This window comes from Streptomyces sp. NPDC044033 (genome assembly GCF_056434425.1).
In genome coordinates this window covers 1-46,888 of the sequence record NZ_JBWKFF010000014.1, presented here as the reverse complement: position 1 = coordinate 46,888, position 46,888 = coordinate 1, and the positions used below count along the sequence as shown (strand labels likewise).

At 70.1% G+C, this 46,888-nt stretch carries 42 protein-coding genes, 3 tRNA genes and 2 CRISPR repeat arrays; of the genes, 34 read left to right on the top strand and 11 right to left on the bottom strand.

All coding sequences use genetic code 11. The annotated features are described in order from the left end of the window. Nucleotides 1–176: 176 nt before the first annotated feature. The 6 genes from AC07AB_RS23895 (at nt 177) to AC07AB_RS23870 (ending at nt 8,379) form a co-directional block, all read left to right on the top strand. The gene (locus AC07AB_RS23895) at nt 177–1,505 is read left to right on the top strand and encodes a deoxyguanosinetriphosphate triphosphohydrolase (protein ID WP_478570161.1); all 1,329 of its coding nucleotides are present in this window, start codon (nt 177–179) and stop codon (nt 1,503–1,505) included. A 78-nt stretch (nt 1,506–1,583) separates the two neighbouring features. Then, nucleotides 1,584–2,825, top strand: a complete 1,242-nt coding sequence (locus AC07AB_RS23890) for an alkene reductase (protein WP_478570159.1) — start codon at nt 1,584–1,586, stop codon at nt 2,823–2,825. A 348-nt stretch (nt 2,826–3,173) separates the two neighbouring features. Then, on the top strand, nt 3,174–4,436 hold the full coding sequence (locus tag AC07AB_RS23885; RefSeq protein ID WP_478570156.1) for an NAD(P)/FAD-dependent oxidoreductase: 1,263 nt from the start codon (nt 3,174–3,176) through the stop codon (nt 4,434–4,436). Nucleotides 4,437–4,445: 9 nt separating this feature from the next. Next, complete coding sequence (locus tag AC07AB_RS23880; protein WP_478570153.1) at nt 4,446–4,970, top strand: GNAT family N-acetyltransferase; 525 nt, start codon at nt 4,446–4,448, stop codon at nt 4,968–4,970. A 48-nt stretch (nt 4,971–5,018) separates the two neighbouring features. Next, complete coding sequence (dnaG, locus tag AC07AB_RS23875; RefSeq protein WP_478570150.1) at nt 5,019–6,929, top strand: DNA primase; 1,911 nt, start codon at nt 5,019–5,021, stop codon at nt 6,927–6,929. Nucleotides 6,930–7,197: 268 nt separating this feature from the next. Beyond that, nucleotides 7,198–8,379: an RNA polymerase sigma factor gene (locus AC07AB_RS23870; RefSeq protein ID WP_478570147.1), complete on the top strand. Its 1,182-nt coding sequence runs from the start codon at nt 7,198–7,200 to the stop codon at nt 8,377–8,379. A gap of 170 nt (nt 8,380–8,549) precedes the next feature. Here AC07AB_RS23870 and AC07AB_RS23865 read toward each other — a convergent pair whose 3' ends face one another. Together AC07AB_RS23865 and AC07AB_RS23860 are read right to left on the bottom strand one after the other, a co-directional pair. Beyond that, nucleotides 8,550–10,001, bottom strand: coding sequence for an FGGY family carbohydrate kinase (locus AC07AB_RS23865; RefSeq protein ID WP_478570144.1), 1,452 nt, complete (start codon nt 9,999–10,001; stop codon nt 8,550–8,552). A 30-nt stretch (nt 10,002–10,031) separates the two neighbouring features. Further along, nucleotides 10,032–10,331, bottom strand: coding sequence for a YtxH domain-containing protein (locus AC07AB_RS23860; RefSeq protein WP_478570141.1), 300 nt, complete (start codon nt 10,329–10,331; stop codon nt 10,032–10,034). 376 nt (nt 10,332–10,707) lie between these two features. On the opposite strand from AC07AB_RS23860, the gene AC07AB_RS23855 reads away from it, so the two are divergent. The 3 genes from AC07AB_RS23855 to AC07AB_RS23845 all read left to right on the top strand — a co-directional run bounded on the left by AC07AB_RS23855 (nt 10,708) and on the right by AC07AB_RS23845 (nt 11,109). Then, nucleotides 10,708–10,780 (top strand) — tRNA-Asn (locus AC07AB_RS23855). Nucleotides 10,781–10,785: 5 nt separating this feature from the next. Then, nucleotides 10,786–10,858, top strand: a tRNA-Asn gene (locus AC07AB_RS23850). A gap of 177 nt (nt 10,859–11,035) precedes the next feature. Further along, nucleotides 11,036–11,109 (top strand) — tRNA-Ile (locus AC07AB_RS23845). A gap of 150 nt (nt 11,110–11,259) precedes the next feature. Here AC07AB_RS23845 and AC07AB_RS23840 read toward each other — a convergent pair. After that, nucleotides 11,260–13,140, bottom strand: coding sequence for a tyrosine-type recombinase/integrase (locus AC07AB_RS23840; RefSeq protein ID WP_478570138.1), 1,881 nt, complete (start codon nt 13,138–13,140; stop codon nt 11,260–11,262). A gap of 152 nt (nt 13,141–13,292) precedes the next feature. Here AC07AB_RS23840 and AC07AB_RS23835 point away from each other — a divergent pair, with 152 nt between their 5' ends. Both AC07AB_RS23835 and AC07AB_RS23830 read left to right on the top strand, forming a co-directional pair. Then, on the top strand, nt 13,293–13,553 hold the full coding sequence (locus tag AC07AB_RS23835) for a DNA-binding protein (RefSeq protein WP_478570135.1): 261 nt from the start codon (nt 13,293–13,295) through the stop codon (nt 13,551–13,553). A gap of 113 nt (nt 13,554–13,666) precedes the next feature. Next, nucleotides 13,667–14,656 carry a recombinase zinc beta ribbon domain-containing protein gene (locus AC07AB_RS23830; RefSeq protein ID WP_478570132.1) on the top strand — a complete coding sequence of 330 codons (990 nt, stop codon included), beginning with the start codon at nt 13,667–13,669 and terminating at the stop codon, nt 14,654–14,656. Nucleotides 14,657–14,665: 9 nt separating this feature from the next. Here the strand turns inward: AC07AB_RS23830 and AC07AB_RS23825 are convergent, their stop codons facing one another. From AC07AB_RS23825 to AC07AB_RS23810, 4 genes are all read right to left on the bottom strand, one after another. Next, nucleotides 14,666–15,889, bottom strand: a complete 1,224-nt coding sequence (locus AC07AB_RS23825) for a cytochrome P450 family protein (protein WP_478570129.1) — start codon at nt 15,887–15,889, stop codon at nt 14,666–14,668. Next, the gene (locus tag AC07AB_RS23820) at nt 15,886–17,079 is read right to left on the bottom strand and encodes an MAB_1171c family putative transporter (RefSeq protein ID WP_478570127.1); all 1,194 of its coding nucleotides are present in this window, start codon (nt 17,077–17,079) and stop codon (nt 15,886–15,888) included. Before AC07AB_RS23820 ends, AC07AB_RS23825 begins: the two co-directional genes overlap by 4 nt. Continuing rightward, entirely contained in the window at nt 17,072–17,506 is a 435-nt protein-coding gene (locus AC07AB_RS23815; RefSeq protein ID WP_478570125.1) for an ImmA/IrrE family metallo-endopeptidase, read from the bottom strand. Before AC07AB_RS23815 ends, AC07AB_RS23820 begins: the two co-directional genes overlap by 8 nt. A gap of 145 nt (nt 17,507–17,651) precedes the next feature. Further along, nucleotides 17,652–18,161 (bottom strand): helix-turn-helix domain-containing protein, encoded by a 510-nt coding sequence (locus AC07AB_RS23810; protein WP_478570568.1) that lies wholly within the window; start codon nt 18,159–18,161, stop codon nt 17,652–17,654. A gap of 909 nt (nt 18,162–19,070) precedes the next feature. Between AC07AB_RS23810 and AC07AB_RS23805 the strand changes: the two genes are divergently transcribed. The 23 genes from AC07AB_RS23805 to AC07AB_RS23695 all read left to right on the top strand — a co-directional run bounded on the left by AC07AB_RS23805 (nt 19,071) and on the right by AC07AB_RS23695 (nt 44,127). Beyond that, nucleotides 19,071–20,210 (top strand): ParB/RepB/Spo0J family partition protein, encoded by a 1,140-nt coding sequence (locus AC07AB_RS23805; protein ID WP_478570123.1) that lies wholly within the window; start codon nt 19,071–19,073, stop codon nt 20,208–20,210. 213 nt (nt 20,211–20,423) lie between these two features. Continuing rightward, nucleotides 20,424–20,834, top strand: a complete 411-nt coding sequence (locus AC07AB_RS23800) for a DUF488 family protein (protein ID WP_478570121.1) — start codon at nt 20,424–20,426, stop codon at nt 20,832–20,834. A gap of 133 nt (nt 20,835–20,967) precedes the next feature. Then, entirely contained in the window at nt 20,968–22,341 is a 1,374-nt protein-coding gene (locus AC07AB_RS23795) for a putative antirestriction adenine methyltransferase (RefSeq protein ID WP_478570119.1), read from the top strand. A gap of 158 nt (nt 22,342–22,499) precedes the next feature. After that, a CRISPR array of direct repeats spans nt 22,500–23,382; the repeat unit is 29 nt; unit sequence CGGAACACCCCCGCGTCGGCGGGGAAGAC. 163 nt (nt 23,383–23,545) lie between these two features. Beyond that, complete coding sequence (cas3, locus tag AC07AB_RS23790) at nt 23,546–26,395, top strand: CRISPR-associated helicase Cas3' (RefSeq protein ID WP_478570117.1); 2,850 nt, start codon at nt 23,546–23,548, stop codon at nt 26,393–26,395. 702 nt (nt 26,396–27,097) lie between these two features. Continuing rightward, nucleotides 27,098–28,756, top strand: a complete 1,659-nt coding sequence (gene casA / locus AC07AB_RS23785) for a type I-E CRISPR-associated protein Cse1/CasA (protein ID WP_478570115.1) — start codon at nt 27,098–27,100, stop codon at nt 28,754–28,756. 1 nt (nt 28,757) lies between these two features. Further along, nucleotides 28,758–29,375 carry a type I-E CRISPR-associated protein Cse2/CasB gene (gene casB, locus AC07AB_RS23780; RefSeq protein WP_478570113.1) on the top strand — a complete coding sequence of 206 codons (618 nt, stop codon included), beginning with the start codon at nt 28,758–28,760 and terminating at the stop codon, nt 29,373–29,375. Then, nucleotides 29,372–30,499, top strand: a complete 1,128-nt coding sequence (gene cas7e, locus AC07AB_RS23775; RefSeq protein WP_478570111.1) for a type I-E CRISPR-associated protein Cas7/Cse4/CasC — start codon at nt 29,372–29,374, stop codon at nt 30,497–30,499. The genes casB and cas7e overlap by 4 nt, the downstream gene beginning before the upstream one ends. Further along, complete coding sequence (gene cas5e, locus AC07AB_RS23770) at nt 30,496–31,263, top strand: type I-E CRISPR-associated protein Cas5/CasD (RefSeq protein ID WP_478570109.1); 768 nt, start codon at nt 30,496–30,498, stop codon at nt 31,261–31,263. Before cas7e ends, cas5e begins: the two co-directional genes overlap by 4 nt. Continuing rightward, complete coding sequence (cas6e, locus tag AC07AB_RS23765) at nt 31,260–31,910, top strand: type I-E CRISPR-associated protein Cas6/Cse3/CasE (RefSeq protein WP_478570107.1); 651 nt, start codon at nt 31,260–31,262, stop codon at nt 31,908–31,910. Before cas5e ends, cas6e begins: the two co-directional genes overlap by 4 nt. 56 nt (nt 31,911–31,966) lie before the next feature. Then, complete coding sequence (cas1e, locus tag AC07AB_RS23760) at nt 31,967–32,896, top strand: type I-E CRISPR-associated endonuclease Cas1e (RefSeq protein ID WP_478570566.1); 930 nt, start codon at nt 31,967–31,969, stop codon at nt 32,894–32,896. A 1-nt stretch (nt 32,897) separates the two neighbouring features. Then, entirely contained in the window at nt 32,898–33,227 is a 330-nt protein-coding gene (gene cas2e, locus AC07AB_RS23755) for a type I-E CRISPR-associated endoribonuclease Cas2e (protein ID WP_478570105.1), read from the top strand. 17 nt (nt 33,228–33,244) lie between these two features. Continuing rightward, a CRISPR array of direct repeats spans nt 33,245–34,129; the repeat unit is 28 nt; unit sequence GTCCTCCCCGCCGACGCGGGGGTGTTCC. 513 nt (nt 34,130–34,642) lie between these two features. Next, entirely contained in the window at nt 34,643–35,482 is an 840-nt protein-coding gene (locus AC07AB_RS23750; protein WP_478570103.1) for a ParB/Srx family N-terminal domain-containing protein, read from the top strand. Nucleotides 35,483–35,507: 25 nt separating this feature from the next. Beyond that, complete coding sequence (locus AC07AB_RS23745; RefSeq protein ID WP_478570101.1) at nt 35,508–36,041, top strand: hypothetical protein; 534 nt, start codon at nt 35,508–35,510, stop codon at nt 36,039–36,041. A 53-nt stretch (nt 36,042–36,094) separates the two neighbouring features. Beyond that, entirely contained in the window at nt 36,095–37,531 is a 1,437-nt protein-coding gene (locus AC07AB_RS23740) for a terminase large subunit domain-containing protein (protein WP_478570099.1), read from the top strand. Between the two features lie 133 nt (nt 37,532–37,664). Beyond that, nucleotides 37,665–38,312 (top strand): hypothetical protein, encoded by a 648-nt coding sequence (locus tag AC07AB_RS23735; RefSeq protein WP_478570097.1) that lies wholly within the window; start codon nt 37,665–37,667, stop codon nt 38,310–38,312. Nucleotides 38,313–38,481: 169 nt separating this feature from the next. Next, on the top strand, nt 38,482–38,775 hold the full coding sequence (locus AC07AB_RS23730; protein WP_478570095.1) for a hypothetical protein: 294 nt from the start codon (nt 38,482–38,484) through the stop codon (nt 38,773–38,775). Nucleotides 38,776–38,918: 143 nt separating this feature from the next. After that, a complete protein-coding gene (locus tag AC07AB_RS23725; RefSeq protein ID WP_478570093.1) occupies nt 38,919–39,203 on the top strand; it encodes a hypothetical protein in 285 nt (94 codons plus the stop codon). Between the two features lie 158 nt (nt 39,204–39,361). Beyond that, entirely contained in the window at nt 39,362–41,134 is a 1,773-nt protein-coding gene (locus AC07AB_RS23720) for a hypothetical protein (RefSeq protein WP_478570091.1), read from the top strand. Nucleotides 41,135–41,199: 65 nt separating this feature from the next. Then, complete coding sequence (locus AC07AB_RS23715) at nt 41,200–41,907, top strand: hypothetical protein (RefSeq protein ID WP_478570089.1); 708 nt, start codon at nt 41,200–41,202, stop codon at nt 41,905–41,907. A gap of 101 nt (nt 41,908–42,008) precedes the next feature. Next, the gene (locus AC07AB_RS23710; RefSeq protein ID WP_478570087.1) at nt 42,009–42,425 is read left to right on the top strand and encodes a head decoration protein; all 417 of its coding nucleotides are present in this window, start codon (nt 42,009–42,011) and stop codon (nt 42,423–42,425) included. A 15-nt stretch (nt 42,426–42,440) separates the two neighbouring features. Then, nucleotides 42,441–43,490, top strand: a complete 1,050-nt coding sequence (locus AC07AB_RS23705) for a major capsid protein (RefSeq protein ID WP_478570085.1) — start codon at nt 42,441–42,443, stop codon at nt 43,488–43,490. Next, nucleotides 43,490–43,735, top strand: a complete 246-nt coding sequence (locus AC07AB_RS23700; RefSeq protein ID WP_478570083.1) for a hypothetical protein — start codon at nt 43,490–43,492, stop codon at nt 43,733–43,735. The genes AC07AB_RS23705 and AC07AB_RS23700 overlap by 1 nt, the downstream gene beginning before the upstream one ends. A 62-nt stretch (nt 43,736–43,797) precedes the next feature. Beyond that, nucleotides 43,798–44,127: a hypothetical protein gene (locus tag AC07AB_RS23695; protein WP_478570081.1), complete on the top strand. Its 330-nt coding sequence runs from the start codon at nt 43,798–43,800 to the stop codon at nt 44,125–44,127. A 39-nt stretch (nt 44,128–44,166) separates the two neighbouring features. On the opposite strand, the gene AC07AB_RS23690 is transcribed toward AC07AB_RS23695, so the two are convergent. The 4 genes from AC07AB_RS23690 to AC07AB_RS23675 form a co-directional block, all read right to left on the bottom strand. Beyond that, complete coding sequence (locus AC07AB_RS23690; RefSeq protein ID WP_478570079.1) at nt 44,167–44,883, bottom strand: GntR family transcriptional regulator; 717 nt, start codon at nt 44,881–44,883, stop codon at nt 44,167–44,169. Nucleotides 44,884–45,354: 471 nt separating this feature from the next. Beyond that, nucleotides 45,355–46,296, bottom strand: a complete 942-nt coding sequence (locus AC07AB_RS23685; RefSeq protein WP_478570077.1) for an endonuclease/exonuclease/phosphatase family protein — start codon at nt 46,294–46,296, stop codon at nt 45,355–45,357. Next, entirely contained in the window at nt 46,293–46,571 is a 279-nt protein-coding gene (locus AC07AB_RS23680; protein WP_478570076.1) for a helix-turn-helix domain-containing protein, read from the bottom strand. Before AC07AB_RS23680 ends, AC07AB_RS23685 begins: the two co-directional genes overlap by 4 nt. Beyond that, on the bottom strand, nt 46,568–46,729 hold the full coding sequence (locus AC07AB_RS23675) for a hypothetical protein (protein WP_478570074.1): 162 nt from the start codon (nt 46,727–46,729) through the stop codon (nt 46,568–46,570). Before AC07AB_RS23675 ends, AC07AB_RS23680 begins: the two co-directional genes overlap by 4 nt. Nucleotides 46,730–46,888 lie beyond the last annotated feature (159 nt).

Here is a 46,888-nt window from a genome sequence, read left to right as displayed (position 1 = left end):
ACCCCCCCCCCCCCCCCCCCCCCCCCCCCCCCCCCCCCCTCCCCCCCCCCCCCCCCCTCCCCCCCCCCCCCCCCCCCCCCCCCGGCGCCGCCGGGGCGCGCGGGCACCTCCGTGAACCGGCCACCGCGCCGTGCACGCCGTCGCTCGCGTCACAGGCGGCGGTTACCGTCGGGGGTATGAACGGCACAGCGCGTACCGCGTCCGAAAGTCCCGGCATCGGCGGATACGAGCCATCGGACCTGGAGCGGCGGGCGGCCGAGCCCGACAAGCGGCCGGGCCGCACGGCCTTCCAGCGCGACCGCGCCCGCGTGCTGCACTCCGCCGCGCTCCGCCGCCTCGCCGGGAAGACCCAGGTGGTCACGCCCGGCATCAGCGACCAGGCATGGGACGCCAGCCCCCGTACGCGCCTGACGCACTCCCTGGAGTGCGCCCAGGTCGGCCGCGAGCTGGGCGCCGCCCTCGGCTGCGACCCCGACCTGGTGGAGGTGGCCTGCCTCGCGCACGACCTCGGCCACCCGCCGTTCGGCCACAACGGGGAGCAGGCGCTCAACGAGGTCGCCGAGGGCTGCGGCGGCTTCGAGGGGAACGCGCAGTCGCTGCGGCTGCTGGCCCGCCTGGAACCGAAACGGTTCACCACCGACCCCGACAGCGGTGAGCTGGTCAGCGTCGGTCTCAACCTCACCCGCGCCACCCTGGACGCCGCCACCAAGTACCCCTGGGCGCGCGGCGGCCACCCCTCGGACCCCACCTCGCCGAAGTTCGGGGTCTACGCCGACGACGTGCCGGTCTTCGAGTGGCTGCGCGAGGGCGCGCCCAAGGGCGGCAAGAGCTTCGAGGCGCACGTCATGGACTGGTCCGACGATGTCGCGTACTCCGTGCACGACGTCGAGGACGGCCTGCACGCCGGCCACATCGACCCCAACTGCCTGCTCGCCGAACCCGAGCGGCGCGAGATCTTCGCCGTCGCCGCCGACCGGTACGCACCCGGCGCCGACCCCGAAGAGCTGGCCGCGGCCCTGGACCGGCTCCTCGACCAGGAGTGGTGGCCGCACGGTTACGACGGAACGGCCGTCGCCCAGGCCCGCCTCAAGGACGCCGCCAGCCAGCTCATCGGCCGCTTCTGCCTCGCCGCCGAGAGCGCGACCCGCACCGCGTACGGGCCGGGCCGCCTCACCCGCTACCGCGCCGAACTGGTCGTACCGCACGGAACCCGCCTCGAATGCGCCGTGCTGAAGGCCGTCGCCGACCACTACGTCATGCAGCGCCCGGCCCAGCAGAGGCTCCGCGCCGACCAGCGCGTCGTCATCGCCGAACTCGCCGAGGCGCTGATCGCCCGCGCGCCCGACGGCCTCGACCCGCAGTTCCACTCCCTGTTCACCGCCGCGCCCGACGACACGGTCCGGCTGCGCGCCGTCATCGACCAGATCGCCGCCCTCACCGACGCCTCCGCCCGCTCCCTGCGCATCCGCCTCACCGGCTCCACCCGCTCCACGCCGAGGGGTTAGGCGCTCACCGGTCACATCTCCCCGTCGCGATCCGTCAGCCCCGTGGCACGGGAGGCGACGCGACGAGGAGAGCGCCCGATGAATCCGTACGTTCGGAACCACGTTCAGCAGCACGTTCAGAACCATGCTGAGCAGCACGTTCAGAATCACGATCCGCACACCGAGCCCCACCAGCCCCAGCCGTTGCTGCGGCCGACGAGCATCGGTGATCTCCGGCTGCCCAACCGGGTGGTGATGGCGCCGCTGACCCGGGCCCGCGCGACCAACGCGGACCTGGTGCCGACGGACCTGCACGCCGCGTACTACGGTCAGCGGGCCGGCGCCGGCCTGATCATCAGCGAAGGCGTCTGGGTCAGCGAACGGGCCGTCGGCTTCGGCGGCGTCCCCGGCCTCCACACCGAACGGCAGATCGCCGCCTGGAGCCGGGTCACCGGCCTCGTGCACGCCCTGGGCGGCCGCATCGTGGCGCAGCTCTGGCACACCGGCGCCAACTCGCACCCCGACCACCTCGCGGGCGCGCTGCCCGCGGGGCCCTCGGCGGTCGACCCGCGCGAGACGATCCACACCCCGTACGGGCGCAAGGAGACCGTCACCCCCAGGGAGATGACCCCGGCGGACATCGAGCGCACCATCGCGGATTACGGGGCCGCGGCCGCACACGCGCGCCGCGCCGGGTTCGACGGGGTCGAGATCGCCGCCAACGGCACCTATCTGATAGCGCAGTTCCTCAACCGGCGGCTGAACCGCCGCACCGACGGCTACGGCGCGGACCGCGGCCGCCTGCTGCTCGACATCACCGACGCGGTGAGCGCCGCCTGGAGCGCCCGGCGCGTCGGCGTGCGGCTGTCGCCGTACTGGACCGTCGGCGACCGGCCGCCGGGCGGCCCACCGCCCGGCGCGTACCCCTACACCGCCGACGCCCGTACCCTCGCCGACCACGACGCCCTCGTGGCCGAACTCGGCCGGCGCCGGGTGGCCTACCTCCATCTGCGCGGCCGGGCGCCGAGCAGCCCCGGCGCCGCCCCCGTGAGCGCCGAGTTCGCCCGCTACCGGCGGCTCTTCGACGGCCCGCTGATCGCCAACCACGGCTTCGACCGGGAGAGCGGCAACGCGATCGTCGAGGCGGGCATCGCCGACGCCGTGTCCTTCGGCAGGCCCTTCATCGCCAACCCCGATCTCGTCAGCCGGTTCGCCCTGGGCCACGAGATCGCCACCGGCGACCGCGGCACCCACTACCGCGGTGCGGAGCGCGGCTACATCGACTATCCGACCTGGCCGGGCGTGCCGCCGGTGCCGGACAGCGGGGGTTCCGGCTCGTGATGGGTGCGTGGCCGCGCGGAACACCTTGGCCGGACCGGCGGAGCTCTGCCCCAGACCGGCGCGCGGGTCCGGCGGCGGCGGTTTTCAGACGGCGCCGACGGCCCGACGAGGCCCCTTCCGGAACGCCCGTAGCCGCCGTTCCGGCGGGCCGGGCGCGCCGCTGTCACAGGGACCTGACACCCTGTGACCGCAAGGGCCGGCGCATCGCCGTCCACCGTGTGTCATCGCTCTGAGCCGTCCGGCGCAGTCCCTCTTCCGGCAGCACGCTCCGTGCGGGACGCTCGGCTTTGGCGATTGGGACCGGGGGGCGGAAGGCGCAGACGTACTGCGCGAGCTAGGAGGCACGAAGTGGTGGATGCACACCGGACGTTCGTCATCGTCGGAGGGGGCCTGGCCGGGGCCAAGGCCGCCGAAACCCTCCGATCGGAGGGTTTCACCGGCCGGGTGATACTGATCTGCGACGAACGCGAACACCCTTATGAGCGCCCGCCGCTCTCCAAGGGCTACCTCATCGGCAACGAGGAACGGGACAGCGTCTTCGTCCACGAGCCGTCCTGGTACGCGCAGGCCAACATCGAACTCCACCTCGGCCAGCCCGCGGTCCACCTCGACCGCGCCGCCAAGTCCGTACGGCTCGGCGACGGCACCAGCGTCCACTACGACCGGCTGCTGCTGGCCACCGGCGCCGAGCCCCGCCGTCTCGACGTCCCCGGCACCGACCTGGCCGGCGTCCACCACCTGCGCCGCCTCGCCCACGCCGAGCGGCTGCGCGGCGTGCTCGCCTCCCTCGGCCGCGACAACGGCCACCTCGTCATCGCCGGAGCCGGCTGGATCGGGCTCGAAGTCGCCGCCGCCGCCCGCTCGTACGGCGCCGAGGTGACCGTCGTCGAGTCCGAGCCGACCCCCCTGCACACCGTCCTCGGCCCCGAGCTCGGCGCGCTCTTCACCGACCTGCACCGCGAACACGGCGTGCGGTTCCACTTCGGCTCCCGGCTCACCGAGATCGTCGGCCAGGACGGCCTGGTGCTCGCCGTCCGCACCGACGACGGCGAGGAGCACCCCGCCCACGACGTCCTCGCCGCCATCGGGGCCGCCCCGCGCACCGCCCTCGCCGAGAGCGCGGGCCTGGAGCTGGCCGACCGTACGGGCGGCGGCGGCATCGCCGTGGACGCCGCGCTGCGCACCAGCGACCCGGACATCTTCGCGGCGGGCGACGTCGCCGCCGCCGAACACCCGCTGCTCGACTCCCGGCTCCGCGTCGAGCACTGGGCCAACGCGCTCAACGGCGGCCCCGCCGCCGCCCGCGCCATGCTCGGCCAGGAGGTCTCCTACGACCGGGTGCCGTACTTCTTCTCCGACCAGTACGACGTCGGCCTCGAATACTCCGGCTACGCGCCGCCCGGCTCGTACGACCAGGTGGTCTGCCGCGGCGATGTCTCCAAGCGCGAGTTCATCGCCTTCTGGCTCAAGGAAGGCCGGCTGCTCGCGGGCATGAACGTCAACGTCTGGGACGTCACCGACCCCATCCAGCAGCTCATCCGCGCCGGCGCCCACCCCGACCCGGACGCCCTCGCCGACCCAGGGGTCCCCCTGGCCTCGCTGCTGGAATAGCTTGGGGCCATGACCATCCGTACAGCAGTGGTGCCGGTCGCGGAGATCTTCGAGCTGCGCCGGTCGGTGCTGCGGCCGGGCCTGCCTCCCGAGGCCGCCGTCTTCCCCGAGGACGGCGACCCGGCCGGGGGCACCTTCCATGTCGCCGCGTACGACGAGGGCGGCGCCGTACGGGGCTGTGCCACCCTCTTTCCGGACCCGCTGCCCGGCGGGGCCGACGGTGTTCACGGTGCTGACGTCGCCTCTTACAGCGCCGGCGGCGCCGGGCGCGCGTACCGCTTCCGCGGCATGGCCAGCGATCCGGCCGTCCGCGGCCTCGGCTATGGCGTCGCCGTGCTGCGGGCGGGCCTCGCCGAGGCGGCGGCGCGCGGCGCGGAGACCGTCTGGTGCAACGGCCGCACCTCGGCCCGCGGCTTCTACGAGCACCAGGGCTTCACCGTCGTCGGGGAGGAATTCGTCATCGAGTCCGTCGGCCCGCATCACGTCTTCACGATCGAGGTCGGGGGCCTCGGCGGACAGCCGGGAGGGGGCTGAGGGGCCCGGCGGTTCGGGAGTGTCGGACCCCGGCCGTAGACTTCACACGTGGCAGGCAGGATCAACGATGACGATGTGAAGGCGGTCCGGGACGCGGTCCCGATCGACGCCGTGGTCTCCGAGTATCTCCAGCTGCGCAACGCGGGCGGCGGCAACCTGAAGGGCCTCTGCCCCTTCCACGACGAAAAGTCGCCTTCCTTCCAGGTCAGTCCCGCCAAGGGGCTCTTCTACTGCTTCGGCTGCCAGGAGGGCGGGGACACCGTCGACTTCGTCATGAAGATCGACCACCTCTCCTTCGCCGAGACCATCGAGCGGCTCGCCGGCCTGGCCGGCATCACCCTGCGCTATGAGGAGGGCGGCTACACCCCCGGCCGCCAGCAGGGCGAGCGCATCCGCTTCGTCGAGGCGCACCGGGCCGCGGCCCTCTATTACGTGGAGCAGCTCGACAGCCCCGAGGCCGAGATCGGCCGGAAGTTCCTCGCGGGCCGCGGCTTCGACCAGGCCGCCGCCCAGCACTTCGGCGTCGGCTACAGCCCGGCCGGCTGGGACCACCTCACCCGCTTCCTGCGCGGCAAGGGCTTCAGCGACAAGGAGCTGATCCTCTCCGGGCTCTCCCAGGAGAGCCGGGGCGGCCGCCCCATCGACCGCTTCCGCGGCCGGCTGATGTGGCCCATCCGCGACATCACCGGCGAGGTCATCGGCTTCGGAGCCCGCAAGCTCCGCGACGACGACAACGGCCCCAAATACCTCAACACCCCCGAGACCGCGCTCTACAAGAAGTCGCACGTCCTCTACGGCATCGACCTCGCCAAGAAGGACATCGCCAAGACCAGCCGCGCCGTCGTGGTCGAGGGCTACACGGACGTCATGGCCTGCCACCTCGCGGGGGTCACCACCGCCATCGCCACCTGCGGCACCTCCTTCGCGGGCGACCACATCAAGATCCTCCGCCGCCTCCTGATGGACAACGCGAGCGCCGAGGTCGTCTTCACCTTCGACGGCGACGCGGCCGGGCAGAAGGCGGCGCTACGGGCCTTCGAGGACGACCAGAAGTTCGCCGCCGAGACGTCCATCGCCATCACCCCGGGCGGCATGGACCCCTGTGAGCTGCGCCTCGCCGAGGGCGACGAGTCCGTGCAGCGGCTGGTGGAGTCCCGTACCCCGCTCTTCGCCTTCGCGATCCGGCAGGTCGTCGGCCGCCACAACCTCGACACCGCCGAGGGCCGCGCCGCCGCCCTCGAAGCCGCCGCGCCCATCGTCGCGGGCATCAAGAACAGCTCCATCCAGCACGAGTACGCGGTGGCGCTCGCGGGCATGCTCGGCATCCTCGACACCCAGTTCGTGGTCCGCCGCGTCGGCCAGCTCGCCCGCTGGGCCCGCGAGCGCGGCCAGCGCCCCGGCGCCGACCAGGGCGGCCGTACGCGCGGCGGCGCCCCGCCCGCCCCCACCGCACCATCAGCCCAGCCCGTCCACCGCGGTCCCGCCCTGAACCTGCGCAGCCCCGCCCACCGCACCGAGCGCGAGCTGCTCAAGCTGGCCCTCCAGCGCCCCGACCTGGTCGCCCCCGCCTTCGACGCGTACGGCGAGGACGAGTTCACCGCCGACCCGTACGTGGCCGTGCGCCGCACCATCGAGGAGGCCGGGGGAGTGGCCCGGGCCGCCGACGACTACCTCGCCCGCGTACGGGACACGGCTCCCGACAACACCGTGCGCGCCATGGTCACCGAGCTGGCCGTCGAGGCGATCCACAGCCGCACCGTCGACGAGGCGTACGCGGGCGTCCAGCTGGTGCAGGTCCGGCTGCGGGCCGTGGAGCGCCGCGTCGCGGACGTGACGGCGAGCATGGTGCGCCTCGGCGCGCAGGCCGCCCCGGACCACCTCGCCGCCGTGCAGAACGAGCTGTGGGTCCTCCAGCAGTACGCCCAGGCGCTGCGCGAGCGCGGCGCGGACGCGCTCTAGCGACGCCGAGCGGCGGGCGCGCTCCAGCGGCGCCGAGCGGGCACCGGGAGCGGGCCGAGGACGGGCTGGGAGGGCCGCCCGAGGCGGGACCAAGGCCGGGCCGGGGCTGGACCAAGGCCGGGCTGGGGCCGTGTCCCGCGCCGGAGCCCCTGTTCCGCTCAGCGAGAGGCCCGCCCCCGCGCTGTAGCCGACCGGTCACGGAACGGACCCAGAAAGTGCGCGCACGCCCCTCGTGGCGGGAGTGTGTCGTGCCCCACACTGGCTTGTGGTGCCTGAGTCCTCGGAGCGCGGGTCCGGTCCCCCGAAACCGGAGTCCCCCGCGGAGCCGCTCTTGATGTCCGGGACGGACGGCGGCTCGGCCGCAACCGTGCCCGATCCTTCTGCCGCCTCAGCAGCGATCACCCTGGAGGTCGCCCCCGTGCAGACCCAGACCCTGACCGACGCGGCACCGGCCGTCGTACGACAGGCCGATCCGCCCGCGTCCGAAACGTTCGGTGAGGAAGTGCTCCCCGATCCGCCCGCACGGCCCGACACCAGTGGACCTTCCTCCGACCTGTTCCGCCAGTACCTCCGCGAGATCGGCCGCATCACCCTGCTCACCGCGGCCGAGGAAGTCGAGCTGGCCCGCCGCGTCGAGGCGGGGCTGTTCGCCGAGGAGCGGCTCGGCACCGCATCCGACCTCGACTCGCAACTCGCCCTGGATCTCGACAAGTTGGTGGTACTGGGCCGAATGGCCAAGCGCCGCCTCATCGAGGCCAACCTCCGCCTCGTCGTCTCCGTCGCCAAGCGCTACGTCGGCCGCGGGCTGACCATGCTCGACCTGGTGCAGGAGGGCAACCTCGGTCTGATCCGCGCCGTCGAGAAGTTCGACTACGCGCGCGGATACAAGTTCTCGACCTACGCGACCTGGTGGATCCGCCAGGCCATGTCCCGCGCGCTGGCCGACCAGGCCCGTACGATCCGGGTCCCGGTCCATGTCGTCGAGCTGATCAACCGCGTGGTGCGCGTCCAGCGCCGCATGCTCCAGGAGCGCGGCTACGAACCCGGCCCCGACGAGGTCGCCGCCCACCTCGACCTCACCGAGGAGCGGGTCACCGAGGTGCTGCGCCTCGCCCAGGAGCCCGTATCGCTGCACGCGCCCGTCGGCGAGGAGGACGATGTCGCGCTCGGCGACCTCATCGAGGACGGCGACGCCGCGTCCCCCGTGGAGTCGGCGGCGTTCCTGCTGCTGCGGGAGCACCTCGAAGCGGTCCTCTCCACACTCGGCGAGCGCGAGCGCAAAGTCGTACAGCTCCGCTACGGACTGGTCGACGGCCGCCCCCGCACCCTGGAGGAGATCGGCCGGATCTTCGGAGTCACCCGCGAACGCATCCGCCAGATCGAGTCCAAGACCCTCAACAAGCTCCGCGACCACGCCTTCGCCGACCAGCTCCGCGGCTACCTGGACTGATCGCCGGCCGGCCCACCGGAACGGGCCCGCCGGAACTCCTCCGCCACCTGCCGCGCGTGGTGCGGCCCGGCAAGGCGCCGCGAGGGGCTGAGAGGGGCGGCGGCGGGCCGCCGCCCCCTGAGACTGAGACGTACGGAATGTGCGTACGCGACGTGCGGTGCGTGCGGTGCCTACGCCTGGCCGGCGGGCTGCTGCCCCTCCCCGAACGCGTCCGGATGGATCTGGTCGCGCACCGCCGCGTACTGCTGGCGCACCGCCTGTCCCACCGCCAACTCCTCGCCCGGCTCGAAGACTTCACTGGCGGCGGCCGGCCACCGCGGCGGCTCGTGCGGCGAGAGCGTGCCCTGCTGCGCGCCCAGCGCCCACGCCGCCTGCCGGGCCGCGCCGATCGCCGTGTAGTCCGCCGGCTGCGGGGTGATGACCTGCGCGCCGAAGAGCGCGGGCGCCACCGCCCGTACGGCAGGCAGCCCGGCCGCCGCGCCCAGCAGGAACACCCGCCGCACCTCGACGCCCCGGCCGCGCAGTACGTCCAGCGCGTCCGTCAGCCCGCACAGCATGCCCTCGAAGGCGGCCCGAGCCAGGTGTTCCGGTTTCATGCTCTCGCGCCGCAGCCCCGACAACGTGCCCGCGGTGTGCGGCAGATGGGGCGTCCGCTCGCCCTCCAGATAGGGCAGGAGGACGAGCCCGGACGAGCCGGGGGTGGAGGTGAGGGCCAGTTCCGAGAGCCCCTCCAGATCGGTGCCGAGCAACTCCGCCGTGCCGCGCAGCGCCCGTACCGCGTTGAGCGTGTGCACCACGGGCAGATGCATGCCCGTCGCGTCCGCGAAGGAGGTGATGGTGCCCGTCGAATCCACCAGCGCCTCGTGGTGCACGGAGAAGACCGAGCCGGAGGCGCCCAGCGAGATCACCGCGTCACCGGGCCCGACGCCCAGCCCGAAGGCGGCCGCCATGGTCTCGCCGGTGCCCGCGGAGATCAGCAGCCCCTCGGGCGTGTGCCCGGCGGGCTCGCACGGACCGAGGACCTCCGGCAGCGCGGCCGCGTGCCCCAGCGCCAGCTCCACCAGATCCGGCCGCCACTGCCCGGACGCCGCCGACCAGTAGCCCGTGCCGGAGGCGGCGCCCCGGTCCGTGGTCCGCCGCACCGGCCGCCCCAGCAACTGCCACACCAGCCAGTCGTGCGGCTGGAGCAGCATCGCCGCCCGTTTCGCGGCCTCCGGCTCATTGCGCGCCAGCCAGCGCAGCTTGGCGACCGGCTGCCCCGCCTGCGGCACCGACCCGACGGCCTGCGCCCACGCCGTGCGCCCGCCGAGCGCGTCGGTGAGGTCGGCCGCCGACGGCTGCACCCGTTTGTCATTGCCGAGCATGGCAGGGCGTACGAGCACCCCGCCGGCGTCCAGTGCCAGCAGCCCGTGCTGCTGCGCGGAGACCCCGATGGCCTGCACACCCTCCAGCAGACCGCCGGCGGCGGCCTCGCCCAGTGACATCAGCCACGCCTGCGGGTCCCCGTCGGAGTCGGTGGGGTGCGGCGCGTACCCCTGCTTCAGCACGGCGCCCGTGTCCGTATCGCAGACGACGATGCGCGTGCTCTCGGAAGAACTGTCCAATCCGGCGACTATGCCCATGGGGCTCGATTTTGCCCTATGGCCCGAGCGTCACGTGTTGCTGGTGCCCCAGTCGTCGTCCGCCGGGGCCCGCTGCTCCCGCAACGAGCGCACCCGCTCGGTCACCGAGTCCGGCAGCCGGTCGCCGACCTTCGCGCCGACAGCGCCGAACGCCTTGGTCGCGGCGGCCCTGCCGTTCTGTGCGGCGGACTCGGCCGTATTGCGCACCGCCGGGTTCTGCGTGACTCGCCGCGCGGCCTTGCGCAGCTGGTCGTAGCGTTCACGGCCGGCTCGCGTGCCGAGCACGTACCCGACGATTGCTCCGGTGATGAACGTCAGCCGGTAGCGCATCGCTCCACCTTTCCTCGCGTCGAACCGCATTGGATCATGTCCGGGGCCGGGTTCCGGTTCATGCCCTGGACCATGTCCGAACCATGTTCTGGATCACGTCTCGGATCGTGCTGTGCATCAAGTCTCAGTCTTGGATCATGCTCCGAACCACGTCCAGGACGGCGTCCCGGACCACGCTCTGGATCATGTCCTGGATCACGCCTTGGGCCATGACGGCCCGTCTCGGCGGTGCTCCGCGCCTACCCGTCGTTCCCGTAGGTCACTCACGGGATACCGATTGGCGGAGCACCCCCCTGCTTGCGCTAATGTATGTGTCGCAGCGAGCGCACGCCGTCCGGGAGCCCGGAGCCGGGTGCATTCGAGGCACACAGCGCAATCCCCTGTAGCTCAATTGGCAGAGCAGCCGGCTGTTAACCGGCAGGTTACTGGTTCGAGTCCAGTCGGGGGAGCGCGATCCCCTGTAGCTCAATTGGCAGAGCATTCGGCTGTTAACCGGAGGGTTACTGGTTCGAGTCCAGTCGGGGGAGCAAGGCGAAGAGGACCCCTCCGGGGTCCTTTTTCGTGTGCCGTGGAACCGCCGCGGGGGCGATCGGCATCCTCAAGGACAGGCTGGTCACGCGATGCGGACCCTCAGGGGCAACAGATCGTATGACCGGCTATGCTGCGGCAGACGGCGCGCACAGATGTACGCGACGCGCCGTTACGGGGCGGTAGCTCAGCCGGTTAGAGCAGCGGACTCATAATCCGTCGGCCGTGGGTTCGAGTCCCACCCGCCCCACCGCTTCTTCGTGGTGCAGAAACGTTCTGACCTGCGTAAACGTAACCAGAGGGCCCGCCATCTAAACGCTGGCGGGCCCTCTCTCGTCCGTTTACCAAGATCCAGGGGACACACAGGGGACGCGGGGGCGAACTGAGGTGCCCAGGGGACTCAAGTGGCCTTCGAACGGTCGCCGCGACTCCTGCGAGCACCCTTCCCCGAGCCCGGTGGCAGCCCCTTCCACCCGTCGATGCCCGGTACCTCGGGACGGGTGATCATGAAGCGGACGAGCGAGAAGTGCGGCCGCTGGTCCTCCGGGTACTGGTCGTTGAAGTTCTCCACCCGAAGCAGTTCCAGGCCGGCGTGGGCGCAGTGCTCACGTGCCCATCTCACGGCGGCGTTCGCCGCGTGCTCCTGGCCCCGGCCGTGCGTCCTGATCTCCCCGAGGAGACCGGCGCCGGGCCGGAGCTGCGCTCCGATGGTCCACTTGTCGCCGGAGTGTCGGGCGCCGTGGGTGAAGAACACCGCCACGTTGCCCTGCCAGGCGTCATCGGGGATGGCGAGCGCGCTGCGTATCTCGTACGCGACATCCCGGGGGACCACGGACATGACGGACTCGGCCTCGGCGCGCATCATCTCCGGCAGGACGCTCGTGTAGGTGTCCGAGGTGATCTGGCGTGAGGAATGGCCGAGCTTCTCCTGTACGACTTTGATGTCGTTCTTGGCGAGCAGCGACAGAGTGGCGGCGAGGTGCCGTAGGTCGTGGAGGCGGACGGGAGGGAGGCCGGACAGTTCCACGAGTCTGGAGAAGCGTCGGGATATCCAGTCGGGGTGCAGTGTCTCGCCGTTCTCGTGCGTCCACACGCGATCGGTCTCGACGTAGGCGTCGCCCCACTCCTGGCGTTTCCGTTCCTGCTTGGTGCGGAAGCTGACGAGGGTGTGGCCGGACTCAAGGCTGAGGGTGAGGGTGCGGACGCTGTCGGCCTTCGGGGCTTCGCCGTACAGCTTGTAGGCGACCTCCACGATCTGCTGGGAGATCCGCATCCAGAGAGCGTCGGTGCTCACCTCGGTCCACGGCAGCGCGGCCATCTCACCGCGCCGGGGGCCGAGGAAAATGAAACTGTGCCACAGCTCGTAGAGCCAGTCGTCCTTGGTGAAGTCCAGGAACTGGCCGGTGAGCTCTGGCGTCCAGACCATGACCGGGCCGGTTTTCTCGCCGGTGCGCCTCCAGTGCTCGACGCGCTCGGGTGTCCAGACGAGTGGTTTTGGCCGGGTGACCGGCGGCAGCTCAACGAGCTTTGCCCAGTTTCTGGAGAAGGCTTGCTCGCGTTTGATTCCCCAGGTGAGAGCGGAGCTGAGGGTGTCGTTGATGCGGTGCATGGTGGCGGCGGAGGTGGTCTTGCGCAGTCCCTTCCTGCCCTCGCGGAGGGCGGCGTTCGCGTCGAGAAACGCTCGGCGGGCGGCGCGGCGCTCCTCCCTCTGGGCGTAGCCCGCCGTCTTCACCCAAGCTCGGTGTGCGTCGTCGCGGTCCGTTTGGAGCTGATCGACGCGAAGGCGGTGGAGGATTCGCTCGGCGTTCTCCTTCTCGATCGCGTTGTACAGCTTGTCGAGGTGGCGGACCTTGAGGTCGCATCGCTTGATATGCCCGAGGTGAGGGATCAGGTAGTTGGTGATGTGCTCCTCGTAGCCGTGGCGGGTTGTGCGGGCCAACGACTTTTTTGCCTCGATCCATCGGAGGAAGAAGTCTGCGCACTTCTCGTCGGAGAGCACATCGGTACCGGCGGAGGCGGCGTCGTAGAGTTCCTTGGCCTTCTTCTTGGCGTCGTCCAACCTCGTGAAGCCGCCACGGCGGACCCGTGCTCGCTTGCCGCCTTCGCCTGGTTCGGCCTCGAAGTAGAAGTACCAGGTGCCGTGGCCCTTCCCCAGCTTGGGGCATGTCAGCCCGACGTCCCCGATCTTCGGTGCGCCGTCGGCGTCGACGACTGGATTGCCCTCCTTGTCGTGGAGCGGCCCCTTGCACTGGCACCGCCGGTAGTAGCTCGGCTCGAACATCCGACCCCCTGGTGACTGGCTGTGGAGGCCAGTCGTGATCGTCCGTACGTCTCCGTACGTGTCTTGTGCTGTCTCTTTCGATCTTGCGGGGGTTGACGGACACTGCTGTACAGTCCTTCCAACGTTGGCGCGGGGGAGATTGCGACAACGGAATGACTGCTCAAGGAGATGCCGGGCAGCCTTCGGTGACGGCCGGAGCGATGTGCTTGGAGGAGTTGCTGGCGCTGCCGGCGACGGTGAACGTGGTGACTGCTGCGCGGGCTCTGGGGATCGGCCGGGACAAGGCGTACGGGCTGCTCCGGGGCGGTGTGTTCCCGGTGCGTACCTTGCAGTTGGGGGACACCGTGCGTGTGCCGACCGCCGGGCTGTGGAAGGTGCTCGGGGGGGAGGCGCCGACGGTGCCTGGGGTGTGACCCTCGAAGGCATATGCCCTCGCGTGAGGTATTCGACAGCTCTGCTGCAATGTGACCTACCTTCGCTAAGGTGGCCGGTATGCAAGGGGGTCGGTCTAAGGCGAGGAGCTCACGTGCCACGGCTGTATGGGTTTGAGGACGCGGCGCATCGCCGTGTGCGTGAGGATGAGGCATCTGGAATACGCCAGGCGATGAGCCGCCGCTTGGCGAAGCAGTTGCCCCCCGAGGTGACGGAGTGGATGAACGCCGCGGGGTTCCGCACGTCGGTCGGCGGTCTGTGGCGGCCCGACCGGCTCAGCGCGGTGCTGGACCATCCGGCGATCGCCGGGCTCGAAGAGAACGCCCAGGGCGAGCTGGTGGAGACCGGCGGGCCGCAGATCGTCACTCCGGCCGAGTTCAAACAGCTTCGAGCGCAGCGGGAAACGGAGAAGCCCGCCTACCAGCGGGCCGAACAGCGGGACTACCTGCTCACCGGCGGTGGTCTGAGCGTGTGCGGTCTGTGCGGCTTTCCCTTCACCGCCTCGCCGTCCAACTCCGGAAGCCGTGGCTACCGGTGCGCGCCGAGCACACCGCAGCATCCCGGCGGGTGCGGCAAGGTGCGCATCAACGCTGATCTGGCCGAGGTCTACGTCGCTGAGCACGTCCTGGCGGAGCTGGCCAAACCGGAAGTCGCACGCCACCTTGAGGCGGTGCGCGACCGGGTCCTGTCCGAGGCGGCGGAGCTGCGCGAGCGGGCGAAGGCCGATCGCGCGCGACAGCGCGACCTGGGGAAGGAGTACGCCGGTACGAAGCTGTCGGGCACTGCGTTCCGTGCGGCCGATGGGGAGCTGTCGAAACGTATCCGGGACGCCGAGGTTGAGGCGCGGCGTTTGGAGCAGGTGAAGCACGCGCCGCTGGGGGGTGTCCGTGATCTGGTGCACTGGTGGAAGCACGCCCCTCTTTCCTCGAAGAAGGGCGTGCTGGTGCTCATGCTGGAGCAGATCGCGTTCTACCCGGCCGCCTCGCGCGGGTCGCGCACCGTGGACAGCGACCGCGTGGCGCTGACCTGGCGCACGTGGAGTACGGCGCCGGTCGAAGGGGACGCGGAACGCATCGAGGCGTGACATACGGGCCTACTCATGAAGTTGCCCGTTGGCCGGATCGGCGACGGTGATCCGGAGTTGTGCGAGGGCGCGGGAGCGCCAGGAGGAGCGCCACTGAGGTTCCTCGTCAGGGTCGGCGAGGGCCAGGTGGGGGAAGCGCCGCATGAGGGTGCTGATGGCGGTCCGGATCTGAAGGCGGGCCAGCGGGGCTCCCAGGCAGTAGTGCATTCCGTGGCCGAGGGCCAGGTGGGCGTTGTCCGTGCGGTGGATGTCGAAGCGGTCCGGCTCGGGGTATCGGTCCGGGTCCCGGTGCGCGGAGGCGAGGCAGAGCATCACGGTGTCGCCGGCGGGGATCGCGGTTCCGCCGATGTCGATCGGCTCGATGGGGAAGCGGCGGATGGCCATCTGGCCGGGGAGGGCGTAGCGCAGGACTTCTTCGACCGCGTCGGGCAGGAGCCCGGGATCGGCCCGGAGTTCAGCGAACTGGCCGGGGTGGTTCAGGAGGGCGAGAAGGCCGCCGCTGATGACGTGCTGGGTGTTCTCCACACCGGCCATCAGGATCAGGAAGGCCAGGGAGACGAGTTCGTCCTCGCTGAGACGGTCGTCTTCATCGCGGGCGGCGATCAGGGCGGAGAGCAGATCGTTCTGGGGGTCGGCTCGGCGTGTGGCCACGAGGTGGAGAAGGAAGCGGTGGATGCGGTCCACGGCCTCGGTGATCTGGCCGGGATGTTCTGGGGTGATCATGGCGGCCACCCAGCCGGAGAAGTCCCCTCGGTCTGCCTCCGCCACGCCGAGCAGGTCGCCTATGACGGTGAGTGGCAGCGGTGTGGCGAAGTTGGCGACGAGGTCGGGGGCGGCCTCGGTGGCGAGGCGGTCGGCGAGGCGGTCGGCGGTGACCTGCACGCGTTCACGCAGGTCTTCGACGCGCCGCGGGGTGAACCCCTGGGCAACCAGGCGTCGTAGCCGCAGGTGGTCGGCTGGGTCGATGTTGAGCAGGTTGGCGTCCAGGGCCGGAGGCAGGGAGAAGCCCTTGTAGCCGACGCCGGAGTGGCGGCGGTTGAGCGACAGTCTGGGATCGGTGAGGCCGGCGCGGACGTCGGCCTCGCGCAGCGCGAGCCAGATGAGGGACCCGTCCGGGAGCGCGACGCGGTGCACGGGGGCTTCGGCGCGCAGCTGAGCGTAGGCCGGGTAGGGGTCTGCGCCGGGTGCGGCATCGAGGAGCCGAGCCAGGTTCAGAGCCGGTGGGGCGCTCATGCGAGGTCCTTCGCGTGGAGGGGCTGAGGGGCGTGCTGGGCGAGGACGGCGCGCACGACCGGGGACCGGTCGAAGGCGCGGGCCAGTTCTCGCTGGAAGGAGAGCTCGGTGGCGAGGTCTTGTGGTTCGGCGGTGAGCGGCGAGGCAGTGAACTCCGGCGGCTCCTCGCCCAGGGACTTGGCGTGCAGCGCCGCCTTCAACTGGGCGGCTTCGACGGTTGCCCCGAGGGCGGCGCCCTCCAGACCTGCGGCTCGGGCGTGCCGGTCGGCGGATTCGGTGATGGAGGGGGCCATCCACATGCGCAGCGCCCGTTGGGCGTCTCGGATTTCCACGACGAGCCGGTAGAGCCGGGCCCGGACGGTGCTGCCTGGTTCCAGGCTCAGGATGACGTCGGGGGCCGCTGCGGTGATCTCGCGGTGTAGGGGACGTAGTTGGCGGAGCGCGTACCGGTGATCGATGCGGAGCCGCATCTTGCTCAGGTAGGGGCCCCAGTCGGGCAGGGTCCACCCTATGGTCTGGATGAAGACGCCCACCGTCACCGCGAAGGGGGCGAGGGGCTCCCATGCCGCTCCTGAGTGTCCTGTGAGGCCGGCGATGATGTCCGCGATTCGGCACGTGGCGTAGAGCATGGACGGCGGGATGTTCAGCGCGATCATGAACAGGCCGCGTCGCAGCCATGGTGTCGGGACGACCTTGGCGTACTTCCAGCCGAGGATGCCGACGTCGATTTGATTGACGGCGTAGCCGATCAGGTAGACGCCCAGATAGGCCGGATAGAACTGGGCCTTGTCCACCGCGAATTGGTCGGGCTGCTCGTTGAGGCTGGTGGCGGTGAAGAACAGGGCCGCCATGAGCACCAGGATCAGGGTGAGGCCGGCCAGGCGGGGCACAGCCTTGCGCCAGGCGAGGCGTCGTTCATGGGAGAGGTGCAGCAGTACCAGTTGCTGGCAAGCGGCCGAGAGGACCACGGTGCTTTGGGACAGGAGCCCGGACAGGTTGACGACCCCTGCGGCTCGACTTGTGGCCACCCAGATGACGGGTGTGGATATCGCGAACAGGACGACGTGGAAGAAGAAGTTGCCCGCCAGGGCGAGCTGGGCCGGGGACCGGTCGGTGCGCAGGACTCTGAGTTTGTAGAACAGCGCGATCGCCGAGATGGCGGCGCAGCACGGGTACAGGACGCTATTCATCTGCCTCGGACTCGGAGTGGGGGGTTTCCAGTGTGGACAGCCGAGCGACCAGGTCCTGGTACTCCGGCGGTACTGATCTTGTGCGTTGCGTGGCCCAGGTCCCGATCCGTTGGCCGATGAGTGAGCCGATGTACTCGGCTTCGAACTCCGCCTCGGAATGGGTGTGGTCGCGGCCGAGGACGCGACGGACCAGTTCCGGATCGAGCGAGGGGAGGAACAACTGGCTGGCCTCGGGGCGCATCACAGGACTGGCTTCGTGCTCGCAGATGAAGTGTCCGAGTTCATGGAGCACGACCTGGTGCTGGTGGACGGGGGCCATCCGCTGCTCGAAGACGATGAAGTCTTGGTCTTCAGCCGTGACCAGCAGACCGTCCGGGCTGCCGACGGGCAGTTCGAGCGGGACCACGGAGATCGGCCGGCCCTGCATACGGCCCAGGCGATCGCACAGGACATCGATGCTCAGGGCCCCCCGCGAAGGAAGGCCGATAGCGCGGACGCGCTCTTCACAGCGCCGTCTGACTTCCACGCGCAGAGCAGGTGTTGACCGCAGCCAGCGCAGTACCACCACGGCGCTATCCGTCGCCGGTGCGCGGTGGCTGCCCTGAATCCGACGGTCGTTCGTGGAGTGCGCTCTGTGCGCGCGTGGCGGAGTCGAGGATGCCTTTGAGGAGGTTCGACAGCTCGGCGACCGAACCCGGGTCCACCGTCGAGGGACTGGACGTGCGCAGGGACATCCCTCCGACTTTTTGGCGCCTGAGTTCCCCCAGGGTGGCCAACTCGTCGTTGACCTGCTCAAACACCTGGTCGTCCAGGAAGTAGCCGTCGCGTGAGATGCCGAGACTGTGGGCCACCTTGACCAGCGTCTCGATGGTGAGGTTCGAGCCGTCGGCCGACTCGGCCTGGGTCAGTGTGCGCTTGGACACGCCGGCGCGCTCCGCCAACCCGGCAACGGTGAACGGGCCTTCGGGGTGGTGCTGGCGCACGTAGCGCAGCCGCCTGGCGATCGCCGACTTGGCCGCGTGTATCCGCTCCCCGCGCGCCAGTGACTCTGCGCCCCCGGAGCCCAACGGGTCCTGTTCCATCGTCAAGTCGCCTCCCCCCTCAGGGCATTGAAGTGCGCACGATAGCACTATGTTGCTCTCATGGGGAGGGTCCTCGCAGCGTTGCGCGCGGACAGTTCCGCGCCAGCGATGTTCGCCTGACGAAGGTGTGTGGATCTTGAAAAGAACGAAGCGTCATGAGGGGATCGCCCGGGTGCTACACATTCGATTAGGTAGACCCGGGCCCGATGACGCAACGTCAGTTGGGTTCGGAGGCACCGGGGGTGGGCGGGCGAAGGCTCGTCATTCATGGAGGGAAGCGGATGGCAGAGGTGGACCCGAAGCAGGTGGCGGCTTTGGCGGAGGAGCCGCCGCGTGTGCTCGCACCCGACTTAACGCCGGGCGCGTCGGAGGAGGGGCGGGAAGTGCTGGAGGCGCAGGTGGCCATGCATCCGAGCAGAGGGAGCGGGAGCGGGGGGTGAGGCCGGTCGCTCGGAGGGGGTGCCCTTCGATGTCGAGATAGGTGACATTGCTTGAGGCGTGTTGTACGTTCTGGAGTGCCGGTGGGTGCGGTCCCGTACTCGCCGGTGCCGCAGTGCGCGGCTCCCTTGAACTGCTCCTCGCAGGTGGCCGCCCCCCCCCGCGCCCCGCCTGCGAGGAGCTGGCCGCGATCGGTCGCGGCCCGGGGGCCGCGGTGGGGCGGAGTCCGTCGCGATTGTGGGCCGCGGCGCACTCCGCCCCCTCACTTCCGGCCTCAGCCGCATCCGGCGCAGGAGGCCCGCTCCGGATTGCCGTCCGCCGGCGAAATGCATTTCCTTATCTTCCCCGGTGAATTCCTGAATTAATTCCCCGCACCTTCTTGAATTAGCGGTATTTGCCATTAAGATATAAGTGTAAGGAGAAAGGGAAACCGCTAAATAGCGGTTTCCGAATTCAAGGAAGGTGCGGGAAATGTTCAAGGAAATTCGACTCGACCAGATTGCGGCCAACCCGGAGCAGCCCCGCAAGTACTTCGACGAGGCCAAGCATGAGGAACTGGCCGGCAGCATCCAGGAGAACGGCCTCCTCCAGCCGGTTGTCCTCCGGCCGATCGAGGGCGCCGCTACCCCCTACATGCTGATCGCGGGCGAGCGCCGGTGGAGGGCCTGCCGCGCAGCCGGCCTGGAGGCCGTGCCCGCGAAGGTCATCGAGAACATCGACGAGGAGCGAGCCTACGTCCTCAGCATCGCCGAGAACGTCGGCCGCGAGGACATGACCATCATGGAGGAGGCCGGCGCGTACGCCGACCTCGCGGCCGCCGGGTGGGACCCGCTAACGATCGCCAAGCAGTTCGGCAAGACCGAGACGCACATCAAGTGGCGGCTCGGACTGCTCACCCTGCGCGAGGAAGTCTCCGAGATGGTCAACAAGGGAGACATCAAGCCGAACCTGGCCTGGCACATCGCGCAGCTCAACCCCGGCAACCAGATGGTCGCCGCCACGCGGTACGTCAGGGGTGACTTCGACTCCGAGTCCGACGCCCAGCACTTCGCGAACGGACTCAAGATGATGGAGAAGCAGACCACACTGACCAACGAGCAGGCCCCGGACGCCGAAGAGCAGGAGAAGCGCAAGAAGGCCAAGGCGAAGGCCAAGGACGGACTCGGCCAGGCCGAGGAAGTCCTGCTCCCGCTGCTGGAGGAGCTGGCGCAGAAGAAGCCCGAGGACCTGGCCGTCATCCTCGGGGACGACCTCACCCGACACGTGCGGGTAGTCGGCAAGATCTACAGCCAGGTCCAGCTGGTCCGGAACCTCCTCGGCAAGGCGCAGGGAATCCAGCGGGCGAGGACGGCCGCATTCAACAGGGCAGCCGTCGAGGCCCAGCAGGAGACCGCCAAGGGCAAGGGAGGAGCGGCCAAGGGGGAGGCCGAAACGAAGCCGGCCGCGAAGAAGGCAGCGGCCAAGCCCGCGGCTCCGCGTGCGAAGGCCGGAGCGTCGGCAGGGGCCAAGAGCCCGGCGCGTAAGGCGCCCGCCCAGAAGCAGACGGCGAAGAGCAGCCCGGCGAAGCAGGCCGAGGAGGCGGCGAAGGCGGACACCACGGCCACGAAGTAGCGAGACGGGGCGCGGCGCTGGCCGCGCCCCCGAGCTGGACCAGTTGCCAGGACCGCCCCGATCCGTGCCCGCAGGGACTTGAATCCCTGCGGGCACGGCGCCGTTCAGGTCCACACGAGCCTGAGCGGGGGCACCGAAAGAAACCGGACCGGGCCGCCGCCGCGGCATCGGCGAGCGCCCCGGTCACTGAGCAGCACGAAAGGAAACAGCTACGTGCTAACCCTGTTCACCAACCGCTATCAGGCATTCCAGCCGCCGCAGGGGGTGCCGGTGCGCATCACCCTGGGCGCACCCCGTTTCAAGCTCTCGTACCCGCTGACGCGCGCGGTGCGGGAGCTTGCGCCACGCCGGGAATACTTCTCCAAGGCGCTCCCGGAGTTCACCGCGGCCTACCGGGCGGATCTCGACAAGCTCGGCGCGGGGCGAATGGCTGAGGAACTGCGGAAGATCGCCGCGGAGGAGGGGAGCCACCGGCTCGTTCTGCTCTGCTTCGAAGACCTGTCGGACCCGACGCAGTGGTGTCACCGCAGAATCTTCGCTTCCTGGTGGAAAGACGTCACGGGCGATGCCGTACGCGAACTGTCGCCGATGGCAGACCACTACGAACAAGGAACCCTGATGTGAACCAGCGGGAGAGCCGCCCTCAAAATAGGTGACATGCTTTAAGAGGGCTACGCGCTTCTTGTGTTAGGTTCCAGCGCAGCGCCCGGCCCGGCACCCGCCGAGGCCGGGCGCTCTCGTGTCGCCAGGAGGAGAGATGTTCCAAGGCACCATCCCCGGCCCCATGCGCGCCATCGTGCGCGAGACGGCCAGCGGTTGGCCCAGCGGTCCGGTCTACGTACCGTGCTGCGGCAACTTCACCATCGAGCGGTCCCTGGCCGGCATGGGCTTCGCCCTCCACTCCTCGGACGTGTCCATCTACACCACAGCCATTGGCCGGTGGCTCACCAAACAGCCCGTCGGCATCTGCCTCCGCGACGAGAGCAGAGAACAACTCAACTGGCTCGAACCATCGTTGGACGACGGCATCGGCACCGTCGCCACAATGATGCTCGGCACCCGATTCCTTGCCAGCGTCGGCCGTGAAGGGCTGTGGCACGAGCGGGTGGTGCGCTCGTACCGGGACCAGTGGAAGGCCAAGCACGCTGAGACCGTCGAGCGGTTGAACGGCTCCGACGTCGAACTGACCTCCTACGCGGTTGAAGACGTGCGCACCTGGCTCCAGAAGGTGCCACGCGACGCTCCCGTCTGTTCCTTCCCTCCCTTCTATGGCGGCGGGTACGAGAAGCTGTACGAGCCGCTGGACGCACACTTTGCCTGGGACGCTCCCGAGTACGAGCCCCTGTCGGACGCTGACGTGGTCGATGTCCTCGGCGCGATCACCGATCGGCCGTACTGGCTCACCGCCTCCAACCACGACGTGCCCGAACTGCGCCAATACCTGCGCGGCGTCATCAAGGCCACCCCGCGCGCCGCCCCCTTCCACGTCTACGCCAGCGAGGCGCCGACGCGCATCGTCGCTCCCCGCCAGCCCATCGAACCGGTCAAGGCCCCCCGACTGCGCCGAGGTGAGGAGGTGGCCAGGCCGCTGAAACTCGCACTGCTCAAGCCCGGCCAGTTCAACGCATTGCGCTCGCGGTACCTGAACCCGCGCATCGCCCCCGGCGCGGCGAACCTCGCGGTCGCGGTCAAAGACGGCAACGGCAAGATCCTCGGCGTCTTCGCGATGGCCCCGAGCAGCTTCACGCCCGACGAGGCTTACTTGCTCTCGGACTTCGCGGTCGCACCAACGGACTACCCGCGGTTGTCGAAGCTCATCGTGCTCGCGGCCACCAGCGCGGAGACGCGGCTGCTGTGTCAGCGGGCGTTCTCGCGCCGCATCCGCGCGGCGTCCACGACGGCGTTCAGCAACAACCCGGTGTCCATGAAGTACCGCGGGCTGCTGCGCCTGACGAAGCGCGGCCCGTCCAACGAGGACGGCTGGAAGTTCCAGCTCCAGTACCAAGGGGCGATGGGTGGACATACCCTCTCCGAGGCATGGGACACGTGGTCTGCGAGGTGGGGGGCTCGCCGCCCCTCCAGTGGTACGCACCAAGCGAAATGTCTCTCATCGAAATCGTTGGACGCGTGATGAAGGTCGTGTGCGTCAGCATCGGCTCCCTGTTCCAGATGAGACACTCGATTCTGGTTTAGGTGGGTCAGCTTCTTATGAGGAACGGGCAAGTGGGCACATGCGGGTTGGTCTCCTACGGGGAGAGTCGGGTACCGAGACTGCGCTCTCTCGCGGAACGGAATACCCCCGCGTCGGCGGGGAAGACCGCACCGGCCCGAGGACCTCTCCCACGCGATGCGGAACACCCCCGCGTCGGCGGGGAAGACGACCGCCGTGTCCCTCACCGCCATCGTCCTCGCGGAACACCCCCGCGTCGGCGGGGAAGACTTGTGCGCCGCGCGGCCGGGGGTGATCGGTTCCGGAACACCCCCGCGTCGGCGGGGAAGACTTGTGCGCCGCGCGGCCGGGGGTGATCGGTTCCGGAACACCCCCGCGTCGGCGGGGAAGACCGGTGCGCTCGCATCAGGCTGCGGGCCAGAATCGGAACACCCCCGCGTCGGCGGGGAAGACAGCCCGCGCCCCTTCGGGATTGCGCCGGTGAGCGGAACACCCCCGCGTCGGCGGGGAAGACCGAGTTGCTCATCATGGCCATCCGGCGAGCGACGGAACACCCCCGCGTCGGCGGGGAAGACTGCTGCTCTCGGGCTTCTGGACCGGCAGCTGACGGAACACCCCCGCGTTGGCGGGGAAGACAGCGGCCACCAGATCAGCGGCCCGCTGCTTGGCGGAACACCCCCGCGTCGGCGGGGAAGACGTCGCGCGCACACCAGCCTGGCTCGCAGCGGACGGAACACCCCCGCGTCGGCGGGGAAGACGCTCCGGCTCGGCTTCTGGTTCGGGGGCCGGCCGGAACACCCCCGCGTCGGCGGGGAAGACGCCGAACCGGTCGAGTTCCCGGTCAGTGACGACGGAACACCCCCGCGTCGGCGGGGAAGACGCGTTCCAGGGCGGTGCCGGGAACCTCGGTCGCGGAACACCCCCGCGTCGGCGAGGAAGACGCACAGGCGGCACGTGCCAACGACGCGAACAACGGAACACCCCCGCGTCGGCGAGGAAGACCCTTCCTGACCTGCGCCTTAAGAAGGGCTTTGCAGTTTCTTGACTATTGTTGATGGCGGGTTGGTGGTGAGCATGCGGTCACGCTACACACCGGCTCGGCGGGGCGTTGTCAGTGGTGTCTGCTTAGATCCGTCTCAGTCGTTTCGGGTGAGGGAGGCGCGCGGTGTCATGTGAACCGCAGGAGGTTCCGGACGAGTCGCTGTGGGGGAAGTCGCGGGGGCTGGAGTGGCCGTATCCGCTGGTGCGGCATCTGCTGGACGCGGCGGCGACGGCCTTGGTGCTGTGGGACCGGTATCTGTCCGATGGCCAGCGGTGGCACATCGCGGCCGGTCTGGGGCTGGCGGACGATCCGGGGCGGGCGCGGTCGGTGGTGGGGCTGTGCGCGGGGCTGCATGATGTCGGCAAGATCTCCGGGTTCCAACTGTGCGATGCCAAGGGCGAGGAGGGGCTGAGTGAGGCGTTGCTGTCGGACGTCGGGAAGATCGGTGTCGAGCGGCTGGGGCACGACGTAGCGGGTATGGAGGCGGCCCCGGTCGTGCTGGCCGCGCTGGGCTTCCGCGGCGACCGGTCGAAGCGTGGGGTGGTCGCGCGGGTGGCGCAGGTGATCGGGGGGCATCACGGCCGGTTCTCCGCTCTGGACCGGATGCGGGCGGACAATCCTGCCTACCAGGAACTGCTGGGCGGAAGGCGGTGGTTACGGCAGCGGACGGCGCACGCCATGGCCGTATCCGAGGTGCTGCGCCGGCCGGAGCCGCCTGGTGAGTTCGGCGCTTCTGCGGCGACCCTAGTGACGGGTGTGGTGATGCTGGCGGACTGGCTGGTGAGCCAGGAGCACTACCTCAAGCGCCGGCAGGAGAATCTCTCGGCGGCCTTGCAGGAACACTTCACTGAGTCCCTCACGCAGGCAGCGGAACTGGCCGCTGAGGCGGGTCTGTTGCCGGTGGTGCTGGACCGTAAGGGGTTCGCGGAGGCGTACGGCGTCGACGGGGAGCCGAATCCGCTGCAGCGGTCGGTGATGGAGGAGTTGCCGGCCGCACTCGCGGCGGGCGGGGGTGGCGCGGGGATCATGTTGGTCACCGCTGCGCCGGGGGACGGTAAGACCGAGGCGGCGCTGGAGGCGGAGCGGGCGCTGTCCGCGGTGTGCGGGACCAGGGGGTTCGCGTTCTTGCTGCCGACGATGGCGACCAGTGATCAGATGCATGAGCGCGTCGCCCGGGCCCTGGTGCGTCAAGGTGGACAAGGCGGCGGGCTGACGTTGACGCACAGCATGGCCTGGCTGAACCGGGCGTACGGTGACGAGGCGCTCGACGGCGGGCCGCACGTACTCGTGTGCGAGGACGAGAAGGACGGCGACGAGCGGCACCGGGCGGCGATGCGGCCCAAGCGTTGGCTGCGGGGCTCCAAGCGTCCGCTGCTGGCGCAGTTCGCGGTGGGCACGGTGGATCAGGCGCTGCTGGGTGTGCTGCCGGTGCGGCACAATGCGCTGCGGTTGCTGGCTCTGTCGGGCAAGATGTTCATCGTCGATGAGGCGCACGCCTACGACCCCTATATGCAGGTGTTGTTGGGGCGGCTGCTGAACTGGCTGGGGGCGTATGGCGTGCCGGTGATTTTGCTGTCGGCGACGTTGCCGGTCTCGGTCAGCGACCGGTTGATCAAGCAGTATCTGCTGGGCGCCGGGCGCGGTCGTGCCGAGCTCAAAAAGCGTTCGTTCGCGGCCCCTTACCCGGGCTGGCTGTATGTGGATGCCGCGAGCGGGTGCTCCGCCGAGATCTCCGAGCCGCGCCAAAAGGAGCAGGCCGCCGAGCGGTGCATGGAGCTGCACGTGCAGGTGGAGGCCGTCACCCATAGCGACCCGGGGGGTGGGCGGGGGCGGCTGGCGGTCATCGAGCGGACGCTGGAACCCATGCTGGGCGGTGACGGTGGGTGCGCGCTGGTGGTGTGCAACACGGTCGGCGACGCGCAGTACACCTACCAGTGGCTACGTGACCGTCTAGGCGTTCGGGGACTGGAGGAAGCGGAGATCGAGTTGTTGCACGCCCGGTTCCCGGGCGACGTGCGCGAGGAGCGGACGGCCGCGGTCACCGCCGGGCTGGGGCGAAAGGGCCCCCGCCCGCAGCTGCGTGTGATCGTGGCGACGCAGGTCGTCGAGCAGTCCCTCGACCTCGACGCGGATGTGGTCATCAGCGATCTGGCACCGCTGGCGCTGCTGTTGCAGCGGGCCGGTCGCTGCTGGCGGCACGAGACCTGGTGGGCCCGGCACGGTCGGCCGGACGGCCGGGAGCGGCCCTTCTGGGCGCAGGAATCGGGTCCGCGGCTGGTCGTGCTGGACCCGCTGACCGAGGGCGGGGATGTGCCGAAGCAGTGGGGAACGGTCTACGCGGAGTTCCTGCTCCAGGAGACCTCGCAACTCCTGGCCGCGCGCGCCGGGCAGCCCGTGTCCATCCCCAGCGAGGTCCAGGACCTGGTCGAGACCGTCCATGGGGACCGCAAGGACCGGTTCGACTGGGACACCCCGGAGAAATCGGCGGCCTGGACCGCCTTCGCGGGCGAGAACCTGGCGCAGGAGAGCATCGGTCAACTCGTCGCCGTCCCCGCGGCCCGCATGGTGAACGGGCTGGAAGACCTGCACCATCTGGAAGGCTCCGAGGACGAATGGGAGGCAGCGACCCGCCTGGGGGCCGACTCGGTCCGGCTCCTGTGCGCGTACGAACACGCGGAGGGCAAGGTCACGCTGGACCGGGAGGGCGCCGATCCGCTGCCGGACGCGGACACCGGCGGACGGCTGTCCATCGCCCAGGTGCGCGCGGTCATGCGGCGGACGATCCCGGTGCGGGCCGACTGGTTCAAAGACACCGGTGATGTCCACCAGCCGCCGTCTGGCTGGGCCGACCACCCTATGCTCGGCGACCTTGTCGTGATCCGGCAGCCCGTACGCGATGGGAAGGCCCTGCCCATGCAGGTCGGCAAGAAGTCGCTGCGGCTGGATGAAGAGCTCGGCCTGGTACGGGAGTGACCCCCCAATACCAAGCCGAGACCAGCCCCCACTTCGGCGGGGAGGATACTGAAGGCTGTTCACGGCCCTCACCGTCTGGCGGTACACCCTCGCATCGGCGAAGAAGGCCAGAACCGACAGAATGGTTGCGTCCCGGGCTGAATGCGACCCGGCCGCCCCTACATAGACCCGCTTTCGGGCCCGCCCTTGGGGGCACCCCACAGTCGACACACCTCAACCGTGCCCAAGAGCAAGGTGCCGCAGCCAGTCATCACGCCAGCCACGGCAGCGTCCCCTCGCCACGTTACAAGCACCAAGACCGCGACCACCACGATCACGATGACCCCCCGACGCCGACGCGGATCACCCGTCGGCTCTACTCCACGTACTGACACTGGATCTCCCTCTTCGCCCTGCCCCGGGCCCTCGGCCCGCCGCCGCGAAGCGTGCGGCCCGGCAAGGTGTACCAACTCCCAGTCCGCGCAGGCAAGTTGATCACGAGCATTCGGCCGTAACCGTCTGGCTTCCAGAATTTGGCCATCATCTTCTAGCTTCCTGATAGGGGCTCCGGACTTCGAGTCCCCTCACCTTCTATCGCACATCACAGTAGAAGTCGGCGAAGTCGCCTTCCCTGCCTCCGATTTACTCAACCGCAGGCGCGGATGGACGTCAGCTTGGTTAGCTGCTGCATACCACCGCACAGACTCCACCGAAGGAATCGCGATGACAGCACCTCCTACGCGGGTGTCGCCGGGAAGATCAGATGGTGACGCCTTCGACCTCCGGGACCGGCCGTGGGTTCCCGTACGCCTGGCGGGGGAGCGGCGCAGCGTCGGGCTGCGCGAGTTGTTCCAACGGGCTCACGAGATTGAGGATTTGGAGCTGCCGGTTCCGCCCGCAGCCTCCGGGCTGCTGCGGATCCTCGTCGCGCTTGCCGCGCGTATTGCGAGGGATGAGGACCAGGGCCTGGACGATCCGGACGTGGCCGAGGACTTTGATGACTGGTTCGGCCTGCGCAACCGTCTCCTGGAGAGGGGGAGGTTCGATGCGGCGGCGGTGGACGCCTACTTCGACGAGGTGGTGCCGCCCGGCCGCTTCGATCTCTTCGATACCGAGCGGCCGTTCCTGCAGGATCCGCGGCTGGCCGCCCAGTGCACCGACGCCAAGGGGAAGGCGAATCCCTCGGGCGTGAACAAGCTGGTGCTCGGGCGCCCCACCGGCGTCAACGGGGCGGTGTTCTTCGGGCACTTTACCGACGGCAGTCCGATGGCGGTTCCGGCCGACGAGGCCGTCTGGCATCTGATCGCGCAGCTGTATTACGGGCCGTCCGGCCAGTGCACCCCGCGCCGTATCACCACCGTCAAACCCGGCAACGGCGATGCCGGGCCGCTGCGCAAGACGGTCTCCTTCCACCCGTGGGGGCCGAACCTGTTCACCACGCTCATTCTCGGCGTGCCCCGTCCGGACGACGCGGCGGATTTGGACGCCGAGGACCGGTGCCCGTGGGAGGAGGAGGCCCTGCCCGACCCGCTCGGCCCGCTGTCCGCGTTCACCTGGCCCGGGCGGCTGCTGACCGGCCGGGCCCGGCACGCGATCCTGTTGGTGCCCTCGGCCGACGGCGCCGCCGTCACGGACGCCTACGTCACCTGGTCCACCCACGCCCCCGCCCAGGCGGTCCGGGACCCGTACCTTGTCTTCGACCGGCCCCGGAACGACGGGGCTCCGTTCGCGCGCCTGGCCGACGGGCAGCGCGCGGTGTGGCGCGACATCGACGCACTGCTGCTGCCCAGCAGCGACGCGCATGCGCAGCGTCCCGCCGTCCTGGGCGACATCGCCGGGGAAGTACCGCCAGAACTGCTGCAGGCGTTGCGGGTGCGGGCCTATGGCTTCGACCAGGACGGTCAGCAGCGCGACGCCATCTGGTACGAGGCGACCACGCCCCGCGTGCTGCGCTGGCTCCAGGAGGCGGACCCGGCCATGGCGCTGCACCTCGCGCGCTGCCACCAGGCCGCAGAGACCCTGGCGGACAAGCTCGGCTACGCCGCGCGCCTGGCCTGGCGGCTCACCACGGCTCCGCCGGCCGACCCCACCGCGAAGGTGAAGCTGGATACGAAGAAGCCCGGCCCGTGGGCGGGCCCGGCCACGGCCGCGTACTGGCCGGCGGCCGAGCGCGCCTTCTGGGACCTGGCCAGGCCCGAGCGGCTCGACGCCCCCGCACACCAGCCCTTCGCCCGCATCGCCCTGGACGCACTCGACTCGGCCCTGGGCACGGCCCGCCGCGACCTGCGGACCGCGCGGGCCCGCAGCCGGGCCCGCGCAGTGATCCGCAACGCCGTCCCCGCCCCTACCCGCCTTCCCCAACCGGCTGACGCCAAGGACTGAAGTGACCAGTACCGACCCGGACAAGTCCCCGCCCCAGAACCGCCACTCAGACACCTTCGTCGCCTACGTCCTGAAGCTGTGCGCGGACAAGAAGAAGCGGTCCGATCTGCGCAGCGGACTGGGGCGTCCCGTCGAACGCTGCAACTACCTGCACCGCCACCTGGTCCCCCGCTTGCGCGAGGGGATGCATCCGGACGCGAAGCGCGCCCACTACGCCGTTGCCGCGCTGATCGCCGCGCGCCCCCGCACCGCCCGCGACGCCGACGATGACGCCGGCGACCAGCAGGCGGCTTCCCCGGACCGCGGGTGGCATCAGCGCCCCAACCTCGGCGCCAGCCTCGCCGAGGCCGTCCGACGCAGCGCCCTCAAGCCCGACTCGGCCGAAGCCGACCTGCACCTGATGACCCGCCAGAGCAGCGAAGCGATCCACCCGTGGCTGCCCGCCCTGACCTGCCACCTGCTCAATTCCGGCGTCACGGTCGACTGGGCCGTGCTGCTCGAAGACCTCTCCTGGTGGAACCACGACCAGGACCGCATCGCCACGCGCTGGCTGGAGAGCTACTTCCGCGTCCTGTTCGCCGAAGACCGCACCGAGACCGCACCGAAGGAATCCGCATGACCTCCCTGTTCCTGGACCTGAGCGCCATCCAGAGCGTGCCCGCCGCCAACCTCAACCGCGACGATCTCGGGTCGCCCAAGACTGTGCGGTACGGCAATGCCCAGCGCATCCGGGTCTCCAGCCAGTCCTGGAAGCGCGCCATCCGCCAGGGCGTCGAGCAGGAACTCGGCGATCCCGCCGCCCGCTCCCGCCTGGTCCCGGCGAAAGTCAAGGAGGCGCTGACAGAGGAGGGCTGGCCGGGCGACCTCGCTGCGTTCGCCGGTGCGCAGGTGGCCGCCAGCGCCGGTGCGAAGGGCCTGAAGACCGAGAGCGCCGGACACACCTCCGTCCTACTGTTCCTCCCGCAGACGGGCATCGCCGAACTCGCCGCGCTGTGCACCGAACACCGTGACGCCCTGGAGCAAGGGCTTGGCAAGAAGAACCCGGGCCAGCTGCTGCCCGTCGCCCAGGTCGCCGACATCCTCACCCGCCGCACGGCCTCCATCAGCCTCTTCGGCCGCATGCTCGCCGAACTGCCGGGAGCCAACGTCGACGGCGCGGCCCAGGTCGCCCACGCCTTCACCACCCACGCAAGCGAGCCACAGCGCGACTACTTCACCGCCGTCGACGACTGGCTCGGGGAAGCCGAGACCGGCAGCGGCCACCTGGACACCGCCGAATTCAGCGCGGGCGTCTTCTACCGCTTCGCCTCCGTCAACATCACCGACCTCCTCACCAACATGGACGGCGACCCCAAGACGACCCGTGCCCTGCTCGGCGCATTCGCCGACCAGTTCCTGATGTCCCTGCCCCAGGCCAAGAAGAACAGCACCGCCCCTCACACCGTCCCCGACCTCGCCCACGCCGCCGTACGCACCGGCCGCCCCCTCTCCCTGGCCGCCGCCTTCGAAACCCCTGTCTCCCCCGACCAAGGCGGCGGGCACTCCGGCCCCTCCCGCCGCGCCCTGGCCGCCTACGCCAAGAACCTCAACCGCCTCACCGGCGACCGCCACCGCCGCTTCCACGGCCACGCGGGCATCGACGACACGGACCACGACGGCCTCGGCACCCGCTTCACCTCCTTCCCCGACCTCATCGACGCCGCCGTCGAGACGGCCCTGCCCGAAGGCGAGGAAGCACGGTGACCTCCCTGCTGCTGCGCCTGGCCGGCCCGTTGCAGTCCTGGGGCGAACGCGCCGCCTTCAGCCCCCAGCGCGACAGCGCCCCCTTCCCCACCCGCTCCGGCCTCATCGGCATGTTCGCCGCCGCCGCAGGCCACAGCCGCGGCCAGCACCTCGACCGCTACAACGGCCTGGCATTCACCGTACGCATCGACCGGCCCGGCCTGCCGCTGACCGACTACCACACCCTCGGCGGCGGCGTCCCCAAGGAACAGAGCGTGGCCACCGCCGGCGGCTCCCACAAAGACGCCGCCGTCATCACCCGCCGCCAGTACCTCTCCGACGCAGTCTTCACCGTCGCGGTCACCGGCCCCGACGACGACCTCGACCACATCGCCCGCATGCTCCAACAACCCCACTGGGCCCCCTACCTCGGCCGCCGGGCCTGCGTCCCCGACGAACCCCTCCTGCTGCGCACCCGCGTCAGCGACCCCGTAGCCGAACTGCGCACCCGCATCCCCCTCAGCACCACCAGCCGCACCACCACCGCGACCGCGCCTGCCACCGTGGCCGTGGAATTCCTCTGGGAACACCGACCCCAGACCGTCCCCGAAGGCACCGAGACCATCACCGTCACCGACGTCCCCCACGACGGCACCGCCCACCACCGCCGCTTCAGCAAACGCACCCTGTACCGGACCGTCGAACACCTCCCGGCCGCCCTGGCCGCGTCCCCCGGCACACTGCACCAACGGCTGATCGACTACGCCCTGGAGAACGCGGCATGAGCCCCACCGCCACCCTGGCCCGCATCCGCCTCAACCCGCTCAGCCGCGCCGTCCAGCGCGACCTGCGCGACGCCACCGGCATGCACCGCACCCTCATGCGCCTCATGCCCGACGCCCTCGGCAACACCCCCCGCAAAACCACCGGACTGCTCTTCCGTCTCGACGAGACCGACCACACCAGCACCGCCCTCGTCCAGGCCACCACCCCCCTCGACCCCGCACGCCTGCCCGACGACTACGGAAACGTCCAACTCAAAGACCTCACACCGATGTTCACCGCCCTGCGCACCGGCCTGCCCGTCCGCTACCGGATCACGCTCAACCCCGTCAAACGCGGACGCCTCCCCCTGGACCTCAAGAACCAGCGCGGCAAAATCATCCCCCTCACCGGCCCCGACGCCGACGCCTGGTGGACCCGCCGCGCCGCCGACGCCGGACTCCACCTCCACAGCCTCCTGCCCACCCCCATACGCCCCGTGCGACCACGCAACAACTCCACACCCATGCGGCACAGCCTCATGCGCTACGACGGCACCGCCACCGTCACCGACCCCACCGCCCTGACCACCGCACTCCTGGAAGGCATCGGCCGCGCCAAACCCTATGGAGCCGGACTCCTCAGCCTCGCCCCCGCAAGCACCGCATGAGCGCACCCCGCAACAGCAACGACGCCCGCACCCGCCTCGCCGCCCCCACCCTCGCCATGCTCCCCCGCGTCGCCGACTCCCTGTCCTTCCTCTACCTCGACATGGTCCGCGTCGTCCAGGACGACACCGGGGTCTGCGCCCAGATCCAGGTCACCGACGACCGCACTGACACCGTCTACGTCCCCACCGCCGCCCTGTCCTGCCTGCTCCTGGGCCCCGGCGTCTCCATCACCACCCGCGCCCTGGCCACGCTCGCCCGCCACGGCACCAGCGTCATCTGCACCGGCGCCGGCGGCGTCCGCGCCTACGCCGGCATCCTCCCCGACTCCCTGACCACCCACTGGCTCGAACAACAAGTAGGCGCCTGGTCCGACCCCCAGCGCCGCCTCACCACCGCCATCCGCATGTACGAACTGCGCTTCGGCGACGACGTCCCAGACAGCACTACCCTCGACCAACTGCGTGGCATGGAAGGCCAGCGCATGAAATCCCTCTACCGCCACCTCGCCCAACAGCACGGCATCGGCCGCTTCCGCCGCAACTACCACCCCGACCAGTGGGACGCACAGGACCCCGTCAACCTCGCCCTGTCCGCCGCCAACACCTGCCTCTACGGCATCGTCCACGCCGCCCTCCTCGCCCTCGGCTGCACCCCCGCCCTCGGCTTCGTCCACACCGGAACCCAGCACGCCTTCGTCTACGACATCGCCGACCTCTACAAAGCCGAGACCACCCTCCCCCTCGCCTTCTCCCTCAACGACTCCGCCAGCCCGGAACCGGACGCCCGCCGCAAACTCCGCGAAAACCTCCGGCTCCTGCGCCTGCTGCCCCGCATCGTCAAAGACGTCCAAACACTCCTGGGCCCCGGCAGTACTGATGGTGACGGGGAGCACTCCGAGCGCACGGACGTCGAGATGGTCCACCTCTGGGACCCCAAGGCCGGAGTCCTGCCGGCCGGGGTCAACTACGCGCACGAGACCGACTGACATGCCCTCCATGATCGTCCTGGCCACCACCGCCGTCCCCGACCACCTGCGCGGCGCCCTCAGCCGCTGGACCATCGAAGTCGTCCCCGGCATCTTCGTCGGCACCGTCTCCGCCCGCGTACGCGACGAACTCTGGAAGGCCACCGCAGCCGTCGTAGGCGACGGCGCCGCCCTCCTCATCCACCCCGCCCCCACCGAACAAGGCTTCACCATCCACACCGCAGGCACCCGACGCCGCATCCCCACCGACTTCGACGGCCTCACCCTCATGCGCATGACAGCGGCACCACCACCAACCCCAAACGCAAAGAACCTGCAAAGGCCCCGCTAAGCCGCAGGCCAGAAAGAGTCCTCCCCGCCGACGCGGGGGTGTTCCGGTGCAGTTCCTTGAGCCGCGACAGGTTCTCCGGTCCTCCCCGCCGACGCGGGGGTGTTCCGGCGTCGGGAATCCCCAACAGGTCGTGGTGGTGGTCCTCCCCGCCGACGCGGGGGTGTTCCGAACGGCGCCTGGAACTCCTGCAAGCGGCTGGCGTCCTCCCCGCCGACGCGGGGGTGTTCCGGTCGACCACGCGACGGGCGGCGACTGGGAGAGGTCCTCCCCGCCGACGCGGGGGTGTTCCTCAACCCCCCCGCGCGTCTACGCCCTCGTACCGCGTCCTCCCCGCCGACGCGGGGGTGTTCCTCAACCCCCCCCGCGCGTCTACGCCCTCGTACCGCGTCCTCCCCGCCGACGCGGGGGTGTTCCGATATTCGATCAGCCCGGCTGTGGCTATCGCTCGTCCTCCCCGCCGACGCGGGGGTGTTCCGGCCGGTGACGGACCACCAGGCCAGGAGGAGGGGTCCTCCCCGCCGACGCGGGGGTGTTCCTGGTTGTGCTGGGCAGTGGGGCGGCGGGGGCGAGTCCTCCCCGCCGACGCGGGGGTGTTCCGGCCGCCGAGAACTGGACCGGTACGTGGGAGGGGTCCTCCCCGCCGACGCGGGGGTGTTCCGTCTATGGAGTTGCGAATTACTACCCGTCCATGGTCCTCCCCGCCGACGCGGAGGTGTTCCGGCGATGAACCGGGTCTGCGCCCTGTCAGGAGCGTCCTCCCCGCCGACGCGGGGGTGTTCCGCCGCGGTGGACGAGGCGGGGTTGCCGGCCGACGCCCTCCCCGCCGACGCGGGGGTGTTCCGCTGACGAGTCGTAGAGGAGTCATGGGGCCCCCGTCCTCCCCGCCGACGCGGGGGCGTGCCGTGGCGTGTGGAGCACAGGGCCGTGACTGGCCGGTTGTCCCCTCCGACGAGGAGTGTATTGCGCGGGAGCGGGCTGGATTGGGCTCACGGCAGCATTGCCGCTGGCAGTGTGTCTCGGCTACATGGTGGGCCCATGTGAGACGTGTCCTCGCAAGGTGCGCTGCTGCCGCTCGTCGGCCTGTGAGCTTTGTAACCGATCGGTGTCGGTGGGGGACAGTATCGTGATCCACGTGCTGAGTTGGCGCCTCGCCGTTCCGGGGCGAGGCGTTGGCCTGTGTCCTTACCGCGGAGGCGCTGCGCGGACGCCGGCCTGCTTTGGGCTGGCCGGTTCCTTGGCGTGACGTCGAGGGGCGGGGTCACGCCATGCGTGCTGGTGGGGTTGGCTGCCGTCCTGGAAGTGGACAGAGAACTATGCCAGCGACGCAGAACGGGCATGACGGCCTGCCCCCGACTACTGGGAGAGCTCGGCTCGCACCGCCGAGCTATATCGAGGGGAACCCCCGGGACCTGACCTTGCTGGACATCAACGCCCGCTACCTCCCCCATGAACAGTTCCGCCAGCTTGTGGCCAATATTCGCCGGGACGGGTGTCTGACCTCTACTCCCTTGGTGTGGAACGACGTTGAGGGCGGTCGGCGCATTGTGCTGTCCGGCAACCACCGGACCATGGCTGCGATCGAGGCGGGCCTGGAGTGCATCGGGTGGCTGGAGATCACGGAGCCGCTGCCGCGGCAGCGGCAGATCGCGCTGCAGCTGTCGCACAACGCGATCGCGGGCCAGGACGATCCGGCGATCCTCAGGGAGTTGTACGACGAACTGGAGTCGGTGGAGTGGCGGCAGTACACGGGTCTGGACGATAGGACCCTGGATCTGTTGGAGCAGGTGGACGTGGCTTCCCTGGGGGAGGCCAATCTCGACTTCGCCAGCGTGCAGCTGATGTTCCTGCCAGACGAGTTGGAGCTTGCCGAGGCCGCCTTCGATGCTGCACGGGCCACGGGCGCGGCTGACCAGCGGTGGGTGGCCGGGTTGGAGCAGTACGAGCCGGTGCTCGATGCCCTGGAGACATCGCGGGCTGCGTACAAGATCGGCAACTCGGCGACGGCGCTCGGTGTGATCCTCGCGGTGTTCGAGCGGCACCTGGGTGAGCTGGCCGAGGGTTGGTTCGACACGTCCTCAGGGGATGCGATCCGTGCGGGTACGGCGCCGTTGGAGACGGTGTTCGGCGTGCGGGAGGTGCCGGTGGAGACGGCGGCCGCCGTGCGCAGCGTCATCGACCGCATGGTGCGGGACGGCACGGTGCCGGCGGATGAGCCGTGGCGGGCCTTGGAAGTCCTGGCCGCACAGAGCGACTAGTCGGCCGTCGGCCAGGAGGTGAGCGGTGGCCGAGGGCACCGTGGAGTCCTGGGAGCGGCAGGGTGGGGAGTCGGTCCAGGCGTTCGAGGCGTTCGCTGTGTATCGCGATCTCGGCCCAGCGCGGAGTGTCACGAAGGTGGCACAGGAGTTGCATAAATCCCGTGCGCTGGTGGGCCGGTGGTCGCGGCGGTTCGGGTGGGTGATGCGGGCGACGGCGTACGACCGTGAGCTGGACCGGTTGTTCCTCGTGGAGCAGGCGCAGGCGCGGCGGGAGATAGCCCGTCGGCATGCGAAGTTGGCGCAGGCTGTGCAGAGCAAGGCGGTGTCGAGGCTCCAGGTGCTCGACCCGAGGGAGCTGTCGCCGTCAGAGCTGCTGCGGTACATCCAGGTGGCGGCGGAGATCGAACGGCGGGCCGTGGGCGAGGCACCGGCGTCCGGGGTGGTTGAGGACCGGGAGCAGGGGGCGGATGTGGCGTCGCTGTCGGACGAGGAGCGGCGGGCGCGGATGGAGCAGCTCCGCCGGGAGCTGGAGCGGCGGCTGTCGGAGGATGGGCAGTGAGCCGGGGCCGGGCGAAGCGGCGGGAGATCGAGGAGTTCGCGGACCCGTCGGCGATGAGCGAGGAGCAGCTGAAGGCCGAGGTCCTTGCGCTGGTGCGGGCTGATCGGTTGTCGGCGCGGCGGTGGGCGTGTTCGGTGCCGGACTGTGACGGGCTGCCTCATGCGGGGTGGCTGCATCATCATGCGCGGGCGTCGCAGCGGGCGCCGTCGTGGGTGTGGACGGTGTGGTTGCTGCTCACCGGCCGTGGGTGGGGCAAGTCGCGGACTGCGGCCGAGGAGGCGCGGGAGTGGGCGCGGACGCCGCGGCGGCAGATCGCGGTGGTGGCGAAGAACGCCACGTTGGTGCGGGATATCTGCTTCGAGTCGCCCAAGTCCGGTCTGCTGGCGGTGATTCCGCCGGAGGAGGTGGCGAAGTACAACTCCTCGCTGGGGGAGACGACGCTCAAGCTGAAGAACGGCACGCTGTTTCGCGGGTTCGGGGCGGAGACGCCGGACAACTTGCGTGGGTGGGCGTTCGACAAGGCGTGGTGCGACGAGTATGCGGCGTGGTCGAGGCACACCGCCCAGGAGACGTACGACATGTTGTGGTTCTGCCTGCGTGAGGCCGAGGAGCCGCAGGTGGTGGTTTCTACGACGCCGAAGCCGTTGCCGCACGTGAAGAGGCTCGTTGAGCGCGGCAAGGTCCAGGAGCGGAGGTTCACCGAGGGTGGGGAGCGGCCCCGGGTGGTGCTCACGCGCGGGCACATGCGGGAGAACGACGCGAACCTGTCGGCAGCGGCCCGGGAGGAGCTGGAGGAGGAGTACGCCGGCACTCGGCTGGGGCGGCAGGAGTTGTCGGGTGAGCTGCTGGAGGACGTGGAGGGTGCGCTGTGGAAGGGCTGGATGCTGGAGGTCGAGGGCTTCCGGCCGAAGGCTGAGCACTTGCCCGACTTGCAGCGCCTGGTGGTGGCCGTGGACCCGGCGACCAAGAGCCATGAGAAAGCCGACATGACGGCCTTCACCGTGGCGGGACGCGGGTATCCGGTGGAGTCGCTGTTCGGGGATGACCGGCCGCGGGGGTACCTGCTGCACGCTGAGCAGGATCGGTATACGCCGACGCAGGCGATGAAGAGGGCGGCGCAGTTGTACCACGAGCACCGGGCGGACTGCGTGGTGATCGAGGCGAACAACGGCGGTGACTACCTGCCCGCGTTGCTGGAGCAGGTGGACCCGACGGTGAACTGGCGCATCGTTCATGCGACGCGCGGGAAGCGGGCGCGGGCGGCTCCGGTAGCTCAGTTGTACGAGCAGGCGCGGGTCAGCCACGTGGGCCCGGCGCGGGTGTTCGCGGATCTGGAGGAGCAGATGACGACGTTCGTCGGGCAGGGGGAGACGGAGGACTCACCGGATTTGCTGGATTCGGCGGTGTGGGGGCTGTGGGACCTGTTCCTTGATCCGGCGATGCCGCCGCCGCGCCCGGCGGATGACGCGAGGCTCAGTGGTCGGCGGTGAGCAGGGGGCGATCGACCGTCGGCTTGGGGACAGCTGGTGCTCCTGTGCATCCCGTATTGCGTGCTGAAGCTTGGGGGCCTCTGTATGTGAATAGGCGTCTCTTGCGGCCTCCGAGCGCCCTATCGTGTGCAGCATGGACGACGCTTGGGGAAAATGGAGAAAAGGGGCAGGCGGCTGGGGGGCCGAGGGTGCGTCGGTGACACACAATGTGATGGAGGGGTGCACGGTTCACGGTTTCGTGATTCAGGCGGGGCACATCGGGAACCTGAACGTCGCCGTGCCTGACACCTTGAGCGCGAAACGTTATGACGCGTACGAGACGTTTACGGCTGGGTGGGCTGTATTTGAGCAGAGGGCGAGGAAGTGCGCCCTGGCTATATGGGTCATGGATGATCCGTACGAGTTTGCGCAGCTGTGGGAACTGACGCACGGGGCTTGGTGCGATCTGCGTGAAGTCGAGGCGTGCATTGCGCTCGTGGACGGAGACGAGACGCCGGCGGCCCGGGTCGTCGCCTCTGCCGAGCGCGCATTGTTGTCGCTGGAACCCATCAGCTACCTGTCGCTCTTCGAGGGCGAGGAAGAGGCCGTGATGCCGTGTCTCCGGGAAGAGAATCAGATGCTTCAGGGGCGGCGGGCTTTGGACGAAGGGTGCCAGGAGTTCCGGGCGTTCCTCCGCCACACCGCCCAGATGCTCGGGGGACGGGGCCACCCTGTGGCCGGGCCAGGGGATTGGCAGGAGTCGGTGCGGCGGGCGGCAAAGCAAGACCCCTGGGGTCTTTGACGGGTTTCTCTGGGGAATTCAAAGCGGGTAATTAATTCGAATTCCTTTCTGGTACCTCTGGAATTCTGACCCCTCGTTCCATGGGATTAAAGTGAGCAAAGCGGAAAAGTCAAGGGTTTCCGTTTTGAGATTACCGAATAGTGGGGGTCTCGTGGAACTCTTTTCGGTCATGCAGCTCGTTGACGTGCTTCGGGTTCTGCTCGAAGGCGGGCGGCAAGAGTGCGAGCGCGAAGGGCGTGGCAGTCGGCTTGTGGACTACGACGTTCGCGTAACCGGCCACCCGGAGGGCTTCACCCAGGAATCCATTCCGGTGGGTTTGAAGGGGGCGGACGGCGTCCTCTGGATCGCTGCGTACAACGCGGATGGTGATCTTCCTGCCGAAGTCGTGACCGACTTGGGAGTGTCGGGCGGTGAAATGGTCGATCTGGCTGAGGCTGCGGAGATGGAGCGCCGCAGGAGGTGAACGAGGGCCGGGCTGCGCAGGTGGGAAACCTGCGCAGCCCGGTCTTCTTTCCTTGACAGTGGCCCGGCAGGGGCCACTCAGCTTGCCGCCTCCTGTGGCTACAGGTGTCATATCGTGCTTAGTGTGAACGGACTAGGGATCACGTGAACAAGAACGAGCAAACCGACCGCGAAGGCAACGCGCTACTCCACTGCAGCGAGGGAAAGGAATCCTGTCGGCGTGACGGCTACCTGTACGGCGCAGACGGTATTGGGGTGCGTGCCGACTTTGTCCGTGCCGTCGTGGATGCCTGGGCCCGCACTAGTCCCACGGGGGACCCGGCGTTTTCTCTGCGCAACGTGAACGACGGGGTCATCAACAGCGTGGATAACCTCGCCCGGCTGTCCGCCGTTGCAGTGGCCGACACGATCGCTCCTCGCGATCGATGAAGGAGCATTAGGCGCCTCGGCCCAATTTCTCGGGCAGGTAGACCGGAAGGCTGGCCCCAGTCGACTCCTTGTCGGCCGCGGCCGGCCTTGTCTGTGTTGAGGCGTGGCGGCGCTCGGTAAGGTGACGGCGGCGTGGGGCCGAGCTTCCGGGAGTGGACGTGGGCCTGCGCCAACTTGTGATCGATGCCTGGTCGTGGCTGAACTACAAGCCGGTCATGGCCGTTGTCGGCCGCCCCGGTGACCGGGCGTTTCCTGAGCTGGCGGCTACGTGGATGCCGCCCGATGAGTTGCGGCGGTTGGCCGCGTACAAGGTGCTGGCGTCGTACGACAACAACCAGGCCGGTCAGCTTGCCGCCGTCGCAGGGGACGATGCGGCGCTGGAGCGGCGGGAGTTGGGTGATGCCGCGAACCTGGTGGACACTGCGCTCGCGTATCTGCTGGGTTCGGAGCAGAAGATCGCTGTCGAGGGCGCGGAGCACGCCGACGAAGACACGTCCGCCGCGGGGGCGGTGGAGGCGGCCGCGGTGCAGGACCGGTTGCGGACGTGGGCGGAGAAGGAGCTGCTGTCGTTCCGGATGCAGCAGGCGGAGCGGGCGGCGGTGCTGCTGGGCGACGGCGTGATGGTGCTGGCCTGGGACCCGGTGCGGCAGCGGCCGACGTTGCGGGTGCACGATCCGGGGTTCTTCTTCCCGCAATGGGCGGACGAGGACGAGGACTTCCCGTCGCGGGTGCATCTGGCGTGGGAGCTGCCGGAGGACGAGGCGGCGGGGCTCAAAGCGCGGGTGCGGCGGGTGACGTACGAGCTGGGCCCGATCACCGAAGGGACCGGCGCCGTCGGGGAGGGGGGTGCCGCGGTCGTAGCGCGGGGCTATCCGTGGGACCCGGGCCGGTCCTCGAACGTGACGTGCTATCTGACGGACGCGGAATGGCTGCTGGAGGACATCAAGCGCGGACAGACCCTGGATGTGTTGCCCATGGACAAGGCGTCCTTTCGTCTGCGTCCGGACGGCACGGAATTGAACCGGCTCGACTTGATGATCGACTTTGTGCCGGTGGTGCACCTGGCGAACACGATCCCGGCGGCCGGGGAGCACTGGGGCCGCTCGGCGCTGGCCCGTGTCCTTCAGGGGCTGGACGAGCTGGCGGCCACGGATTCGGACGGGTCGGCGGCGTCGGCGACGACGGGGACGCCGATCATCGGGCTGGCTGGAGCGCGGCTTCCGGTGGACCGGGCGACCGGGAGGCCGGAGCGGCTGAGGGTGGAGGCCGGTGCGGTGTGGCAGCTCGGCGAGAGCGGCCGGATGGACGCCCTCGATACGTCCCCGCAGCTGGCGGAGTTGCGGGCGCGGGTGGATCACCTGCTGGACCGGATCGCCGCGAACTCCGGCATCACCGCCGCCGGCCTGGGGACGCTGGACGCCTCCGAGGTGCCGTCCGGGTACGCGCTGAAGCTGGCGCTGGGCCCGTTGGACGCGCTGGTGGCGATGATGCGGCTGGCGCGGGCGCACAAGTACCGGCTGCTGTTCAAGATGGTGCAGCGCCTGTACCAAGCGGGCCGAGCGGAGGGGTGGATGGCCGGGGAGACGTTTGCGGCGCGGTTGTCGTGGGCGCCGCACACGCCGACCGACCGGGCCGCGGTGCTGGAGGAAGTCGTCACCGCCTTCGGGGCGGGGGTGCTGTCGCTGGAGACGGCGGTGGCGATGCTGGTCGAGGCGGGTTACCCGATCAAGGACGCTGCGCAGGAGGTGGCGCGTATCCGGGCGAGCGCCGAGGAGGCTGCGGCAGCGCGGAGCGGCCATGCGCAAGGCGATGACGATGCGGACGATGAGAGGGAGGGCGGGGCGGAGCCGGACCGGGAGCGCGACGGAGGGGTCGGAACCGACGATGGGCGGACCGAGGAGGCGACGGTGCGTTTCGGGTTCGCGCAGTGAGGGCTGTGCCGACGCGGGTGGCTACACTGATCGGCAGCGCGGGGGCGCGCACCTGGAGGAGTTGTATGGTCCGGCCCCTGCCCTCTGGCAGTCCCGTCGGCTACCGCCGTGATGGGCGGCCGATCTTCCCGATTCTCGGAGCCTCCGCAGAGGACGAGACCAACGAACAGCTTGATGAGGCTCCTGAGAGCGGCGGGCAGGATCAGGCGGTCACCGTGACGCAGGACCGGCTGGGGAAGATGCTCACCCGAGAGAAAGCCCAGGGCGAACGGGCCGCGATCAAGCGGCTGTTGGCCACGCTCGGGTTCGAGAGCCCGAAGGCGCTGTCCGAGTTCGTCTCCGTGCAGCGGGAGGCCGAGCAGGCCGCGCTGTCGGAGGTGGAGCGCCGCGAGCAGGCCGCACAGGAGCGCGAGTTGCAGGCCGCTCGCCGGGAGGAGCTGGCGGGCGAGCGGGAGCGGGCGGCGCTGCGGCGGGCCGCGCTGGTGGCGCTCGGCGCGCACGGGGAGGACCTGGTGGACGCGGAACGGCTGCTGGCGGTCGATGACGAGGACGCGGGCGAGGCGCAGTTCCAGTCGGCGGCCGAAGCCTTGCGGGCGCGCCGCCCGGAGCTGTTCGGCCAGGTGCGCACGCCGGTGCCGGCGGCCCCGGCGGGTGCTCCGGCCGGGCGCGGGCCGACGCGTACGGCCCCGGTGGTGAAGGCGGGTGCGGCGGGGCTGGAGATGGCCAGGCGCCGGGGCCTGATCGGGGAGCCGGGCGACTCCACCGCCCGGTAGCCGGGCACAGATCTTGGGGACCACGCCCCTTTCGACTTCGTGGACGGCACCGCCCCAGGAGCGGTGTGCGGACAGCAACCGCATCGTCCAAGGAGACAAGCATGACCATTCAGCCCGTTTCGAAGTCCGAGTACACGACCGCCAACCGCGAGTGGCTGGCGTCCCTGCACGGCACGGATTCCCTCGACACGGTCACCCTCGACCTCAACCTGTTCTGCGAGGGCACGCACTACGTGTGCGGCGACGGCTGTGAGCCGTACGGGCGGGTGCTCTCAGGGGTGCCGATCGGCCGGGTCGCGGAGTCCGGTCTGTACGGGCCCTACGACCCGCAGGCGCACTGCGGCCGCCAGGTCCTGCGCGGCTTCGTGATCTCCGAGGCGCCGTTCGCGCCGGGCCAGAGCCGGGTGCCGGCCGCGCTGCTGTGGCACGGCGCGGTGAAGGCGTCGAAGGTCCCGGGCGGCATCGACCTCGCGGAGCTGGCTTGGCACCCGCGCGCGGCGCAGATCCGCTTCGTGTGAACGGCGGTGTGATCTGTGACGATTCAGGACCTGTTGAAGGATGTCGCGGTCGCGGACCTGACGGCGTTCGCCCGCGCGGTGCCGACCCCGGCGGATTTCCTGCTGACTCAGACGATCTTCCCGATGGTGGAGCTGCCGGAGGTCAAGTGGCGGGTCAAGGACTCGGGCCGGTATGTGAACGTCGCGAAGTACCGGGCGTTCGACGCGAGCGTGCCGTTCGCGACGCGTGAGGCGTGGCAGACCTCCCGCGAGGGGGCGCTGCCGCCGCTGGGGCAGAAGCTCGTGGTGGGCGAGCAGGAACAGATCCTGCTGGAGGCATCCCACGGAGCGGACCAGGACCGGCTGATCGAGCTGCTGTATGACGATGTGGAGCGGCACACTGAGGCGATCCGCTCGCGGCTGGAGCTGGCGGCGGGTGACGTGCTCACCGACGGGCGGTTCTCGCTGTTGCAGGAGAACGGTCTGACGCTGGAGGTCGACTGGAACGTGCCGGCGGCGAACATGCCGGTCGCCGCGCGGCCGTGGTCGGACCCGGCCAGCGATCCGATCGCGGATGAACTGCGGTGGATCGAGCACCTGGACGACATCGGCGCTCCGGCCCCGGAGCTGGTGCTCTCCTCCAGGAAGGCGTTCTCCTTCCTGGCGGCGAACAACGCCTACCGGGCGGCGTACTACGGCAGCGTCAACCCCTCCTCGACGCCGACCGCGACGCTCACTCCGCAGCAGATCAATGTGGTGCGCGGCAACTACGGGCTGCCGCCGGTGACGTTCTACAAGGCGCAGGTGCGGGTGGACGGGGCGCCGCGCAAGGTGCTGCCGGAGGACCGGTGGATTCTGGTGCCGCCGGATCGGACGAAGTGGGCGCAGACCATGTTCGGGGTGACGGCGGAGGCACTGGTCCTCTCCCGCGGCAGCAATCCGGAGATCGTCCGTGAGGACGCGCCGGGCATCGTCATCACCCGCGGCGTCCAGGACGATCCGGTCCAGATCTGGACCAAGGGCGCTGCTGTGGGGATGCCGGTGATGCACACGCCGGACGCGCACATCGTGGCGAAGGTGCTGTGATGCCGCGCCTGGTCGCCGCCGTGTATGTCCAGCATCCCGAGACGCGGGAGGTGGTGATCCTGCTGCCGGGGGAGGAGCCCGGGCCGGAGCTCGCCGCGCTGGTGACGAACCCGCAGGCGTGGGAGAGCCCGCCCACGGCAGGGACGCAGGAAAGGGCGGTTGGCGGCGAGCCGGAACCGGCCGAGCTGGAGCCGGATCAGGGGAAGAAGCCGGCGCCGCGGCGGGCCCGCTCGTCCGCGCCGTGACCGCTCGCGCGGCCCGGCACCGGAAGACGGTGGCGGGTCGCGCCCGTTCGTGAGGAGGGCTGGTGGACGAGTTCCAGCGGTCGTGGCTGCTGGCGCAGCTCGGCCCGGACACCGAAGCGGCCGATGTGGAGGCCCGCTTCCTGCGGCTGCGGTCCGTACGGGCGGTCGCCCTGGAGGTACTGGGGGAGCGGCGCGCGAAACTGCTGGGCGATCCGCTGAAGGTCACCGTCGACGGCGTGGTGACCATGGACTTGCAGGAGAACCTGCGCGGCATCGAGCGGCAGATCGACGCGATGCGCCGCATGCCCGCCCCGGACGACCCCGCGGATGAGGACGACGGCACGGAGGTGCTGGCGACGGCGTGGCTGGTGCCCGCCCGCCGCTACCGATAGCGGCGCACGGCCACCGACGGGGAACAGGAGCGGCGGCGGTCATGGCGCGCGGATGCGCGAGCCCTCCAGCGCCGGAGGATCGACGACTTTGAGCTGCACCAGCAGGCGGTGCGCGATGCGCGCTGTGTGCAGGGGCACGCCGTAGGTGCGGGCGAGCCTCGTTTGGGAGAGGAGCAGGGTGCCCGGCCGGTAGGTGCCGTCCTCGACGGCCTGGCGGACCTGGGCGGCCAGGCGCTGCGCATCGGGCGGGGCCCAGGTGACGTCGGTGGCCGCTCGGGCCGCGTCCTCGGGGGAACGCACGCGGACACGCTGGCCTCTGCCGCCTTCGACCAGGCCGTCTTCGCGCAGACAGCGTTGCGCGGTGCGGGCGGTGGCGTCGGATACGCCGTACTGGCCGGCCAGCTGCTTCGCGGAGGGGATGACGGAGCCCGGCGGGTAGGTGCCGTCCGTGATGGCCCGGCGGAGCTCGTGGACGATGAACTCCCGCTGGCCCGGCGCGATATCGACGGGCCGGGGGGCTTCGTCGGGGTCCCGGACGACGGTGCCTTTGCCGGTGCGGACGAACACGAGTCCTTCGTCGGCGAGGGCGCGCAGGGCGTGGCGGCAGGCGAGCTGACTGGCATGGAACGTGCAGGTCAGGGCGCGGACGGTGGGAAGCCGTGTGCCTGCGGGGTACGTGCCGTTCTTGATGTCGTGCCGCAGTTGCGCGGCGATTTCTGCTCTGGTGGGGGCCTGGCCGTCTTGCGGTGCCTCCATGTCAGCCCGCCACGCGGCGGTCGGCGGCCGTGAGGACGCGCGCGGCCACGGGTGTGCCGGAGCCGACGGGGAGAGGCCAGTGCGGGGTCTGGCGTACGGCGGTGATGTGCACGGGGTCTCCAGGAAGACGTGGTCGGGAAGGTCACACAGGTACGGGCGAGGGCGGGGCCGGTGCGGGGATACGTTTCTCCCCGCACCGGCCGAGGTGGGTGCCGCTCGATGCTCCGGGGTGGTGCCGCCGGGGCGCCGAGCGGCTGCTCTCAGGCGGCAGGTGGCAGCGAAAGATCGCCCCGGTGGGTGGTGGGGCGGGCGGCGTCTCGTGCCCGGGGGTGGCCCAAGAATCGAGCCGGGCGGAGCAACTCGGCGCGGAGGCCGCCATGATCGGGAACTCGCGGGTGTCGCGCCCGGATCAGGCTGAACTGTGGCCGCCGCCGGGGCACCCGCGCGGCGACGCAGGGGGCAAGGCGCCGGTCAGGCTGCCCTTGTGTCCTGGGTGGTGAGGGGTATCGCCATGCGGGCTTGGTCGTTGAGGATGTCCGCGAGGGTGTCGGGGTCCAGGGTGAGGCGGACGATGTGGTGGTCCGACAGGTTGCGGGGGACCTCGATGACGTCGACGCCGCGGACTGCGGGCAGCAGGGTTTCGGAGGCGTAGATCCGGTCGATGCGGGCGTCCGGGCCGTGAGTGGCGCTGCCGTCGGAGGTGCGGGCCAGGGCCCGGGGGCTGCCGTCGCGGGCGGTGGTCCAGTGGCGGGCGACGTCTTCCAGGCCGGCGGTGCGCAGGGCTTCGTCGGGGCGGGTGTGCATGAGCCGGGCGCCGTACTGCGCCACGTACGAGCGGTGGGCGCGGTGCGGCTTGTCCTGGATCTCCTTGAGGACGGGCAGTTCGAGGTCGTCTTCGAGGCGTGATGCCGGGTAGCTGTTGTTGTCGCCTCCGGCGAGGGCGGGCAGCTGAACGGTGCGGCCGTCGGGCAGGGGCCACCATTTGTCGGCCCAGGTGGTGAGCCACTCGGCCTCGATGGTGCGGAGCGTCGGGGAGGCGTAGTTGAGGTGGTAGGAGAGGGCGTTGAACGGCAGTGCCTCGCATCCGGCGGGCAGGTACCGGAAGGTGAGGGCGGTGGGCGGCAGGACCCACATGGGGCCGGTGTCGGGCCATTCGCGCAGTGGCTGGAGGACGGCGGGGTCGGCGAAGACGGCGGTGCACGAGCGCGGGCCGAGCCAGCCGCGCAGGCGCAGCACGTCCTCCACCTCGTACAGGGTCTCGTTGCCTCTGGCGTCGGCGCCGGGCATCTCCTGGCGCAGCACCAGGTGCGGGTCCAGGGAGGCCAGCAGTTCGTGGCCCGTCAGCCGCTTGGCCCGGTCGCCGCCGCCGTTCTTCTCGAAGTTCCAGCACAGCACCGTAAGGGGGCGCTTCATGGGGTGATAATTCCTTTCTTCTGGGAGGAGCGGTGCGCGCCACCGCGTGGGCGGAGGGCGATGTTCTGCTGGGACAGGGCGCGGTGGACGGCGTTGAACGAGCGGCCGGATTCGGCAGCGATGGCGCGGATGCTGGCCTTTTTGCCGATGTAGGCGGCAGCCGCTGCCTGGGCGAAGGCTTCCTTCGCCGCGCCTCGCAAACGGCGGCCCGGCGGAACGTACGGCAGTCCCAGAGGGCCCCTTGCTTCCGGCCGGGAGCCTTCGTCCGGGCTCATTCGGCCCTGCCATTGTCGTTCTTGGGCGTGTGCAGGCGCACCTCCCGGTCGGCCAGGGCCCCCTGGGTTTGCTTGGCGTCCTCCTTGGTGCTCTTGCGATCTGCCTTGGCTTTGTTCTTGGCGGCGGCGATGGTGTTCTTCTTGTTGTTGGTGCCCACGTGCGGTGGTCCTCGTTTCTCGGGCATACGGGCGGTGGGGGGGGGGGGGGGGGGGGGGGGGGGGGGGGGGGGGGGGGGGGGGGGGGGGGGGGGGGGGGGGGGGGGGGGGGGGGGGGGGGGGGGGGGGGGGGGGGGGGGGGGGGGGGGGGGGGGGGGGGG

Bases quoted from the DNA above. Each gene is read 5' to 3' on its own strand.
- AC07AB_RS23730 (WP_478570095.1), top strand. From the start codon at position 38,482: ATGCAGCTCGTTGACGTGCTTCGGGTTCTGCTCGAAGGCGGGCGGCAA.
- AC07AB_RS23880 (WP_478570153.1), top strand. From the start codon at position 4,446: ATGACCATCCGTACAGCAGTGGTGCCGGTCGCGGAGATCTTCGAGCTG.
- AC07AB_RS23820 (WP_478570127.1), bottom strand. From the start codon at position 17,079: ATGAATAGCGTCCTGTACCCGTGCTGCGCCGCCATCTCGGCGATCGCG.
- AC07AB_RS23815 (WP_478570125.1), bottom strand. From the start codon at position 17,506: ATGCAGGGCCGGCCGATCTCCGTGGTCCCGCTCGAACTGCCCGTCGGC.
- AC07AB_RS23895 (WP_478570161.1), top strand. From the start codon at position 177: ATGAACGGCACAGCGCGTACCGCGTCCGAAAGTCCCGGCATCGGCGGA.
- AC07AB_RS23890 (WP_478570159.1), top strand. From the start codon at position 1,584: ATGAATCCGTACGTTCGGAACCACGTTCAGCAGCACGTTCAGAACCAT.
- AC07AB_RS23735 (WP_478570097.1), top strand. From the start codon at position 37,665: ATGGACGACGCTTGGGGAAAATGGAGAAAAGGGGCAGGCGGCTGGGGG.
- AC07AB_RS23805 (WP_478570123.1), top strand. From the start codon at position 19,071: ATGTTCAAGGAAATTCGACTCGACCAGATTGCGGCCAACCCGGAGCAG.
- AC07AB_RS23700 (WP_478570083.1), top strand. From the start codon at position 43,490: ATGCCGCGCCTGGTCGCCGCCGTGTATGTCCAGCATCCCGAGACGCGG.
- AC07AB_RS23740 (WP_478570099.1), top strand. From the start codon at position 36,095: ATGAGCGAGGAGCAGCTGAAGGCCGAGGTCCTTGCGCTGGTGCGGGCT.
- AC07AB_RS23690 (WP_478570079.1), bottom strand. From the start codon at position 44,883: ATGGAGGCACCGCAAGACGGCCAGGCCCCCACCAGAGCAGAAATCGCC.
- cas6e (WP_478570107.1), top strand. From the start codon at position 31,260: ATGAGCCCCACCGCCACCCTGGCCCGCATCCGCCTCAACCCGCTCAGC.
- AC07AB_RS23865 (WP_478570144.1), bottom strand. From the start codon at position 10,001: ATGGGCATAGTCGCCGGATTGGACAGTTCTTCCGAGAGCACGCGCATC.
- cas1e (WP_478570566.1), top strand. From the start codon at position 31,967: ATGCTCCCCCGCGTCGCCGACTCCCTGTCCTTCCTCTACCTCGACATG.
- cas2e (WP_478570105.1), top strand. From the start codon at position 32,898: ATGCCCTCCATGATCGTCCTGGCCACCACCGCCGTCCCCGACCACCTG.
- AC07AB_RS23680 (WP_478570076.1), bottom strand. From the start codon at position 46,571: ATGAGCCCGGACGAAGGCTCCCGGCCGGAAGCAAGGGGCCCTCTGGGA.
- AC07AB_RS23810 (WP_478570568.1), bottom strand. From the start codon at position 18,161: ATGGAACAGGACCCGTTGGGCTCCGGGGGCGCAGAGTCACTGGCGCGC.
- cas7e (WP_478570111.1), top strand. From the start codon at position 29,372: ATGACCTCCCTGTTCCTGGACCTGAGCGCCATCCAGAGCGTGCCCGCC.
- AC07AB_RS23835 (WP_478570135.1), top strand. From the start codon at position 13,293: ATGACTGCTCAAGGAGATGCCGGGCAGCCTTCGGTGACGGCCGGAGCG.
- AC07AB_RS23860 (WP_478570141.1), bottom strand. From the start codon at position 10,331: ATGCGCTACCGGCTGACGTTCATCACCGGAGCAATCGTCGGGTACGTG.
- casA (WP_478570115.1), top strand. From the start codon at position 27,098: ATGACAGCACCTCCTACGCGGGTGTCGCCGGGAAGATCAGATGGTGAC.
- AC07AB_RS23825 (WP_478570129.1), bottom strand. From the start codon at position 15,889: ATGAGCGCCCCACCGGCTCTGAACCTGGCTCGGCTCCTCGATGCCGCA.
- AC07AB_RS23710 (WP_478570087.1), top strand. From the start codon at position 42,009: ATGACCATTCAGCCCGTTTCGAAGTCCGAGTACACGACCGCCAACCGC.
- AC07AB_RS23715 (WP_478570089.1), top strand. From the start codon at position 41,200: ATGGTCCGGCCCCTGCCCTCTGGCAGTCCCGTCGGCTACCGCCGTGAT.
- AC07AB_RS23685 (WP_478570077.1), bottom strand. From the start codon at position 46,296: ATGAAGCGCCCCCTTACGGTGCTGTGCTGGAACTTCGAGAAGAACGGC.
- AC07AB_RS23840 (WP_478570138.1), bottom strand. From the start codon at position 13,140: ATGTTCGAGCCGAGCTACTACCGGCGGTGCCAGTGCAAGGGGCCGCTC.
- AC07AB_RS23795 (WP_478570119.1), top strand. From the start codon at position 20,968: ATGTTCCAAGGCACCATCCCCGGCCCCATGCGCGCCATCGTGCGCGAG.